The sequence below is a fragment of the uncultured Salinisphaera sp. genome, from assembly GCF_964012375.1.
In the GTDB taxonomy this organism is placed as follows: Bacteria; Pseudomonadota; Gammaproteobacteria; order Nevskiales; family Salinisphaeraceae; genus Salinisphaera.
Genome location: NZ_CAXGSH010000014.1, coordinates 1 through 47,822, shown reverse-complemented (window position 1 = coordinate 47,822; position 47,822 = coordinate 1). Strand labels below are relative to the sequence as shown.

The 47,822-nt window shown below is 64.8% G+C and carries 44 protein-coding genes and 2 tRNA genes; 12 read left to right on the top strand and 34 right to left on the bottom strand.

Features of this window, described 5'->3' with window-relative positions; translation table 11 throughout:
- The coding region (locus ABNU97_RS04310; protein WP_348765517.1) for a hotdog fold thioesterase at positions 1-223 on the bottom strand (223 nt) is incomplete at its 3' end.
- 104 nt (positions 224-327) lie between these two features.
- On the opposite strand from ABNU97_RS04310, the gene gloA reads away from it, so the two are divergent.
- A complete protein-coding gene (gloA, locus tag ABNU97_RS04305) occupies positions 328-840 on the top strand; it encodes a lactoylglutathione lyase (protein WP_348765516.1) in 513 nt (170 codons plus the stop codon).
- A gap of 108 nt (positions 841-948) precedes the next feature.
- Here the strand turns inward: gloA and ABNU97_RS04300 are convergent.
- The 29 genes from ABNU97_RS04300 to ABNU97_RS04160 all read right to left on the bottom strand — a co-directional run bounded on the left by ABNU97_RS04300 (position 949) and on the right by ABNU97_RS04160 (position 27,165).
- A tRNA-Lys gene (locus ABNU97_RS04300) sits at positions 949-1,024 on the bottom strand.
- A gap of 38 nt (positions 1,025-1,062) precedes the next feature.
- The gene (gene queC, locus ABNU97_RS04295) at positions 1,063-1,761 is read right to left on the bottom strand and encodes a 7-cyano-7-deazaguanine synthase QueC (RefSeq protein ID WP_348765515.1); all 699 of its coding nucleotides are present in this window, start codon (positions 1,759-1,761) and stop codon (positions 1,063-1,065) included.
- 289 nt (positions 1,762-2,050) lie between these two features.
- Positions 2,051-2,815, bottom strand: coding sequence for a tol-pal system protein YbgF (gene ybgF / locus ABNU97_RS04290; protein ID WP_348765514.1), 765 nt, complete (start codon positions 2,813-2,815; stop codon positions 2,051-2,053).
- A gap of 9 nt (positions 2,816-2,824) precedes the next feature.
- Positions 2,825-3,406 (bottom strand): peptidoglycan-associated lipoprotein Pal, encoded by a 582-nt coding sequence (pal, locus tag ABNU97_RS04285; RefSeq protein WP_348765513.1) that lies wholly within the window; start codon positions 3,404-3,406, stop codon positions 2,825-2,827.
- Positions 3,407-3,480: 74 nt separating this feature from the next.
- Entirely contained in the window at positions 3,481-4,791 is a 1,311-nt protein-coding gene (gene tolB, locus ABNU97_RS04280) for a Tol-Pal system beta propeller repeat protein TolB (RefSeq protein WP_348765512.1), read from the bottom strand.
- Entirely contained in the window at positions 4,788-5,966 is a 1,179-nt protein-coding gene (tolA, locus tag ABNU97_RS04275) for a cell envelope integrity protein TolA (RefSeq protein ID WP_348765511.1), read from the bottom strand. Before tolA ends, tolB begins: the two co-directional genes overlap by 4 nt.
- A 2-nt stretch (positions 5,967-5,968) precedes the next feature.
- The gene (gene tolR / locus ABNU97_RS04270) at positions 5,969-6,409 is read right to left on the bottom strand and encodes a protein TolR (protein WP_348765510.1); all 441 of its coding nucleotides are present in this window, start codon (positions 6,407-6,409) and stop codon (positions 5,969-5,971) included.
- Between the two features lie 30 nt (positions 6,410-6,439).
- Positions 6,440-7,195: a protein TolQ gene (gene tolQ, locus ABNU97_RS04265; RefSeq protein WP_348765509.1), complete on the bottom strand. Its 756-nt coding sequence runs from the start codon at positions 7,193-7,195 to the stop codon at positions 6,440-6,442.
- Entirely contained in the window at positions 7,192-7,611 is a 420-nt protein-coding gene (gene ybgC / locus ABNU97_RS04260) for a tol-pal system-associated acyl-CoA thioesterase (protein WP_348765508.1), read from the bottom strand. Before ybgC ends, tolQ begins: the two co-directional genes overlap by 4 nt.
- Positions 7,604-8,659 (bottom strand): Holliday junction branch migration DNA helicase RuvB, encoded by a 1,056-nt coding sequence (gene ruvB, locus ABNU97_RS04255; protein ID WP_348765507.1) that lies wholly within the window; start codon positions 8,657-8,659, stop codon positions 7,604-7,606. Before ruvB ends, ybgC begins: the two co-directional genes overlap by 8 nt.
- Before the next feature lies 1 nt (position 8,660).
- A complete protein-coding gene (ruvA, locus tag ABNU97_RS04250) occupies positions 8,661-9,284 on the bottom strand; it encodes a Holliday junction branch migration protein RuvA (RefSeq protein ID WP_293625022.1) in 624 nt (207 codons plus the stop codon).
- Entirely contained in the window at positions 9,281-9,793 is a 513-nt protein-coding gene (gene ruvC, locus ABNU97_RS04245; RefSeq protein WP_348765506.1) for a crossover junction endodeoxyribonuclease RuvC, read from the bottom strand. Before ruvC ends, ruvA begins: the two co-directional genes overlap by 4 nt.
- A 7-nt stretch (positions 9,794-9,800) precedes the next feature.
- On the bottom strand, positions 9,801-10,550 hold the full coding sequence (locus tag ABNU97_RS04240) for a YebC/PmpR family DNA-binding transcriptional regulator (protein ID WP_348765505.1): 750 nt from the start codon (positions 10,548-10,550) through the stop codon (positions 9,801-9,803).
- Positions 10,551-10,644: 94 nt separating this feature from the next.
- Positions 10,645-12,630, bottom strand: coding sequence for a KUP/HAK/KT family potassium transporter (locus tag ABNU97_RS04235; RefSeq protein WP_348765504.1), 1,986 nt, complete (start codon positions 12,628-12,630; stop codon positions 10,645-10,647).
- A 7-nt stretch (positions 12,631-12,637) separates the two neighbouring features.
- Entirely contained in the window at positions 12,638-14,074 is a 1,437-nt protein-coding gene (gene lpdA / locus ABNU97_RS04230) for a dihydrolipoyl dehydrogenase (RefSeq protein WP_348765503.1), read from the bottom strand.
- A 41-nt stretch (positions 14,075-14,115) separates the two neighbouring features.
- The gene (gene odhB / locus ABNU97_RS04225) at positions 14,116-15,444 is read right to left on the bottom strand and encodes a 2-oxoglutarate dehydrogenase complex dihydrolipoyllysine-residue succinyltransferase (protein ID WP_348765502.1); all 1,329 of its coding nucleotides are present in this window, start codon (positions 15,442-15,444) and stop codon (positions 14,116-14,118) included.
- Positions 15,445-15,508: 64 nt separating this feature from the next.
- Entirely contained in the window at positions 15,509-18,406 is a 2,898-nt protein-coding gene (locus ABNU97_RS04220; RefSeq protein WP_348765501.1) for a 2-oxoglutarate dehydrogenase E1 component, read from the bottom strand.
- A 141-nt stretch (positions 18,407-18,547) separates the two neighbouring features.
- On the bottom strand, positions 18,548-19,453 hold the full coding sequence (gene galU / locus ABNU97_RS04215; RefSeq protein ID WP_348765500.1) for a UTP--glucose-1-phosphate uridylyltransferase GalU: 906 nt from the start codon (positions 19,451-19,453) through the stop codon (positions 18,548-18,550).
- Positions 19,454-19,491: 38 nt separating this feature from the next.
- The gene (locus ABNU97_RS04210) at positions 19,492-20,370 is read right to left on the bottom strand and encodes a MaoC/PaaZ C-terminal domain-containing protein (RefSeq protein WP_348765499.1); all 879 of its coding nucleotides are present in this window, start codon (positions 20,368-20,370) and stop codon (positions 19,492-19,494) included.
- Between the two features lie 64 nt (positions 20,371-20,434).
- Positions 20,435-21,262 carry a c-type cytochrome biogenesis protein CcmI gene (gene ccmI / locus ABNU97_RS04205; protein WP_348765498.1) on the bottom strand — a complete coding sequence of 276 codons (828 nt, stop codon included), beginning with the start codon at positions 21,260-21,262 and terminating at the stop codon, positions 20,435-20,437.
- Positions 21,259-21,732, bottom strand: coding sequence for a cytochrome c-type biogenesis protein (locus ABNU97_RS04200; RefSeq protein ID WP_348765497.1), 474 nt, complete (start codon positions 21,730-21,732; stop codon positions 21,259-21,261). The genes ccmI and ABNU97_RS04200 overlap by 4 nt, the downstream gene beginning before the upstream one ends.
- Positions 21,732-22,271, bottom strand: a complete 540-nt coding sequence (locus tag ABNU97_RS04195) for a DsbE family thiol:disulfide interchange protein (protein ID WP_348765496.1) — start codon at positions 22,269-22,271, stop codon at positions 21,732-21,734. The genes ABNU97_RS04200 and ABNU97_RS04195 overlap by 1 nt, the downstream gene beginning before the upstream one ends.
- Positions 22,268-24,238 (bottom strand): heme lyase CcmF/NrfE family subunit, encoded by a 1,971-nt coding sequence (locus tag ABNU97_RS04190; RefSeq protein ID WP_348765495.1) that lies wholly within the window; start codon positions 24,236-24,238, stop codon positions 22,268-22,270. The genes ABNU97_RS04195 and ABNU97_RS04190 overlap by 4 nt, the downstream gene beginning before the upstream one ends.
- Complete coding sequence (ccmE, locus tag ABNU97_RS04185) at positions 24,235-24,699, bottom strand: cytochrome c maturation protein CcmE (protein ID WP_348765494.1); 465 nt, start codon at positions 24,697-24,699, stop codon at positions 24,235-24,237. Before ccmE ends, ABNU97_RS04190 begins: the two co-directional genes overlap by 4 nt.
- Complete coding sequence (gene ccmD / locus ABNU97_RS04180; protein ID WP_348765493.1) at positions 24,692-24,856, bottom strand: heme exporter protein CcmD; 165 nt, start codon at positions 24,854-24,856, stop codon at positions 24,692-24,694. Before ccmD ends, ccmE begins: the two co-directional genes overlap by 8 nt.
- Positions 24,849-25,583 carry a heme ABC transporter permease gene (locus tag ABNU97_RS04175; RefSeq protein WP_348765518.1) on the bottom strand — a complete coding sequence of 245 codons (735 nt, stop codon included), beginning with the start codon at positions 25,581-25,583 and terminating at the stop codon, positions 24,849-24,851. The genes ccmD and ABNU97_RS04175 overlap by 8 nt, the downstream gene beginning before the upstream one ends.
- A gap of 157 nt (positions 25,584-25,740) precedes the next feature.
- Positions 25,741-26,409, bottom strand: a complete 669-nt coding sequence (gene ccmB, locus ABNU97_RS04170; RefSeq protein ID WP_348765492.1) for a heme exporter protein CcmB — start codon at positions 26,407-26,409, stop codon at positions 25,741-25,743.
- The gene (gene ccmA / locus ABNU97_RS04165; RefSeq protein ID WP_348765491.1) at positions 26,403-27,044 is read right to left on the bottom strand and encodes a cytochrome c biogenesis heme-transporting ATPase CcmA; all 642 of its coding nucleotides are present in this window, start codon (positions 27,042-27,044) and stop codon (positions 26,403-26,405) included. Before ccmA ends, ccmB begins: the two co-directional genes overlap by 7 nt.
- A 34-nt stretch (positions 27,045-27,078) precedes the next feature.
- Positions 27,079-27,165, bottom strand: a tRNA-Leu gene (locus tag ABNU97_RS04160).
- Between the two features lie 284 nt (positions 27,166-27,449).
- On the opposite strand from ABNU97_RS04160, the gene ABNU97_RS04155 reads away from it, so the two are divergent.
- The 10 genes from ABNU97_RS04155 (at position 27,450) to ABNU97_RS04110 (ending at position 39,002) form a co-directional block, all read left to right on the top strand.
- Entirely contained in the window at positions 27,450-28,376 is a 927-nt protein-coding gene (locus ABNU97_RS04155) for an SLBB domain-containing protein (protein WP_348765490.1), read from the top strand.
- On the top strand, positions 28,373-29,785 hold the full coding sequence (locus ABNU97_RS04150; protein WP_348765489.1) for a capsular biosynthesis protein: 1,413 nt from the start codon (positions 28,373-28,375) through the stop codon (positions 29,783-29,785). The genes ABNU97_RS04155 and ABNU97_RS04150 overlap by 4 nt, the downstream gene beginning before the upstream one ends.
- The gene (locus tag ABNU97_RS04145; protein ID WP_348765488.1) at positions 29,782-30,393 is read left to right on the top strand and encodes a chain-length determining protein; all 612 of its coding nucleotides are present in this window, start codon (positions 29,782-29,784) and stop codon (positions 30,391-30,393) included. Before ABNU97_RS04150 ends, ABNU97_RS04145 begins: the two co-directional genes overlap by 4 nt.
- A 5-nt stretch (positions 30,394-30,398) precedes the next feature.
- The gene (locus tag ABNU97_RS04140; RefSeq protein WP_348765487.1) at positions 30,399-31,688 is read left to right on the top strand and encodes an O-antigen ligase family protein; all 1,290 of its coding nucleotides are present in this window, start codon (positions 30,399-30,401) and stop codon (positions 31,686-31,688) included.
- Positions 31,685-33,130 (top strand): BNR-4 repeat-containing protein, encoded by a 1,446-nt coding sequence (locus ABNU97_RS04135; protein ID WP_348765486.1) that lies wholly within the window; start codon positions 31,685-31,687, stop codon positions 33,128-33,130. Before ABNU97_RS04140 ends, ABNU97_RS04135 begins: the two co-directional genes overlap by 4 nt.
- A gap of 1 nt (position 33,131) precedes the next feature.
- Positions 33,132-34,244 (top strand): glycosyltransferase family 4 protein, encoded by a 1,113-nt coding sequence (locus tag ABNU97_RS04130; protein ID WP_348765485.1) that lies wholly within the window; start codon positions 33,132-33,134, stop codon positions 34,242-34,244.
- 82 nt (positions 34,245-34,326) lie between these two features.
- Positions 34,327-35,511 carry a glycosyltransferase family 4 protein gene (locus tag ABNU97_RS04125; protein WP_348765484.1) on the top strand — a complete coding sequence of 395 codons (1,185 nt, stop codon included), beginning with the start codon at positions 34,327-34,329 and terminating at the stop codon, positions 35,509-35,511.
- Positions 35,508-36,452 carry a glycosyltransferase family A protein gene (locus ABNU97_RS04120; protein ID WP_348765483.1) on the top strand — a complete coding sequence of 315 codons (945 nt, stop codon included), beginning with the start codon at positions 35,508-35,510 and terminating at the stop codon, positions 36,450-36,452. The genes ABNU97_RS04125 and ABNU97_RS04120 overlap by 4 nt, the downstream gene beginning before the upstream one ends.
- Positions 36,449-37,840, top strand: coding sequence for an undecaprenyl-phosphate glucose phosphotransferase (locus ABNU97_RS04115; RefSeq protein WP_348765482.1), 1,392 nt, complete (start codon positions 36,449-36,451; stop codon positions 37,838-37,840). Before ABNU97_RS04120 ends, ABNU97_RS04115 begins: the two co-directional genes overlap by 4 nt.
- The gene (locus ABNU97_RS04110) at positions 37,827-39,002 is read left to right on the top strand and encodes an outer membrane beta-barrel protein (protein WP_348765481.1); all 1,176 of its coding nucleotides are present in this window, start codon (positions 37,827-37,829) and stop codon (positions 39,000-39,002) included. The genes ABNU97_RS04115 and ABNU97_RS04110 overlap by 14 nt, the downstream gene beginning before the upstream one ends.
- 6 nt (positions 39,003-39,008) lie before the next feature.
- Here ABNU97_RS04110 and ABNU97_RS04105 read toward each other — a convergent pair whose 3' ends face one another.
- On the bottom strand, positions 39,009-40,457 hold the full coding sequence (locus tag ABNU97_RS04105) for an oligosaccharide flippase family protein (RefSeq protein ID WP_348765480.1): 1,449 nt from the start codon (positions 40,455-40,457) through the stop codon (positions 39,009-39,011).
- Positions 40,458-40,501: 44 nt separating this feature from the next.
- Between ABNU97_RS04105 and ABNU97_RS04100 the strand changes: the two genes are divergently transcribed.
- A complete protein-coding gene (locus ABNU97_RS04100) occupies positions 40,502-41,158 on the top strand; it encodes a 4'-phosphopantetheinyl transferase superfamily protein (protein ID WP_348765479.1) in 657 nt (218 codons plus the stop codon).
- Here the strand turns inward: ABNU97_RS04100 and ABNU97_RS04095 are convergent.
- From ABNU97_RS04095 to ABNU97_RS04085, 3 genes are read right to left on the bottom strand one after another with little or no spacing between them, the layout of a single operon-like run.
- On the bottom strand, positions 41,131-41,970 hold the full coding sequence (locus ABNU97_RS04095; protein ID WP_348765478.1) for a hypothetical protein: 840 nt from the start codon (positions 41,968-41,970) through the stop codon (positions 41,131-41,133). The two genes, ABNU97_RS04100 and ABNU97_RS04095, sit on opposite strands and share 28 nt — an antisense overlap.
- A gap of 1 nt (position 41,971) precedes the next feature.
- Positions 41,972-42,757: a hypothetical protein gene (locus ABNU97_RS04090; RefSeq protein WP_348765477.1), complete on the bottom strand. Its 786-nt coding sequence runs from the start codon at positions 42,755-42,757 to the stop codon at positions 41,972-41,974.
- Positions 42,758-42,764: 7 nt separating this feature from the next.
- Positions 42,765-47,765, bottom strand: a complete 5,001-nt coding sequence (locus tag ABNU97_RS04085; protein WP_348765476.1) for an amino acid adenylation domain-containing protein — start codon at positions 47,763-47,765, stop codon at positions 42,765-42,767.
- Positions 47,766-47,822 lie beyond the last annotated feature (57 nt).

The following is a 47,822-nucleotide window of genomic DNA, read 5'->3' as shown; positions in this document are numbered from 1 at the left end:
ATACGAAGCGTTCGCGGTCGACACACATATTCGCCGCCACGCTGCCCATGGATTGCGGTTCCGCGCAGGAAATTCCGCCGTGAAGAAGTCCGAAGGGCTGGCGCGTGCGTTCGTCGATCTCGAAACGGGCCTCGAGCATATCGTCGCTGAAGTCCGTATAGACCATTCCGAGCCGCGAAATCATGTCGCGATCGTTGACCGCATTCAGTTGCTCCAGACTCATGGGTTCGTGCCAGTATTTCGACATCCGCTGTCTCCTGTTTCATCGGGTCATGTTGCTCGTGCATAGTACAGGCCACACATCTGCAACGAATCAGAGGACAGGCAATGGCCTTCAATACAGAAGACGGTCCCGGCGTGCATGCCGAGGTGCCCAACGAGACCCGCGGCTTCATCTTCAACCACACCATGGTGCGCGTGGTCGACCCCGAGGCCTCGCTGGCTTTCTATACCAAGGTCTTCGGCATGCGTCTGCTACGCAAGGTGGATATGCCGGAAGGCGAATTCACCCTTTATTTTCTGGCCTGTACAGGCGACGACGACGTGCCGGAAGATCAGGATGCGAGAGCGAAGTACGTTAACGGCCGGCAAGGCGTGCTCGAGCTCACCCACAACTGGGGCACCGAGAAAGACCCGCAGGCGCGCTATCACAACGGCAACGAAGAGCCTCAGGGCTATGGCCATATCTGCTTCACCGTGCCGGATCTACAGGCCGCCTGCGAGTGGATGGACGCCAACGGCGTGACGTTCAAGAAACGCCCGTCAGACGGCCGTATGAGCCATATCGCCTTCGTGCTCGACCCCGATGGCTATTGGATCGAACTGGTCGGCCGCAAGTAGGAACGGCGACCCGCAGCTGCCGGCATCGCCGGCAGCTGTATCCAGACCTGCGGGCACACGGCAACGCGGGCTCCAGGCAACAAAAAACCCGCGCTATGGCGGGTTGAATGGTGGGCCGTGCAGGATTCGAACCTGCGACCAATTGATTAAAAGTCAACTGCTCTACCAACTGAGCTAACGGCCCGTATTGGCCGCGCATCATACCCGATTCTTTTCGGAAAATCAGCGCCCCGATTGATAAATTGTCGGATCGGCGACACCTGCCTGCGCAAAACCCGCGCGTCGCAGCTGGCACGCGTCACAACGCCCACAGGCACGGCCCTGCGCGTCGGCCTGATAACAGGACACCGTGCGCGCATAGTCCACGCCCAGCGCGACACCCTGGCGGATGATTTCAGCCTTGCTCAAATCGATTAGCGGCGTCTCGATGGAAACCCGGTTGCCGTCCTGTACGGCGGCCTTCGTAGCGAGCGCGGCCATGCGCTCGAACGCATGGATGAATTCGGGACGGCAGTCCGGATAGCCCGAATAATCCACGGCGTTCACGCCGATATAGATGGCCTGTGCGCCAAGTACCTCGGCCCAGCCAAGCGCTATGGACAGAAAAACCGTGTTCCGTGCCGGCACATAGGTCGAGGGAATGCCCTCGCCGCCGGCATCGGGCACATCGATCGCTGGATCGGTGAGCGCGGAGCCGCCCATGCCGTCGAAGTCCAGCCGCACGCATTTGTGCTCGACGATCCAGTCGTGTTCGCTGACATACGCTCGAGCCGCTGCCAGTTCTGCCGTATGGCGCTGACCGTAGTCGAAGCTCAGCGCGTAGCACTCATGGCCGTCGGCATACGCCTTGGCGAGGCAGGTGGTGGAATCCAGGCCGCCAGAAAAAAGGACGACCGCGCGTTTGCGTCTCGGCTGGCTCATAATCGAAGGTCAGTTGATTAGCGGCGCAAGCCGCTCGCGAGTCTGCAACGCCGTGCATGGCGCCTGGCAATCCGCCCGGCTGCACAAGATCGCAACGGGCGCTAAGAGCAAGCGATCAAGAGACAATTGCTGCAGCGACGAAGTGTATGCCCTCGGATCAGCCGGACCAACGCGAGGCGGATTGAGTATTTCGCCTGTCAGAAAGGCCTGCCGCACGATTCGGTAGTGCGCGGCGGCATTGGCGGGCAAAATGCCGGCGCGGTCTGTCGCGCCGGCTGACGTAATACCGCTAGCCGTCGATGCCCTGAAGGCGCTTGCGCGCCATCTCGGCCACGTTGCTGTCGGGATACTGATCGACGACCCGCTTGAGCGTGCCGTAGGCGTTGTCCGTTTCGCCACGCTCGTCCTGAATCACGCCGATCTTGTAAAGCGAGCCCGGGACCTTGCTGCTGGCACGAAAACGGTTGACCACCGTCTGGAAGGCCTCCAGCGCGGCATCGTAGTTGCGCTTGACGTAGTTCGCCTCGCCCAGCCAATACCATGCGTTGTCGCTGTACGTGCTTTCCGGGTTCTGTTCCAGAAAACCCTTGAACGCGCCGATCGCGGCGTCGTAATCGCCGGATTTGAGCTTGTCGAAGGCGGCCGTATAGGCCTTTTCGACTGCCGGATCCTGGCTGGAACTACTGTAATCGGACTGTCCGCTGGACGCCCCACTGTCGCCTGCGGCGCCGCCGGCTGAGCCGCCGCCGCCCTCGACGGCGCTCAGACGCTTGTCGAGGTTCTCGTAGAGATCGCGCTGGCCCTGCTCGTTCTGGCGCAGCTGATACTTGAGCGTATCGACCTGCCCCTGCAGATCGCGAACTTCGGACTGAAGCCGCTGGACCGTCTGAAACAGCGAGAACAGGTTCGGACCACCGTTGTTATCGGCCTGGGCGAGCATGATCTGCTGATTCTGTGCGGCGTCCGCCGATGCGGCCGACGCCGGCCGGGAGGTGATCCCGGCCGACGCGGACACGGCAAACGTCACGAGTGCTATCGGTAGTGCGTGACGCATGATGGCTACTTACTTGGTGTAGATGAACTCGACGCGACGGTTCTTCGAATAGGCCGACTCGTTCGAACCCAGCTCGGCCGGACGCTCTTCGCCGAACGACAGGGTCGACAACTGGCTCGAGCTGGCGCCCGACAGCTGCAGCGCCTGCTGCACGGACTCGGCACGACGCTCGCCCAGGGCGACGTTGTATTCACGCGTGCCGCGTTCGTCGGTATGGCCTTCCAGACGCAGCTTGACGTTCGGATGCTGGCTCAGATAACGGCCATGGGCCTGAATCGCCTGCGAGAAGCGCGAAGGAATCGCACTCTGGTCGAGATCGAAGTAGATGATACGGGTCGACAGCGGGTTGTTCGGATCCATGAACATGGCCCGGTCGGCCGGGTCGATGCCTTCGAGCCCGCGCACGTCGATGTCGCGCCCGGAGTTCATGCCCATGCCCTGGTCGTCCTGGCCACCCATGCCAGCAGCCGGCAGGTCATCGCCATCGCGCAGGTTCTTCTTGCCGCCGCAGGCCGCGAGTACCAGCATGGCCGCAACGAGTACGGCTATCAGCGAAAATCGCTGCCCCATTTTCAACGTCATTTTATTCATTTTTCAAAAGCTCCTTGTGAACAGGTCGGCTCGGAATCATCCGAGCCTTTTCTTTAACGAATTGATCGACGGTATCAATAACCCAGCGGACCCCAGGCCGGCTCGCGCACTTCGCCACTCTGGGAAAGACGCGATCGGGTCTGGCCGTCCGTGGATACCGTGGCCAATTCGTTGTTGCGGCCCTGGCGGGCATAGATGATGGCTTGGCCGTTCGGCGCGAAATCCGGGCCGTCGTCGAGCGGGCCTTCGCTTACGATACGGATATTATTGTTCTGCAGGTCCATAACTGCAATACGGAAACCGTTGCCGCTTTTCTGAACCATCGCGACTTCACCGCCATCCGGCGAATAGGTCGCGCGCTGGTTGCTGTCGCCTTCGAACGTCAGGCGTTGGACCTGGCTGCCATCGCTACGCATCTGATAGACCTGCGGCTTGCCGCCACGATCGGATGTGAAGGCGATACGGCTGCCGTCGGGCGACCAGCTGGCTTCCGTGTCGATGGCGCCGTTATTGGTCAGCTGGGTAAGCTGATTGGTGGTCAGATCGTAGCTGTAGATATCCGGATTGCCGCGATACGACAGCGTCATCGCCAGTTTTCGCCCGTCCGGCGACCAGGCCGGCGCGCCGTTAATACCTTCGCGCGACGAAATCTCGCGGATATTGCCGGTGGCCAGATCCTGCACCCGCAGGCTGCTGCGACCGCGGTTGATATCGAAGGCCACATAGGCCAGCTTGGAGCCGTCCGGCGACCAGGCCGGCGACATGATCGGATCGCGCGATGAATACACGGTCGCCGGGTTGTTGCCGTCGTAGTCGGATACGATCAGGCGATAGCGTAGGGCGCCGTTCTCCTTCGCCATGGTGATATAGGCGATCCGCGAGAGGAAGTATCCCTTCTCGCCCACGAATTTCTCGTAGATCAGGTTGGCCACGGTATGCGCGGCATCGCGCAGTTCGTTACGCCCGGCGTTGATCTGAAAGCTTGCGATCGAACGGCCCTGATAGACATCCAGCAGATCGAAGGTGATCCGGTAACCGCCCTGCCCGTTGGGCGCGGCCGAGCCGACCACGAGATTATCCACCGAGGAGCTGCGCCAGGTCTGGTAGTTCACCTGGTCGGCGCTGCTCGGCGTTTCGGCCATGTTGCGGCGTTCGGTGACGTCGAACAGGCCGGTGGACTTCAGATCGTCGCTGGCCACCTGAGCCACGTCGACCGGCAGCGCACCGCCGCTGCTGCCAAACGGCGAAATCGCGATCGGTATCGCGCTCTGTGCGCTGTCGGTGATGTCGACCTGCAGCGCAGCCTGGGCCGGCGCCGATGCCATTGCCGCCAGCACGATCAGGGCGGCGAGCGCCGCTTGGGTTCTAACGAGAATTTGTTTCATTGATCCGGCTCGAAATTGAACTCGATTTCAGAAGAAAAGACGCTGTCCGACGGGGCCCGCGGCAACGGGTCGGATTTGCGAATCGCCTGTTCCACCGAGCGATCCACTGCCGCGCTTCCACAGGATCCGAGCAGACGAAAGCCCGTGATCTGGCCACCGGGCAACTGTTTCACCCGTACTTTACAGGAAATATTGCGCGCGCCCGGCGGACGCACCCAGTTCGACTCCACACGATCCTTGATCGCTTGAACATAAGCACCCAGCGCCCGTGAATTCGCTGCGTTGCGGCGCCCCGCAGCCTCCTGCTGCATCGCTTCACGCATGGCTGCTTCACGTGCTGCCTGCTCGGCCGCTGCCTGGCGCTGGGCCTCGGCACGGGCCTTGCGCGCGGCTTCTTCGCGTGCCTGCTTTTCCGCCTCGGCCTTGCGCTGGGCTTCGGCTTTGGCCTGCGCCTCGGCTTCGGCCTTCTTCTTGGCCTCGGCCTGCGCCTTGGCCTTGCGCTCGGCTTCGGCCTTGGCTTTGCGCTCGGCTTCGGCCTGCGCCTGTTTCTCGGCCTCGGCCTTCTTGCGCGCTGCTTCGGCCTCTGCCTTGCGCTGGGCTTCGGCTTTCGCCTTGGCCTCGGCTTCGGCCTTTTTCTTTGCTTCAGCCTGTGCCTTGGCCTTGCGTTCGGCTTCCGCCTTGGCTTTACGTTCGGCCTCGGCTTTCGCGTTGCGTTCCGCCTCGGCTTTCTTCTGTGCCTGGGCCTTGGCCTCGGCTTCACGCGCGGCTTTTGCATCGGCTTCGCGCTTGGCCTTGGCCGCGGCCGCGGCTTCTTCCTTGGCCTGGCGGTCGCTTTCCGCTTTCTCGCGCGCAGCCTTGGCCTCGGCAGCCTGTTTCTTCTCTGCCGCTGCCTTCTGCTCGGCTGCGCTGTCGTCTTCCGGCTCGGGCTCAGGCTCAGGCTCGGCTTCAGCGGGCGGCGCCTCCGGCGCGGAGGCCGGCGAAACCGCGTCCGGCATGTCCGTACTCACCGAATCCGGATTGATCACGGAGGCGTTGACGATCTTCTGGCCATGATTGCCCCGCGACGAGGCGTCGGTGACGAAGTTCACGCCCACGATCAGCAGCAGCGCAATCAGCACGTGCAGGCCGATCGCGAGGATTACCGCGCGCCAGTTCTCGGCGAATCCCTGCCACATTGTCAGCGTTCGCTCGTGCTGTCGTCGTCGATATTATCGGTGAGCAGCCCCACCTGCGACGCGCCCGCGCGCTGTAGCATCACCATGCCGCGTACCACGTTGCCGTAGCTGCCGGAGCCGTCGCCGCGCACCGCCACCGGTGCCTCGGGCCGTTCGCGAATCACGCGCGAGGCGATATCGGTCACTTCGTCGCTGGACAAGGGCTGGTCTGGGTTAGCGCCGACGTTGAGATACAGCTGGCCGTCCTGGGTGACCGAGAGCACGATCGGATCGTTGTCCTCGGTATCCAGTACCTGGGCAGAAGCGTCCGGCAGGTCGACTTCCACACCGGTGGTCAACAACGGTGCGGTGACCATGAAGATGATCAGCAGCACGAGCATGACGTCGATATAAGGCACGACGTTGATCTCGCTGGCCAGCCGACGTTTTCCTCGAATAGACATAGTCAGTAGTTCCGAAGACAGGCGGCAGGATTAAAGCTCGGGCGGCGTACGCGCGGGTTCCGGCGCCGGGCGGGGTTTGTCCTGCGCGGCCCGCGGCGCGGGCGTGGCGGCATTCACGCCGCGCTCGACGATGCCGGACATCTCTTCCATGAAGGTCTGAAAGCGATTCTCGATGAAGTCGACCTTGTTGCTGAAGAAGTTGTAGGCCACGACCGCCGGGATGGCCGCGAACAGGCCCATGGCGGTGGCGATCAGCGCTTCGGCAATACCGGGGGCAACCATCGACAGGCTGGCCTGTTTGACGTTACCGAGGGCAATGAAGGCGCTCATGATGCCCCACACGGTGCCGAACAGGCCCACATAGGGGCTGATCGAGCCGATCGTCGCCAGCACGGCCAGGCCGCGTTCGAGGCGTTCGAGTTCCCGCGACAGAGCCACGCGCATGGCGCGCTGGACCGACGGCACGATTTCCTGCGGACTCGCACTGCCGGTGCTGCGCTGACGACGCAGCTCGTCGTAGCCGTTCTTGAACAACGACGGCATGCCGCGGCTGGTGTCGGCCTGGGCCTGGGTTTCGGCGTAGATATCCTTGAGGTTGCCGCCCGACCAGAAACGATCCTCGAACCATTCCATGTCGTTCTGGGTCTGGCTGAGCAGGCGTCGTTTGCTGAAGATGAGGATCCAGGACACAACGGATGCCAACAACAACGCAAGCATGACGAGTTTGACGAGCAGGCTTGCCTGCATGACCAGCCCCCACAGGGACATGTCCGTCGCAACGTTCATTGCATCTCCTTTTGCAATAACTCCGGCAGCGCACAGGGCCGGAAATCGTGGATTCTGACACACGCCACGGTGAATCGTGCCTGAATAAGCACGGTTTTTTCGCGGCGAATGGTCTGCTCGAAAATGATGCGGGCACGCCGCTGTTCGGCTACCGTCGTGAGCACTTCGATATCGTCGTCCAGACGTGCCGGCTGCTTGAACTGAAGCTTGGCGTCGGCCAGCGTGAATGCGATGCCGTGGCTATCGGCGAGGCTGCGATGGCTGTGCCCCTGGGCCTCCAGCCACAGGGTGCGCGCGCGCTCGAGGTACTTCAGATAGTTGGCGTGATAGACCACGCCGCTGGCATCGGTGTCCTCGTAGAACACGCGTACCCGGTAGCGCATGGCGGTTTGCTCCAAGGTCTGCGTGTCAGTCATCGCCGGGCATCGGGTTGAACAGGTCCGCCGCGCCGGTATCCCGGCCGGCCGGCTGCGCCAGACCGAAGTGACGATAGCTGGCCTGGGTGGCCAGACGGCCACGGGGCGTGCGCATCATGAAGCCCTGCTGGATCAGATAGGGCTCGATGACGTCCTCGATCGTTTCGCGTGCTTCGCCGATCGCGGCCGCGAGGCTTTCCACGCCGACCGGGCCGCCGTCGAACTTTTCGAGCAGCGCGCCAAGGAGCTTGCGGTCCATGATGTCGAAACCGTTGTCGTCCACCTTGAGCATGTCCATGGCCTGGCGTGCCACGGCATGGCTGATACGCCCGTCGGCGCGGACTTCGGCATAGTCGCGTACGCGCCGCAGCAGGCGATTGGCCACGCGCGGCGTGCCCCGGGCGCGGCGTGCGATCTCGGCTGCGCCTGCCTCGTCGATCGACACCTCGAGAATGGCGGCCGAACGGGTGACGATATGCCCCAGGTCGGTGTGCGAATAGAACTCCAGGCGCTGGGCGATACCGAAACGATCGCGCAGCGGCGAGGTCAGCGCGCCGGCGCGGGTGGTCGCACCCACCAGGGTGAAGGCCGGCAGGTCGAGCTTGATTGAACGCGCGGCCGGACCTTCGCCGATGACGATATCGATCTGGTAGTCCTCGAGCGCGGGATAAAGCACTTCCTCGACCACCGGCGACAGGCGGTGGATTTCGTCGATGAACAGTACGTCGTTGGGCTCGAGATTGGTCAGCAAGGCGGCCAGATCGCCCGGGCGTTCCAGCACCGGGCCCGAGGTCTGGCGAAAGCCGACCTGCATTTCATTGGCGATGACGTGCGCGAGCGTGGTCTTGCCCAGACCCGGCGGTCCGAAGATCAGTACATGGTCGAGCGCTTCGCCACGTGCCCGGGCCGCGCTGACGAATATCTCCATCTGTTCGCGTACGCTGGCCTGGCCGATGTATTCGGCCAGCCCGCGCGGGCGCAGGGCGCGGTCGAAACGCACCTCGTCGCCCTGGGTACTGGCGCCGATCAGCCGTTGTGCGTCTTCCATGTCAGCGCACCGCCCGGCGCAGGGCTTCGCGAATCAGGGCTTCGCTGTCCATGCCCTCGGCGTCGATGCCCTTGAGCAACCGGTCCGATTCAGCCGGCTTGTAGCCCAGCGAAGTCAACGCCTGGCGGGCGATCGACTGCACGTCGCCAACGCCGGCTTCGCTGCTGGCCGCCGGGGCCAGCGCCGGCGCGATCGCGGTGCCGGAGAGCTTGTCGCGCATTTCCACCAGCAGGCGCGCCGCAGTCTTCTTGCCCACCCCCGGCAGCCCGGTCAGCCGCGCGGCATCGTCGGCTTCGATGGTGGCCACGAAATCCGCCACGCTCATACCCGAGAGTACGGTCAACGCGAGCTTGGCGCCGACACCGGAAACCTTGATCAACTCCCGAAACAAGCTGCGTTCGTCGGCAGTGGCGAAACCGTAGAGCAGCATGGCGTCTTCGCGCACCACCATCTGCGTGAGCAGCGTGACTTCGCCGTGGCTGGCGTTGTCGCCGGGCCGCCGGCCCTCGCCGAGGGCGAAGAAGGTCGACAGCGGCGCTTCGACTTCATAGCCGACCCCGCCCACGTCGATGACCAGCCGCGGCGGCTGTTTTTCGATGATGCGTCCGCGTAATTGCCCGATCATGCCCGGCGGCCCGTTGTGTTGGCAGCGATCTTCATACGTGCGGCGCTGCGACTGTGGTGGATATGGCATACCGCCACGCCCGCCGCATCGGCCGCGTCGGCCTGCAAGGTGGCATCCACGCCCAGCAGCACGCGCACCATGTGCTGGATCTGCTTCTTGTCGGCATGGCCCCGCCCCACGATCGCCTGCTTGATCTGGGTCGGCGTGTACTCCGATACGGGCAGGCCGTTCGCAGCGCCTGCACAGATCGCCGCGCCGCGGGCCTGTCCCAGCTTGAGCGCGCTCGCGGCGTTGCGCGACACGAACACATCCTCGATTGCCATTTCGTCGGGACGATACTCGTTGATGACCGCGCTCAGTCGTTCGAAGATAAGGCCCAGCCGTACAGGGAAAGCCACCCGCGGCAGGCGGATACAGTCGATGACGATGGAGCGCGGCTGTGCCCCGCCCTCGATCACCGCAAAGCCGGTGACCGTGGACCCCGGATCGATCCCGAGAATACGTGCCATGCCGCCGTCAGGCCGGGGCGTCGGCAAGGGTTTCTGCGTCCAGCTCGACGTTGCTATAGACGTTCTGTACGTCGTCCAGGTCCTCGAGCGCATCGAGCAGCTTGAGGCAGCTCTGTGCGTCCTCGCCCTGGAGCTCGACAGTCGTTGCCGGGCGCATGGTCACATCGGCGGCATCGGGGGCAAAACCGGCTGCTTCCACCGCCGCCTTGACCTGCGTGTAGTCGTCGGGCGCGGTGAGTACGTCGAAGGAGCCGTCCTCGTATTCGACCAGATCTTCGGCGCCGGCATCCAGCGCCGGCGCGAGCACGTCTTCGTCGTCGTTGTCCGGGCCGTAGGTGAGTACGCCCTTGCGATCGAACAGATAGGCCACCGACCCATCGGCGCCCAGATTGCCGCCGTTGCGGTTGAAGGTGTAACGCACCTCGGAAACCGTCCGGTTCTTGTTGTCGGTCATGCAGTCGACCATGATCGCGACGCCATTGGGGCCGTAACCTTCGTAGCGAATCTCTTCGTAGTTGTCGCCCTGCCCGTCGCCGGTGCCGCGCTTGACCGCCCGTTCGATATTGTCCTTGGGCATGTTGGCGGCAAGCGCCTTGTCCCAGGCCAGCCGCAGACGCGGGTTATCGTTCGGATCGCCGCCGCCCATACGGGCAGCCACCGTGATCTCGCGAATGATCTTGGTGAAAATCTTACCGCGCTTCTTGTCCTGGGCGTTCTTGCGGTGCTGAATATTCGCCCATTTACTATGGCCTGCCATAATGCCTCGTGGTTGCGCTGCAAACCGTGCCGGGATTCTACCAGCCGTGGGCCGCGGCGCGCGGCCGGTGAGCCTTCGCCCCGGTCGCGCGCGATCAGATTTCTATCTGGATACCGAGTTCCACCACCCGTTCGGGCGGAATACGATAATAGGATGTCGCCCGCGTGGCGTTGAGTGCCATGAACGCGAACATATGCTCGCGCCAGACCATCATGCCCGGCACTTCGCTGGTGGGGATCAGCGACTCGCGACCGACATAGAAGGTGGTGTGTTCAAGGTCCACATCCAGGCCGAACTCGCCGGCAAAGCGCAATGCCACCGGCACATTGCTGGCCTGCATGAAGCCGTAATAGACCTGCACTCGATACACGCCACGGCCCAGATCGTCGATCTTGAGCCGATCCGCTGCCGGTACCCGCGGTACGTCGAGCGTATTGACCGTGAGCAGAATGACCTGTTCGTGCAGCACACGGTTGTGCCGCAGATGATGCAGCAGCATCGGCGGCGTCTTGTGGGTGGCCTCGGTCATGAACACCGCGGTGCCCTCGATACGCATCGGCAGTTCGTCGAGCGATTCGATGAATTCGTCGAGCGGCTCCGTATCGTCCTGGAGATGACGACCCACCAGCTCGCGGCCGCGCCGCCAGGTTCCCATGACGAAGAAGATCACGCCGGCGACCACCAGCGGATACCAGCCGCCGTCGGGTATCTTGAATACGTTGGCGCCGAAGAAGGCAAGATCGACCACAAGCAGCAGGGCCGCGATCACACCCGCGATGCGCGGGAACCAGCCCCAGCGATAGGCCACGAAGAACGCCAGAATCGTGGTGATGACCATATCCATGGACACGGCCACGCCATAGGCCGCAGCCAGATTGCTCGACGAGCCGAACCCAAGCACGAGCCCGATGGTGGCAGCCATCAGCACCCAGTTCATGAACGGGATATAAACCTGACCGTAGGACTCGTGCGAGGTCTGCACGATGTTCAGGCGCGGCAACTGGCCGAGCTGAACCGCTTGCCGCGTAAGCGAGAACACGCCGGAAATGACCGCCTGGGAAGCGATCACCGTGGCCAGCGTCGCCAGGCCCACCACCGGATACAGCGCCCAGTCGGGCGCCATCTGGTAGAACGGCTGGGTGATATCGGGGTTTTCCAGCATCATCGCGCCCTGGCCGAAGTAGTTCAGCAGCAGCGCGGGCAGCACCAGAAAGAACCAGGCCAGACGAATCGGCGCCAGGCCGAAATGGCCCATATCCGCATACAAAGCCTCACCGCCCGTCACCACCAGGAACACCGTGCCGAGCACCAGGAAGCCGGCAAGGCCGTTATCGGCAAAGAAGCTGGCAGCGTAGATCGGGTTGATGGCGGCAATAACGCCGGGGTGATGCACGATGCCATTGATGCCGAGCAGGCCCAGTACGGCGAACCAGGTCAGCATGACCGGGCCAAACAGCGAGCCAACAGCCGCCGTACCGCGTTTCTGAATCAGAAACAGCCCAACCAGAATCGCGATGGTGATCGGTACGATGTATGGCTTGAAGGCCGGCGTGGCGACCTCAAGCCCCTCGATCGCGCTTAGCACGGAAATCGCGGGTGTGATCGTGCCATCGCCGTACAACAGGGCCGCGCCGAACAGGCCCAGCAACATGAGCATGTAACGGCGGCTCTTCTTTTCTGTCTTCCAGGGGTTGAGAAGAGCGACGAGGGCGATGATCCCGCCCTCGCCGTTGTTGCTCGCGCGCATGACCACGGCCAGATACTTGATCGAGATCACGATGATCAACGACCAGAACAGCAGTGAGAGCACGCCGAAGATATTGGCCGGCATGACGGTAATGCCGTCATGCGAATAGAACGCTTCGCGTAGCGCGTAGATCGGGCTGGTGCCGATATCGCCGTAGACGATGCCCAGCGCCGCCAGACACAGAAACGGCAACGACTGTCGGCCCTTGTCGTTGCCGTTCTTGTGCTCTTCGGTACCGTCGTGGCCGCCGTCAGCGCCTGCGCCATCGGCTTTTTCGCCGGTACCGTTCTTGCTGCCTTTCGCTAGCGAGCGATCTTCTTCCTCTGCGGCCATTCAGCGCTTACTTCTTGCGCTTCGGCGGGAAGTGAATCGGTCGCCCGTCCACGGCCAGCGCGGTTTCATGCACCGTCTCGCCCAGCGTGGGATGTCCATGGATGATTCGGGCGATATCTTCGCTCGATGCCTTGTACTCCATGGCAACAACCATTTCCTGGACCAGCTCGGAGACGTAAGGGCCGATCATGTGCACGCCCAGAATCTCATCGGTGTTGGCATCGGCGATCATTTTGACGAAACCGCCCTGCTGGGCCAGCGCCTTGGCCCGACCATTGGCCGCGAACGGCACCTGGCCGACCCGGTATTCCGTACCGGCCGACTTCACCTGTGCTTCGGTCTTGCCGACCCAGGCCATTTCCGGGTGGGTGTAGACGACCGAGGGGATCACGTCGTAGTTCAGGTGCGGCTTCTGGCCGTCCAGAATTTCGGCGACGGCCACGCCCTCTTCCATGCCCTTGTGGGCCAGCATCGGATTGCCGATCACGTCGCCGACGGCATAGACACCCGGCAGGCTGGTACGAAAGCTCTCGTCGACGTCAACGAAGCCCTTGTCGTCGAGCTCCACGCGCGCGCCCTTGGCACACAGGTCTTTCGTATGGGGACGCCGACCCACGGCGACCACCAGGCGGTCGAAGGTGGTCGTATGCGATTCGTCACCCTGCGTGTACTTGACCTCGACGCCGTTCTTGGTCGCCTTGGCTTCGGTGACGCGGGCACCAAGCTGGATATCCAGGCCCTGCTTCTTGAACGACTTGAGGCCTTCCTTGGCCACGTCGCGATCGGCGATCGGCATGAATTCGTCGACCGCTTCCAGCAGCGTCACGTCGCTACCCAGGCGCGACCAGACGCTGCCCAGTTCCACGCCGATATAGCCGGCGCCGATGACGCCCAGCTTTTTCGGCACCTCATCGAATTCCAGCGCGCCCCAGGAATCGACGATGCGATCGCCGTCGAAGGGGGCGATATCGAGCTCGACCGGCTCCGAACCGGCGGCGATGATGATCTTGTCGGCCTTGAAGGTGGTTTCCTTGCCGTCGTGATCGACGAACAGCACCTCACCCGAATCCACTACCTGACCGCTGCCGGCGAATGACGTCACGCCGTTTGCCTTGAACAGGCTGGCGATACCGCCGGTCAGCTGCGAGACGACTCCGGCCTTGCGCTTCTGCATCTTGGCCAGATCGAGTTCGACCTTGCTGGCCTTGATGCCGTGATCGGCGAACTCGTTGTTCGCGCGATCGTAGAGCTCACTGGACTCGAGCAGCGCCTTCGACGGGATACACCCGGCGTTGAGGCAGGTACCACCCAGCGACGGCTTGTCGTTGAGGTCCAGCCATTTGTCGATACAGGCCACGTCCATGCCCAGCTGTGCCGCGCGAATGGCAGCGACATAACCCGCCGGACCGGCGCCGATAACGACGACATCGAATTCCTTGCTCATGCTTTTCCTTGCAATTACGTGTGACGGTTACCGATGTGGGCCTAGACCTGCAGCAGCAACCGGGCCGGATCTTCGATGAGTTCCTTGATCGTGCGCAGGAACAACACCGCGTCGCGGCCGTCAATAAGGCGGTGATCATAGGACAGCGCGAGCTGCATGACCGGGCGGATCACGATTTCGCCGTCAACCACCACTGGCTTTTCGTTGGTGGCATGCATTCCGAGAATCGCGGCCTGCGGCGGGTTGATGATCGGCGTCGACAGGAGTGAGCCGAACACGCCGCCGTTGGTGATCGTGAAGGTACCGCCACTCATTTCGTCCATGGTGACCTTGCCTTCCTGGGCACGCTTGCCGAGGTCGCGGATCGTGGATTCGATCTGCGCGTAGGACTGCTGATCGGCATCGCGCAGCACCGGCACCAGCAGGCCACGCGGCGAGGATACGGCCACGCCGATATCGTAGAAGCCGTGGTAGACGATATCGCCTTCGTCGATGGAGGCGTTGACGATCGGGAAGCGCTTGAGGGCTTCGACCGCGGCCTTGACGAAGAACGACATGAAGCCGAGACGGACTTCGTGATCCTTCTCGAACTTGTCCTTGTACTGATTGCGCAGATCCATCACCGCCTTCATGTCGACCTCGTTGAAGGTCGTGAGCATGGCGGTGTTCTGGCTGGCATCCAGCAGGCGCTCGGCAATGCGCTGGCGAATACGCGTCATCGGTACGCGCTGCTCGGTGCGTTCGCTGGGGGCATCGGCGAGGGCCTGACGGTCGGCCTGTTCGGATACGGCCTGCTCCTCGCGCTCGGAACTGGAGTCGGCGCGCGACTGCGATTTGTCTTCGCCCTGGGCCGGCTTGGAATCGCCCTTGTTGTCGATCGCCTTCTGCACGTCGGCCTTGGTGATCCGGCCGTCCTTGCCGGTACCTTCGACATTGCGCGCGGCCACATCGTTTTCGTCCATCAGCTTCTTGGCTGCAGGACTGGCGATCGCCTCGTCGTCGCCCGAATCGGCCTTTTCTGCGGCCTCGTCTTCGGCTTCGTCGCTCTTGGCGTCGCTGTCGTCGTCGGCCGCGGCTTTCTTGTCGTCGTCCGACGTATCGTCGTCATCGTCGTCGCCGGCATCCGAGCCGTCACCTTCCTCGACGATGGCCAGCACGTCGCCCGCCTTGACGGTATCGCCGGCGGACACCTTGATTTCGGCGAGCACGCCCGCCGAGGTCGAGGGCACTTCGAGCACGACCTTGTCGGTCTCGAGGTCGACGAGGTTCTCGTCGCGGCCGACCTTGTCGCCCTTGTTCTTCTGCCACTCACCCACGGTGGCTTCGCTGACGGATTCCGGAAGCTCCGGGACTTTGACTTCTGTGGCCATGCTTGGTGTTTCCTAACTTGTCGAGATCGTTGACGTGAATCCGCGTGCTAGCGCGCGGCCAATATCACTTCTTCTTGGAACGAGACTTGCGCGTCTGCGCCTTGCCCTTGTCCACGAGGCGCTCGCCGCCGGTCAGGCCTGCGTCGACCACCGCTTCCTGCTGCTTGACGTGCAGCTTGTGGTAACCCGCGGCGGTCGTCGCCGCACCCGGGCGCGTGGCATAGAGCAGCTCGTGGCGTTCGGCCAGCGGCACCTGCAGGCGATGCTTGATCTGATACCAGGCGCCCTGATTCTCCGGCTCTTCCTGGCACCACACCACCTCCTCGGCGTTCTTGTAGCGATCGAGCACCGCCGCGTAGTCGTTGGCCGGGAACGGATAGAGCTGTTCAATACGCACCAGCGCCACGTTGTCGAGTTCGCGCTCTTCACGAGCCTGATACAAATCGTAGTAGACCTTGCCGCTACAGAACACGACGCGCTCGATGGCGTCGTCGTCGATGCTGTCGGGCTCGTCGATGACGAAGTTGAACTGGCCCTCGGCCAAATCCTCGAGCGTCGAGGTCGACAGCCGATGACGCAGCAGGCTCTTGGGCGTGAGCACCACCAGCGGCATGCGCAGATCGCGCACCATCTGCTGGCGCAACAGGTGGAACCACTGCGCCGGCGTGGACGGCACGCAAACAATCATGTGGCGCTCGGCGCACAGCTGCAGAAAACGCTCCAGCCGTGCCGAGGAATGCTCCGGGCCCTGGCCTTCATAGCCGTGCGGAAGGAACATCACCAGGCCGCACAGCCGGCCCCACTTGGCCTGACCGCTGGAGATGAACTGGTCGATGATGACCTGAGCACCGTTGACGAAGTCACCGAACTGGGCTTCCCAGATGGTGAGCGTCGACGGATCGGCGGTGGCGTAGCCGTACTCGAAGCCGAGCACGCCCGCCTCGGAAAGCAGCGTGTCGTTGACCGTGAACATCGCGCTTTCGCGGCCCACATGCTTCAACGGAATGAACTTCTGACCGTCCTTCTGGTTGTAGAGCACCGAGTGGCGATGGAAGAACGTGCCACGGCCGGAGTCCTGACCGGACAGGCGCACGTTGAAGCCGTCGTCGAGCAGGGTCGCATAGGCCATATGCTCGGCAAAGCCCCAGTCGATACGCGAAGCGCCGGCGGCCATCTTGCCGCGATCATCGATGATGCGCTGTGCGCGCTTGTGCAGCTCGAAGCTGTCGGGCAGGTCATGCAGCCGCGAGGCGAGCCGCTGCAGCGTTTCCACCGGCACCGAGGTGTCGACGATATCCGACCAGCGCTGCCGGCTGTAGCGCGCCCAGTCCACGGTATGTTCGTTGCCGACCAAGCCGAGCGTGGTGCGCGAGATGTTCTTGCCTTCGTCGAGGCCGTCGCGATAGGCGTCGGCGAACTGCTGCGCTTCGTCCTTGTCGATCAGGCCTTCGGATTCGAGCTTGCCCGCATACAGCTTGCGGGTCGTCTCCATCTGCTTGACCTTCTGGTACATCAGCGGCTGGGTGACCGCCGGCTCGTCAGCCTCGTTATGGCCGTGGCGCCGATAGCAGATCATGTCGACGATCACGTCCTTGCCGAACGTCTCGCGGTAATCCATGGCCAGACGGGTGACGAACACGACTGCTTCCGGGTCGTCGCCGTTGACGTGAAACACCGGCGCTTCGAGCATCTTGGCGATGTCGGTGCAGTACTGCGACGTACGCGAGACCTCACCCAGCTTGGCGGTGATCGGGTTCTGCATGGTGAAACCGAGCTGGTTGTTCACCACCAGATGCACGGTGCCGCCGGTGGCATAGCCTTCGGCCTGCGACAGCTGCAGCGTCTCCATGACGATGCCCTGGCCGGCAAACGACGCATCGCCGTGGATGAGCACCGGCAGAATCGTCTCGCCTTCTTCGTCGTGGCGGCGCTCCTGGCGCGCCTTGACCGAGCCCTGTACCACCGGATTCACCGCCTCGAGATGCGAGGGGTTGAAGGCCAGCACGAGATGCACGCGCTCGTCTTCGATTTCGATGTCGGTAGAGAAACCCATGTGATACTTCACGTCGCCCGACATCTCGAGTTCGTCGAGGTCGTAGTCGCCTTCGAATTCGGCGAACAACTCCTTCGGCGACTTGCCGAGGATGTTCACGAGCACGTTCAGGCGGCCACGATGGGCCATGCCGATCACGATCTCGTCCACGTGGCTGCGCGCGGCCGAGCGCACCACTTCATCCAGCGCCGGGATCATGCTGTCGGCGCCTTCCAGCGAGAAGCGCTTCTGCCCGACATACTTGGTATGCAGATAGCGTTCGATGCCTTCTGCCGCGGTCAGCTGGCGCAGTACTTCCCGCTTTTCCTTTTCGTTCAGGCGCGGCTTGTCGACGCTGGCCTCGAGGCGGCGCTGAATCCAGCGTTTCTGGCGGGTGTCGGTGATGTACATGTACTCGGTGCCGATCGTACCCGTGTACACCCGCTTGCAGATGTCGATGATATCGCGCAGCGGCAGTTCGTCGGCTTCGGTGAACAGCGACCCGGTGTTGAAGACGGTATCCATATCCGCTTCGCCCAGCCCGTGAAAAGCCGGGTCCAGGTCCGGCACGTTCGGACGCTCGTAAAGGCCGAGCGGGTCCAGATCGGCGGCCTGGTGGCCGCGCATGCGGTAATAGTTGATCAGGCGTAGCACGCCTGCCTGCTTCTGGGCCGCGCGCTGCGACATGCTTGCCCGCGGTCGTGCGCCCTGGCCCGCCGAGGCCTGGGTATCCACGAACGAGTCGCGAATCGGCCCGTGCGCGACGTCTTCAGCGCCATCGCCGTTAAGGCTCTTGAAGTACTCGCGCCAGCTTGGCTCGACCGAGTCGGGATCCTTGAGATATTGCTCGTAGTAGGACTCGACGTAGGCTGCGTTGCCGCCGAACAGAGGAGAATTCTCGATGAACTTGTCGTTAAGTTCGCTTTTCATAGACTAAGGCCCTGTGGCCGTGTCGAGGCGCCGGGATCGCCTCGTTCAAACCGTGCCGATGCGACGCCTGCCGGCGGGCGCCGCGATGGCCGCTAATGATAACAAACCGTACCCTTGCCCGTGACCGAACACGGGCCGGTCTCAGCCAGTCTTGTTCGCATCGTCTTCTTCGTCCCAGCCCGCCGTGAGGTTTTTGAGGTAGCTGCGAAACTCGTCGCCGATCTCGTGGTGCTGAAGCCCCATTTCGACGTTGGCCTTGAGATAGCCGAACTTGCTGCCGCAGTCGTAGCGGGTGCCTTCGAATTCGTAGGCCAGCACGGTCTGCTCGCCCATCAGTGCCTCGATGGCGTCGGTGAGCTGGATTTCGCCCCCCGCACCCGGTTTGGTCTTGTCCAGCAGCCGGAATATGCGCGGTGTGAGGATATAGCGGCCGACCACGGCCAGATTCGACGGGGCCTTGTCCGGATCGGGTTTTTCCACGATGCCGCGAATTTCGGACAGCCCGGGGCCGATCGGCTCCACTTCCACAATGCCGTACTTGTAGGTTTCTTCCCAGGGCACGCGCTGTACCGCGAGCACGCTCGTGCCGTACTCCTGATACACCCGCTGCATCTGTGCCATGCACGGCTGGAAGGAGCCCGCGATCAGGTCGTCCGCGAGGATGACGGCGAAATCCTGGTCGCCCACGGCCGGCAATGCGCAGCTGATGGCATGCCCCAGCCCCATCTGCTCGGGCTGGCGAATATAGACACAGCTGATACCCGGCGGCAGTACGTCCTTGACCGCCTGCAGCAATTCTTCCTTGCCCTTGGCCTCGAGCGTGGCTTCCAGCTCATAGTCCCGATCGAAATGATCCATGATCGAGTTCTTGGTGTGGCTCGTGATGAACACCATTTCCTCGGCGCCGGCTGCGATCGCCTCCTTGACCGCATACTGGATCAGCGGCTTGTCCACCACAGGCAGGATCTCTTTGGCGCTGGCCTTGGTTGCCGGCAGAAAACGCGTGCCCAGCCCTGCGACCGGGAACACCGCCTTACGAATACGCATAGTCGATCCTTTGGCTTGTCAGCCCTTCGAATTGAAATCTAGAGATAGCGTATATCGCCCAGCAGGTGGACGATATCGCCTTTGGGATTGGTCAATGCAAAATCCGCGCCCTGTGCGCCAAGGCTGTAGCCAAAGCGGGCCTTGCTCGGCAGGAAGACCGGTTTCTTGAAACCCAGCGTCAGCGTATAGGCGGCCTGCTCGAGCTTCGGCTCGAGTTCCGCCGCGGCGCGTGCCTTGGTCCACATGCCGGTGGCGATGGCGCGCGGAAAACCGAACAGCTTCGCGCTCCACGGGCTCAGATGGATCGGATTGTAGTCGCCCGCCGCGCTGGCGTAGCGGCGCCCGATGTTTTCGGGCACGTCCCAGGTGACTTCTTCTTCGATATCGAAGCCGAGCCCGTCATCGTGCTTCTTCTTGGGCGACTTGGGTACGTTGGTTTTCTGGCGCGAAAGCATCGAACTGTCTTCCTGCCAGATCAGTTCGCCGGCCCGGTCGCGCACGCGCGTGACCAGATCGAACTCGACGCCCTTCTCGACTTCCCGATGGCCGCCGACGCTGACCTCGATATGCAGCTTTTCCGCGGTCTCGATGGCCCGATACTGGGTAATCTGGTTACGCAGATGAATCAGGCCCAGCAGCTTGAGCGGAAAACGCTTGTGGGTGAGTACCGCCATGTGCATGGGAAAGGCCAGCACATGGGGATAGGTGACCGGCAAATGCGGCGAATGCTGAAAACCGCATACCTTGCGATACTTCGCCAGCTCTTCGGCGCGGACCTCGAGATCCGGCAGTTCTGCAACGATCGGCGGTATGGTTTCATCGCCGGACAGGCCGCCCGACAGCGTCGTCGCGGCCCTCAGATAGGACGGCGCAACCGCCGGAAGAGAGTCGTATTCGAGCCGGGTTTCGTTTGCCATCGCCTATGGGGTCGGGTTGGTTTAGCAGCGACGTTAACCCCTTTACTGGGGCGAAACAACACGCTTAGTCATTCGACAAGGTCGGTTTCTCACCGGCCAGTTCGGCGCGGCGGTTGGCGACCATGGTGGCGAAGTCTTCGGGCAGATCCTGGGCCAGCAACCGGTCCCAGTAGTCGATAGCCGCCTCACCCTCGCCGCGCTCGGCCGCGGCCAGGCCCAGATACCAAAGCGCCTCGCGGCTTTGTGGCTCCAGTTCGAGCAGCTGCTCGTAGAGTGTTTTCGCCCGACCCTGCAGATCGTCGGTTGCGGCCAGAGTCGCCTGTGCTTCGGCGGCGATGATCGGCGGTCGCGGCGCCGGCATGGCCGCATTGAGCGCACGATATTGCTCGGCGGCCGCGCCGTAATCGCCGCCGGCCTCGCTCGCACGCGCGAGCATCGCGCGTGCCTGCATGTCGTCGGGATGATCGTTTACCCGCTGCTCCAGTTCCGCGATCATCGCGTTCAGGTCGGGCGTATCCTGTTCGACGAAGGCCTGATAGTCGCCGATCTTCCAGTACACCGCGGCCGAGCCGCCCACCATCACGGCGAGCACCAGTATCGTGGCCACCCACGGCCGGCGCGCAGCCCTGGGCGACGGTGCCAGCTCAGGCGTATCGTCGATATCGGCGAGCAGGCGGGCGCCGAGCTCATCCTTCTGGCTTTCGGCGTCCTGTCGAGTCAGTGCGCCCGCAGCCACCTCGCGCTCGATCTCGGCATAGCGCTGATGGTAGATCGTGATATTCGCCGCCCGGCGCTTGTCCGCGGACGGCGTGCCCGCGCGCCAGAGTGGCACCAGAACGAATACGAGACTGGCAGCGACGAGCACTGCCGCGAAAACAAGAAATTCGGTCATGAACGCTCTTCAGACGAGTCGGAGTCCGCGTCTCGTGCCTGTTCGTCGAGCACACGATTGAGTCGCTCGCGGTCCAACGACGGCGATGGGGTCGGCGCGCCACGGCGCCGGCGCATCAGCAGGAAAACCACCAGCAGGCCCACGGCCAGCAGCACGAACGGGCCCGCCCAGAGAATGATCGTGGCCGAATCCAGCGGCGGATCGTAGAGCACCCACTTGCCGTAACGATCGACCAGGTACTGCTTGATCTCGGCGTCGCTGCGCCCTTGCGCGATCTGACGTTCAACGATGGCGCGCAGGTCCTGGGCCAGCGGCGCATCCGATTCGGCAATGCTGCGGTTCTGACAGATCAGACAACGCAGCTCGGCGTTGAGGGCGTGATAACGCGCCAGTTCCTCGCCCTGCAGATCTACCGCCTGGGCAGCGGACGTAGCGAGCAACAGCAACAAGCCGACCAGCAGCGTACGCATCAGGACCCCTTTGCCTTGAGCTGCTCGAGCTTCGGAATGAGCGATGCGTTCATCTCTTCGCGCGTAATCGGCCCGACCACCTTGTAACGGATGATGCCCTGCGCATCGACCACGAAGGTCTCCGGCACGGCCGACACGCCCCAGTCGATACCGGTCGCCCCGCTCGGATCGAATGCGACCACCGCAAACGGGTTGCCGTAGCGCCCCAGCCAGCGCAGCGCGTCGGCCTCGGTGTCCTTGTAATTCAGACCGACCACCGGCACGCCGGTACGCCGCGACACGGCAGTAATCAGCTCGTGCTCTGCGCGACAGGCCACGCACCAGCTCGCCCAGACGTTCACCAGCGTCACCCGGCCTTTCAGATCGTCGACCGTGATCCGGTCCCGGTCGGAGGCGAGCGTCGGCAGATCGAATGCGGGCGCCGGCTTATCAATGAACGCCGAGGGCAGGATATCCGGGCGCCGCGTGAGGCCGTAGCCGAGCAGCACGATCAGCGCAAACACGATAACGATCGGCAGAACCAGGCGCCAGCGCATCATGCACTCGCCGTGGTCAGGCCGCGATCCGTTGCCACCGGCTTGTCAGCGGTGGCACGGCGGCGGCGATAGCGTTTGTCGGTGAGCGCGATCAGACCACCCAGCGCCGAGATGAAGCCGCCCGCCCAGATCCAGCGCACGAACGGCCGATGATAGATTCGCACGCTCCAGGCATCGCCGGACAACGGCTCGCCGAGAGATACATAGATATCGCGGGTGATACCGACATCGATACCGGCTTCGGTCATGCTCTGACCGCCGGCGTTATAGCGTCGTTTGGAGGGAAACAGCTCCGCGATCTGGCGGCCGTCTTCGCGAACGATGAAATCGCCGATTTCGGCAACGAAATTCGGCCCGTCCACGTGCCGGGTACCGAGAAAGGTGAACTCGTAGCCAACCATTTCCGTGCTCTGCCCTGGTGCCAGCCGTACGTCGTGCTCGCCGCCGAAGCCGCTCACCAGACTGACACCGATGACGAAAATGCCCACCCCGGCATGGGCGAGGGCCATGCCGACCACGTTGCGCGGCAGCATCACGCGACGCCCGCGGCTACGCCGCAGGATATCCTCGAAAGCGGTCACGATCGCCCAGCAGCCCAATACGCAGCCGGCAACCGCGGCCACCGCCGTGGTGCCGACCGTGAATAGCGGCAGGGCCACGCCAGCGACGATGGAGACGATCAAGGGGACCCAAAGGCGCGAACGCAGCACGTCGGCCCGGGTACGCTTCCAGGCCATCACCGCGGCGGCGCCGATCAGCACCACCAGCGGCACGGTCAGCGGAATGAAGACCTTGTTGAAATACGGCGGGCCGACCGATATGCGCCCCATGCCCAGCGAATCAGCCAGGATGGGATAGAGCGTGCCCAGCAACACGCCGGCGGCAGCAACCACCAGGAAGATGTTGTTGAGCAACAGCAAGCCTTCCCGAGACAACGCCGCAACCGGCTCGCGGCCGGCTTCGAACTGGGCCGCGCGCAGCGCGTAAAGCAGCAGCGACCCGCCGACCACCACCGCGAAGAAGGTCAGGATGTATATACCGCGCGTCGGATCGGTGGCAAAAGCATGCACGGAAATCAGCACCCCTGAGCGCACCAGGAACGTCCCCAGCAGCGACAAGGCAAACGCGGTGATCGCCAGCAGTACCGTCCAGCTCTTGAAGATGCCGCGCTTCTCGGTGACCGCCAGCGAATGAATCAGCGCGGTGCCGACCAGCCACGGCATGAAGGAGGCGTTTTCGACCGGGTCCCAGAACCACCAGCCGCCCCAGCCCAGTTCCTTGTAGGCCCACCAGCTGCCAAGCGTTACGCCGATGGTCAGGAACATCCATGCCGCGGTCGTCCACGGCCGCGTCCAGCGCGTCCAGGCGCTATCCACGCGGCCGGTAATCAAGGCGGTTATGGCAAAGGCGAAAGCCACGGCGAAGCCCACATAGCCCATATAGAGCATGGGCGGATGCACCACCAGCCCAGGGTCCTGCAACAGCGGATTGAGGTCGCGGCCTTCCATGGGCGCCGGGAACTGGCGCTCGAACGGGTTCGAGGTGAACAGGGTAAACAGCAAGAACCCCACGCTGACCGCGCCCATCACCGCCAGCACACAGCTGGCCACGTCGCGCGGCAGGGTCCGGCTGGCCAGGGCAACCGCCAGGCTCCAGCCTGCCAGCAGCATCATCCACAGCAGCAGCGACCCTTCGTGCGCGCCCCAAATCGCAGACAGCCGATAGAACCACGGCAGCTGGGTATTGGAGTTCGCTGCCACATAAGCCACCGAGAAATCGTTGGCATAGAAGGCGAAACCCAGGGCGACAAAGGCAATGCCCATCATCACGAACTGACCGATGGCCGCCGGTGCCGCCACCGCCAGACAATCCGAGCGCGAACGCCAGATCCCGTACATCGGCAACACGGTCTGCAGCGTGGCCAGGCCCAGGGCCAGAATCAGCGCGAAATGGCCGATCTCCGGGATCATCGCTGGGCCTGCATGTTGCTGGGCATGCAGCTCGTGCCCGAGGCGTCCTTCATGGCTTCTGCCACATCCGGCGACATATAGTTCTCGTCATGTTTGGCCAGGACCTCATCGGCCACGAACTGGCCGGATTCGTTGAGCTGCCCGTAGGCCACGATGCCCTGCCCTTCGCGAAACAGGTCCGGCAAGGTGCCACGAAACTGTACCGGCACGCTGGCTTCACAGTCGGCCAGCGTGAAGCGCACCAGCAGGTCGTCGTTGTTGCGCTCGACCGAGCCGGTTTCCACCAGCCCGCCGATCCGGAAACGGGTATGCGTCGGCGCTTGCCCGCCCACGATTTCGCTTGGCTGATAGAAATAGAGGATGTTTTCGCTGAATGCGGTCAGGGCAAGCGCGGTGGCCGCGGCCAGGCCAACGAACAGCCCGCCGACCAGCATCAGACGACGACGTCGTGTTCTAGTCATCGAATTCCTCGTTCTTGATCCGCCGGGCGATCTGACGATGGGCGATTACAGGCGCGACGATATTGCCCACGATGACCACCGCGGCGATGGCGTAGCTGCTCCACACATAGCCGGCATAGCCGCCCATGGCCCAGAATTGCTGCCAGGATTCATGCATCGGAAAACACCTTCTTGACCCAGCGGCTACGCCGTTCGCGCCTGAGCAGTTGCACGCGCATGTTCCAGAGCGTGAGCCAGCCGAACATCAGAGTGAAGCCGAGCGCGGCACACAGCAGCGGCCAGAGCATGGCCATCTCCATGGCCGGGCGCCCGAAGCGGGTCACGGTCGGGCCCTGGTGCAGCGTATTCCACCATTCGACCGAAAAATGAATGATGGGCACGTTGATCACGCCGACCACCGACAAAAGCGCACAGGCGCGTGCCGCGCTGCGCGGCGATTCGATGGCGTTATGCAGCGCGATGACGCCGAGATACAGAAACAGCAGGATCAACTCGGAGGTCAGGCGCGCATCCCAGACCCACCAGGTGCCCCACATCGGCTTGCCCCAGATGGAGCCGGTGACCAGGGCCAGAAAAGTAAAGCTCGCCCCGACCGGCGCCGCGGCGACCACGAAAATCTCTGCCAGCTTGAGGCGCCACACCAGGGCCACCGCGCCTGCGATCGCCATGCTCGTATAGCCGAACAACGACAGCCAGGCGCTGGGCACGTGGATATAGAGGATACGAAACGCGTCGCCCTGCTGATAATCGACCGGCGCGTTGACCAGCCCCCCGTAGACGCCATAGGCGGCCAGCAGCACCCCGGGCACCGCCAGCGCGAGCGCGATCGGCCGGCTGACCCGGTAGAAATACGGCAGCGATCCGAAACGATGCAGCCAGAGCATGAACGCAGACTTCGCCAAAACGCCTACACCGTTGCGTTGCAGATAGATTGTGAACTGAGTCGACGCATAGTGTGTCTCGACCATTCAGGCGATGCATTGATCTGGCGCAACCGGGTCGCGCCCGAAAATCTTCGGCCCCGAGCCGGCTCGAGGTTCCCTACTCCATGCTGATTTTCAACGCCGCCGCGATCGCGAAGGGCGCGGTACTGATGCCGAGCATGAGTAGCGCAGCCAGCAGATAGAGCGCGCCCGCAGCGGGCAAGCCTTCGATCGCCGCGCGCATGGCCCCAGCGCCAAAGATAAGCACCGGCACGTAGAGCGGGAAAATCAGCAGACTCAAAAGCAGTCCGGCACGCGGCAGGCTCAATGTCAGTGCCGTGCCGATCGCCCCCACCAATCCCAGGGTCGGCGTGCCGAGCAACAGGCTGGCCATGATAACGGGTACCGCGCCCACAGGCACGCCGAGCAGCAATACCAGCAGCGGCGAAGCCAGTACGAAGATCAGCCCGCTGGCCAGCCAATAGGCCAGCACCTTGGCCAACGCGATCACTGCCAGCGGTTCCGGCGAAAGAACGTATTGCTCCAGAGTGCCGTCTTCGTAGTCGGGCTTGAACAGCCGCTGCAACGATAACAGCGCGGCCAGCAGTACCGACATCCAGATCAGCGCCGGCGACACCGTCACCAGAATCGACGGACTCGCGCCCGTGCCGAGCGGAAACAAGGCCACCACCAGCACGAAGAACAGCAGATGGTGGACGAGCACGCCGCGTTGTCGAAACGCCAACAGCAGATCCCGGCGCAGCACCGCCCAGAATACGCTCAGCATGGCAACAGCTCGATCGATCGCACCGGCACGTCGGCCAGGGTCAAGGCCTCGTGGGTGGTGAACACCGCGATGCCGCCCGCCGCTACATGGGCGGCTATCCGCGCACACAGCAGCGCGCGCGAATCCACGTCAAGCGCCGAGGCCGGTTCATCCAGCAGCCACAGCGGCGCATCGGTCAACCACAGCCGCGCCAGCGACACGCGCCGCTTCTGTCCCGCCGAAAGGCGCCCGCTGGGCCGGTGCGCGAGGCGTTTAAGGCCCAGCTCGGCCAGGGTGTCGCGAATACGCCCCGGCGCCACGCGACGGCCACACAGACGCATGAGCACGTCCAGATTCTCGACCGGGGTAAGTGCCGCGTTGAGCGCGTTGTCGTGGCCGACGAAACACAGCTCGTCCTGCAGGAGGACGGGATCGTCGACAGCGCCGGTGTCGCGGGCCGACTCCCAGACGACCTCGCCCGTCAGGGGCGCCTGAAGCCCGCCCAGAGTGCGCAAAAGCGTTGTCTTGCCGGCCCCGTTTTCGCCGAGCACGCGCGCGGCCTCGCCGCCCACGAGGCTGATATCCAGCCCCTGGAACAAAGCGTTCTCGCCGCGCCCACAGCTCAGGTTTCGAATGCCGAGTCGCGGCCGCTTCATAAGTCGCTTTCAAAAAGGCCGTGAAGCCGTTGACTGGTGCCCGGAGCCGGACTCGAACCGGCACGGCCCGAAGGCCAAGGGATTTTAAGTCCCATGCGTCTACCAATTTCGCCATCCGGGCGCGAGCGCGGAATTCTAGGCGCTGTCAGCGGCCCAGTCGAGGCGCAGACGCGCGTGCGCTTGTTGAAAGCGGGCGACCGGCGCCTGCTAGCGGCACGCCGGTACTGTCGATTGTTGTACTTACGGATCAAACCGATGGATGGCAGCGCCCGGGCGCAAGGCGAGTGGCGCCAATACCAAGAATATGTATTCAGAACATAACTGCCCGGCCGGTAACGTGCTCACGCGCCAAAGGGCTTGGCATTTGGACTAGACTATCCGCGGGGACAATACGGGATGGGCGCTTTGCTGACGAAACTTCGTATCGTGGGGAGTATGGCCGCACTGGTCATGCTGGTGGTGGGCTGTGCGAGCGCGCCGCCTACAGTCGACGGCACAGGTTCGAAGCCTCGACCGGCCGCGACCCGCTCGACGGCGCCAGAGCCCGAATTGCCTTCTGCCGGGCCCCGGACCGACGCCAACGCCCCGTTGCCCGCGGCAGCCGAGCCCGACGCCCCACGTGGCCTGGTTCTAGGCCCGGGGGATATCGTGGAAATGCGCATGTTCGGTCAGCCGGACATGAATACCCAAGGCTTCGTCGCGGATAGCGGCGAGATCTCGCTGCCGCTGCTGGGCGCGGTCGATATCGGCGACCTCACGCCGAACGACGCCCAGACCCGAATCGAATCCGCCTATCGCGATCAGGGTTATTTCCGCGACCCGCAGATCAGCCTCACCCTGGTGGAACACCGCAGTCAGCAGGTCGCGGTACTCGGCGCAGTCAACCAGCCGGGGCGGTTTTCGCTGTCGAGCCGTACCACCCTGCTCGACGCGCTTGCCGAGGCCGGTGGCATCACCGCCCGCGGGGCGCGTTCCGTGATACTGATCCACCGCGGCGACGCGCCACGCCAGCGCGTGGACATCGATGCGCTGGTGGCCGGTAGCGGCGCCGGCGACAACGTGCTGAGGGCCGGGGATACGATCTACGTGCCCCAGGCGCCGCTGTTCTATATCTATGGTCAGGTACAGCGCCCCGATGCCTATGCCATCCAGCCCGGCATGACCGTCATGCAGGCGATCTCGACCGGCGGCGGGCTCACCGATCGCGGCTCGAACTCGCGCTTCACCATCCACCGCAAGTCGCCCGACGGCTCGGTTCACGAGGTCGACGCGCGACCGACCACCCCGGTACAGCCGGACGACGTGATCTTCGTCAAGGAGCGCTTCTTTTGAACACAGGCATCGATCGCCCGTTGATTCCGGGTATGCGGGCCACGCCCACCGTCGGCCAGGTCACGCGCGCGCTGCGCGCACGCTGGCGCATCGTGGCGGCCGCCGTGGTGGTGTTCATGGTGCTCGCCGTGATTGCTGCACTGCTGATGAAAAGCTACGAGGCACGTGCGTCGCTCGTCATCGAATTCCCGAGCCTTGACCCGGTCACCGGCCAGGCCCGCTCGACCGCGCTCGCGGACAGCTATCGGGCGACCCAGATCGATCTGATGACCAGCCAGAACGTCATGCTCGGCGTGGTCGATCAGCTCGGCCTGGCCGAGGATGCCGAATTCAGCGCCGAAGTCGACGGCGACGGCGGCGAAGGCACGCTGCGCCAGCGGTTAGCCTCGAAACTCGGCGAGCAGGTTCAGGTGCGCGCCGGCCAGGTCAGCCAGCTTCTGGTGCTGTCCTATCGCGGCGACGACCCGCAGCGCAGCGCAGCTATCGTCAATGCCGTGATCGACCAGTACATGAAGGCCAGCGACAGCATGGCCACCGATCCGGCACGCCAGCGCCTGGGCCAGTATTCGAGCTTCCTCGACGGCTTGCGGGCCAAGGTCGACGAAGCCCAGGACGAACTTACCGCCGCGCGCCAGCGCTTCGACGTGATCGACTCCACCGCTGCCGAAGGCGTGGAGACCAGTCGCCTCAACGATCTGGGCACCCGGCTGAACGCGGCACAGGCACGGTTGCAGGCGGCCCAGGCCGAAGTCGACCAGATCAGTGCCGCCCGCTCCGGCGGCCAGCCGGTGGTCGCCCAGGCCGATATTCTGGATAGCAACGTGGTCCAGACGCTCAAGAACCGGCTGGTGGAATTCCAGGCCGAGCGGGCCGACGTAGCCGAATCGCTGGGCCCGAACCATCCGCGCATTCGGGCCATAGACGGCCAGATCGCCACGGTTCGCAGCCGCCTGAGCGACGAGATCGATGCCTATCTGGCCGCCGCACGACAGAGCGTGCAGGCGGCCGGCGCCGAGGTGAATGCCCTGCGCGAAACCTACGACGCGGCGCGCGACGAGGTCATGGATAAACAAACCAAGCGCAGCCAGCTGGACAGCTATCGTCGGCGTCTGGATAGCGCATCCCAGGTCTATGAAGCCGCCCTGTCGAGCTACGACCAGGTTCTGGGCGGCAGCGAGCTGACCGCCCAGAATGTCTCGGTGATCACGCGCGCCAGCCCGCCGACCAACACCGCCGGCCTGAGCTTCAAGCGCAAGCTCGCGGTTGCGCTGGTGCTGGGCGCGATCGTTGGCACCCTGATCGCCCTGCTCCAGGAACTGCGCGATCGCCGCGTTCGTCACCCTGAAGACATCGAACGCGAGCTGGAACTGCCGGTCCTCGGCGAACTCGATCTCGGAGGCAGCCGATGAATCAAGCGCCACAGACCGCTTCGCGAATTCACGCGGACGTATTCGCCGCGCATGCGCCGCATTCGCCAAAGGCGGATACGCTGCGCGCCACGCTTGCCCGTATCGCGCTCGGCGACGCCCACGCCCGATGCCTGGCGGTGGTGGGCTGCGGCGCGCAGAGGGATCGCAGCGCGGTCGCAGCCAATCTGGCCGTACTGCTTGCCCGCTCCGGCCAGCCCACGGCACTGATCGATGCTGCCCGCCAGCACCCCCGGCAACAGGAACTGTTCGGCCTCGCCGATACCGGCATGACGGATATCGCGGCAGTGCCGGGACTTACCGTCATGCGCGGTACCGATACCCAGCCGTCGCTTGCCGAAACGCTGGTCGAAGCACCGGGCCAGTTCGGCCAGTTCGTGGCGCATCTGCGCCAGGACTACGAGTTCGTGGTGATCGACACGGCCGACCATCCCCAGGATCTGGACGCGATTTCGGCGGCCAGCGTCAGCGACGGCGCGCTGCTGGTGGTCGAGCGTAACGCCACCGCGCTGCACCGGCTGCGCGAGCTGACCGACGGCTTGCGGGAAAGCGGTGCCGCGCTATTGGGCGCCGTGCTCACCGACCGCTGACGCCCATGCCGCTGCCGGCTGCCGACGACCAACGTTTTACCTGGCTGCTCTTGACGCTGTTCTGGGCAACACTGGCATTCGCCTTGTTGCCCGACGGCCTCGACTGGGCGCGCGATACGGCGCTGCAAAACGCCCAGCAGGGCTCGTTCGTGCGCCGTATGCAGTGGATGCCGCCGTTTATCGTCAGCGCGCTGGTAATCTGGCTACGGCGTGGCGTGGCCGCGCAAGTCGTCCGCCAGATCGACCCCTGGCTTGCACTGTTCGTCGGCTGGGCCATCCTCAGCCTGGCCTGGTCGGACTACCCGGCTGCCACCGTACGCAAGCTGGTATTGCTCATCGGCACGGTACTCATTGCGCTGGCCTTCCAGGTCGCAGCCTGGCGGCCACAGCGGCTGCGCCGCCACAGCCGTGCCTGTATCAGTGCCCTGGTGCTGGCCTCGGTCGCGGCGGTATTCCTGATGCCGGATATCGCCCGCGTCGCCGGCTACGACAATGCCTGGACCGGCATTGCCCGCAGCAAGAATCATCTCGGCATGGCCGCGGGGTTGATGATGGTGTTGTGGATACACGGGCTGGCCATCGGCGAGGTCCGGGCGCTGCCGGCATTGGCCTGGACCGCGGTGGCCGCACTCACCCTGATCATGGCGCGCAATGCTACCGCCCTGCTCTGCGTACTGGCGGTACTGCCGCCGCTATGGCTGTTCTTCAGGCCGGTCGTTTCCATGCGTCGCATGGCCGTAACCGGCGCGCTCGCGCTTGCCGCGACCGTGGTCACCTTATTGTTCGTGATCCTGGTCGGTCACGGCATACCCACCTGGCGCGAGCTGGTGGGCCCGGTTGCCACTGCCGTGGGCCGCGATGTGACCTTCACCGGACGTCTGGAAATCTGGCGCCTGGTGTATGCCGAAGTGGTCCAGCACCCGTGGTTGGGTACGGGTTTTCAAGCCTTCTGGCTCGGCGCCGGCGGCCCCGCCCCGTGGGTGACACAGGATCTCTACGGCGGTTTGTGGCAGGCCCACAACGGCTATCTGGACGTGCTCAACGAACTGGGTATTCCGGGCCTGCTGATTACGCTGGGCTTTTGCGTGAATACGGTTCGGCGTGGCCTGGTGCTGGTCGGGCGCTGGCCCGCCGAAGCCAGCTGGCTGATCGCGTTCACGATGTTTCTAATGATCACCAATATCGCCGAGTCCACCCTGTTCCGGCCGATTCATTTCCTGTTTTTGCTTTCGATTCATGCCAGCATGGCGCTTGCCCGGCTGCGCGTCATCGACCGGTTGGAGACGGCGCCATGACCGCAGCCCGACAGATGATTTCGTGCTGCCTGCCGGGCGTTCGCGGGCTGCTTGCGGCTGTGTTGCTAGCGGCTGCGAGCACCGCCCTTGCCGCCGTCAGCGTCGACGTGGTGCTGCCCCCGATCCCGGCTGCCGCGGCCAATGCCAGCGTATTCGCAACGCCCATCGCCGCCACCGGCCACAGCGTCTACACGGTCAACGTCGAGCCGGGCCCGCGGCCGGTGCCGACCCACGGCTTCGGCTTTCATACCGTCGTACGCAAGGGCGTACGCCGTGACGACGGCGGCTGGGACTGGCATTCGCATCTGCTCGACAACGATACCGCCAACGACCCCTACCATACCGCTGCCTCGATTGGCCTTGATCGGAAAGGCTTCGTGCACGTGGCCTACGACATGCACAACCTGCCCTGGCAGTATTCGGTATCCTCCGAACCCGAATCGATCGACGACTTCGTCTTCCGCGGCCAGCGCGTATCGCAGAAGGCACGCTGGGGCAGCCAGAATCGGCGGGTCGAATTCCCGGCGCCGGGCACGGCGGCCATTCCAGGGACCCAGATTACCTATCCGTCGTTCTTCAACGATCGTAACGGCCAGCTCTACGTCACCTACCGCTATGCCGTGCGCCCGGCCCGTACCTGGTCACAGCGGCTTTTTTCGGGCGGGCTGGCCCGCTACGACGAAGCCAGCCAAAGCTGGCTGCCCATCGGCGGCGAAGTGCGCGTCGGCGGCGACGATATCGAACTGCCGGCGGGGCGCTCAGTACACCTGAGTCGCCCGTTTATCAGCGAGCCCGGCTGGTGGGTCTATCAGATGCGCCTGGCCTTCGACGCCGACAACGGCATGCACGTCGCCTGGCTGTGGCGGCGCGGCGATTCGGGCGTCGACCAGAACTTTGCCAGCTATGCTTATCTGCCGCCGGATCGCGATACCGCCTACAACGCCGATGGCCAGCGCTACCGGCTGCCCATCGATCTGGCCGCGGCCAGTCGGGTCGCGCCCGAACGCATCGCCCAGCTCGCACCGGACGGCCTCTATAGCCCGGCCCGTATCAGCGTCAGTGCCGACGGCCATCCGGTGGTTTCGCTGCAGTCCGTGCACGGCCCGCGTTATCGCAGCCGCCTCGACGACGGGCAATGGTCCGACCCCGAACCCGTACCCCGCCAGGCGTTTGAAACGCACTATGACGACAACGGACACGAATGGGTGTTTGCGACCGGGCTGACCGTGCTGCGCCGTCCGGTCGAGGCCGATGGCCAACCCACGGGCGCCTGGCAGACCGTCTACAAAGGCGATGCCGACCGCGGTACGGCTCTTTGCCATACTCGCGCCATACCCGCCCCGCCCGACAGCGCCGCGACGTTCTATATCCACGCCAACGTGCTGGACAACGGGCGCTGCCGCGACGACCGCGTCACCATCGTACGCCTGAGCGAGGGCTAAGATGTCCATGCGCGTCGTCATTCATGCCCCCTGGCCGGCCGAGTACGTAGCCGAGCTGGCCCGCGCTCTGGCCGCACGCGACGACGTCGCGCGCCTGTGCCTGATCGTGCGCGCGGATTTCGCCTATGCCGAGGCGGCCGGCTGCACGATCGCGCGCTGCTATCCGGCGGCACGCGGCAAGCGCAATCGCTGGCAGCGGCTGAGCGCCCATGCCAAGGCGCTGGTGCGTACCGGCATGCGGATCTGGCGGGAACGTCCGCATGTCTTTCATGTCCAGGCACTGCATCAGCCGTTGCTGGACTGGCCGCTGCTGCTGATCGCGCGCCTGCGCGGGGCACGCCTGGTCTGGACCGCCCACAACAGCCTGCCGCATGAAAGCACGCGGTTCGATACGGTGCTGTTTCGGTTTATCTATCGCTATGTCGATGCGGTGATCGTGCATACCCGTTTCACCGCTCGTACGCTGGCAGAGGAGCTCGGCGTACGCCGCGACAAGGTGCACGTGATCGCACACGGCCCGCTCACTCTGGGGGCCGCACCTGCACCGTCCCGCGAGGCTGCGCGTGAAGCCCTCGGCGTGGTCGACGAAACCTTCCTGCTGCTGCTGTTCGGCCGAATTCGGCCTTACAAGGGGCTGGATCTGCTTGTATCCGCGCTGGATCGTATCGCAGACCCCGATATGCACTTGATCGTGGCCGGCGAAGATACGTTCGGCGAGGGCCGACGCCTGCTTGCCAACCGTAATGACGTGACCGCCGATCTGAGCCGGGTGGATGACCACACCACGGCCCGTTATTTCGCTGCGGCCGATCTGGTGGTGCTGCCTTATCGCCGTATCGATCAGTCCGGCGTGCTCATGCTGGCGTTGACCTATCGCTGTGCGGTGCTCGCCAGCGATATCGGTGGCCTGGCCGAGGTCATCGAGGACGAGCGCACCGGTTTTCTACTGGCACCGGTGGATGCCGAGACGCTGGCGGGCCGCCTGGCCGCTCTGAAGTCGCGCCCGGACGCGCTCGAGACCGTCCGGCGCAACGTCGCCCGGGCCCAGGACGGCGAACAGGGCTGGCCGCAGCTGGCCGCGCATACCGCCCATCTCTATCAACGGGTGATCTAGCATGCGCGTCGCCTTGCACAAACTCATACAGCCCCGCCGGCGCACGGCCGTCAAGACAGACGCGCGGGCGCACGACGACTCGGTGGCGCGCGCTCACGTACTCATCATCGTCGAGAATCTGCCGCTGCCCTTCGATCGCCGCGTCTGGCAACAGGCCTGTGCGCTACGTGATGCCGGCTATGCGGTCTCGATCATCTGTCCTGTGGCCGATGGCTATCGCGAACGCTATCTCGAGCTCGAAGGCATCGCCATTCATCGACACCCCCTGCCCAACGAAGCCAGCGGCGCCTGGGGCTATCCGCTGGAATACGCGACCGCCCTTTTCTGGCAACTCCTGCTGACCGCGCGTATCGGCCGGCGTCGGCGTATCGACGTCATTCATGCCTGCAACCCACCCGATACCATCTTTCTGGTGGCCGCCGCGGCCCGCCCGTTCGGCGTACGTTTTCTGTTCGACCATCACGACCTCTGCCCGGAACTGTTCGTTGCCAAGTTCGGCCACAGCGGCCCGATTTATCGGCTGATGCGCGTGCTCGAGCGGGCGACGTTTGCGATGGCGCGCGTATCGATCGCCACCAACGACTCGTTCAAGCGTATCGCCTGCACCCGCGGCGGCATGGACGAGGCCGACGTATTCGTGGTGCGCAGCGGCCCGAACCTGGACCGGGTTCGCCGGGTGGCGCCCGACCCGAGCCTGCATAACGGCCGTACCTATCTGGTGGGCTATGTCGGCGTCATGGGCGAGCAGGAAGGACTCGAGGATCTGCTGCATATGATCGCGGATATCGTTCACCGCCGCGACCGCCACGATATCCAGTTCTGTCTCGTCGGGTTCGGCCCGTCGCTCGACGGCCTGCGCCGCCTGGCCGAGACGCTGCAGATCGAGCCCTATGTAGATTTCCCCGGACGACTGGCCGGCGACGATCTGATGCGGGTGCTCTCCTCGGCCGATATCTGTGTCAGCCCGGACCCCAAGAACGACATGAACGACCAGTCCACCATGAACAAGATCCTCGAGTACATGGCGTTGGGCAAGGCGCTGGTCCAATACGACCTCACCGAAGGCCGGGCGTCGGCCGGCGAGGCGTCGTTGTACGCACGGCCCGGCGACCGCGCCGACTTTGCCGACAAGATAATCGCGCTCCTGGACGATCCGTCGCTTCGCCAGCGGCTGGGCGAGGTTGGGCGCCAGCGTATCGAAGAACGCCTGGCCTGGCACCACGAAATACCGCGCCTGCTGGCCGCCTACGAGCGGGTGCTGGCATGAGCGATACGCCGGAACAGGCCATCGGCCATCCGCGCATTCTGGTCATTTCGCCGGTTCGCGACGAGGCTCGCTTCATCAACGCGGCCATCGACAGCCTCAGCGCACAGACGGTACGCCCGAGCGCCTGGGTCATCGTCAACGACGGTTCCAGCGACGATACCTCGGCGATCGCCCGGGCGCGCGCGGCAGAAACCGACTTCATTCATGTGATCGACAAACCCGATCGTGGGCGCCGCGAAGTCGGTTCCGGCGTGATCGAGGCATTCAACTACGGCCTGGCCGCCGCGCCGATTGCGGACTGGGACTACATCGTCAAACTCGATGCCGATATCACCTACGGACCGCGCTATATCGAACGCATGCTCGCAGAGTTCGCGAGCGACGAGCAGCTGGCGGCGGTATCCGGGCGCGTGTTCCGGCCCGAGCCCGGCGGCGATGTCGAGGAGCGCAAGAGCCCCGACATGGTGTGCGGGCCGTTCAAGTTCTATCGGCGCGCCGCCTTCGAGGCCATCGGCGGCTTCGAACAGACGCTGCAATGGGACGGCATCGATATTCATCGGGCACGCATGACGGGTTGGCGTACCCGCAACATCCCCGACCCCGAAGCGCGAATTCATCACCACCGGCTGATGGGCTCGTCCCAGGTCAGCATCGTGCATGGCCGATTGCGCTGGGGGCGCGGCATTCATTTCATGGGCTACGACCCGGCCTATGCGGTGGCATCGGGTATCTATCGCATGCGCGACTGGCCCTACGGGGTCGGCGGTCTGCTCATCATCGCCGGCTATTTCGGCGCCGCGGCACGCGGTGTGCCGCGCTACCCCGATCCGGCATTCCGGCGCGATCTGCGCCGCTGGCAACGACGCCAGCTCGCTGCGCTGCCGGTGCGTTTACTGCGCGCTCTTCGGCGCGACCGTGACGCAAACGGGGCCGATCGATGAACGCCGGGACACGCACGTTTTCTGCGCCCTTGTTCCACGGCCTGGCGTATGGCGGGCTCAGTACGGGCCTGCTGTTGGCGATCGCGGCGCTGTCGCCCCAGGGCATCAGCGAGAACGACCGCGAGCTGGCGGTACTGGCATTTGCGGTGGTCGGCGTCGTATTCAGCCGCTACAACCTCATCTGGAAATGGCAGATGGGGCGACCGGGCTCGATCGGCACCGGGGTCATACTCAGCTGGCTGCTGTGCGCGGCCGGCTTTGTTTTTCTTGGCTTTCTCACGCGTCGCTCGGACGAATACGAACGGCGGGTCATCCTGCTATGGCTGCTGTTCACGCCGATGGTCTTCGTAATCGCGCATCACCTGGTGCGCTATATTTTCTTCCGATTTTTTCCCGACTCGATGAAATCGCGCAGCGCGGTCATCGTATTCGTCAACGAAGGCGCACAGCGGCTCGCGCATATCCTGTCCGCTCTGGACGTGCCGAAATTCCGGCTGCTGGGTTATTTCGAAGATCGCAGCCCGGAACGCGTCGGGCATCGCCATGAGGATCGTCCCGTGCTCGGCGGCACCGAGGATGTGGTCGACTACGTCAATCGCCACAGCGTCAACGTGGTATTCGTGGTGCTGCCGCTCGAGGGCGCGGAGCGCGCGACGCATATCGTTCGCCGGCTGGGCAACACCACGGCGTCGATCTTCTTCATGCCGACCTCCCCGCTGTTTCGCAGCGACCAGCTGCAGTTCGCCAATATTGGCGGTGTACCGGTGTTCTCGTTCAGCGACAACCCGTTCTTTGGCGCCGACGGCGTGCTCAAGCGGTTCATGGATATCCTGTTTTCCGCAGGCGTGCTGGTCGTACTGTCGCCACTGTATCTGCTCATCGCCGCGCTGATCTGGGCGACGTCGGGCCGGCCCGTAATGTTTACCCAGGAACGCTATGGCCTCGACGGCCGACGTATTCGGGTCCACAAATTTCGGACCATGCATGCCGCCGAGCCCGATGCCGGCGTGGCTCAGGCCACCCGCGACGACCCGCGGGTCACGTCGGTCGGGCGCCGGCTGCGCCGCATGTCGCTGGACGAATTGCCCCAGTTCTGGGACGTGCTGCGCGGCGATATGAGCGTGGTCGGCCCGCGCCCCCATGCCATCGAACACAACGAAACCTATCGTGGGCTGATCGAACGCTACATGCTGCGCCACAAGGTTCGCCCGGGCCTGACCGGCCTGGCCCAGGTCAACGGGCTGCGCGGCGAAATCCATGAGCTGGACTGCATGGAACGCCGGGTCGAGTACGACCTGCGCTATATCCGTACCTGGTCCCCCGGCCTCGACGTCTACATCATAATGCGCACGATTGCGCTGATCTTTCGCGATCGTGCGGCCTATTGAACTGCGCTACATGCTGGCAGCCTCGCTGGTGGCACTGCCCTGCGGTGCATACCCCGGCGAGCTGCGCCTGTCGCCCTATGTCGAAACCGGCATCAGTCGCGACAGCAACCTGTTCGCCTCCAGCGAAGACAGCCGCGAGGCCGACACGCAGCGCCGCGCCACCGTCGGCGCCGATGCGCGCTGGGGCATGTCGCGCCAGCAGCTGTCGCTGCATGTCGATCTGAGCGAGCTCAGCTACGTCAAGAACGAACGCCTCGATCACAGCGCCTACAAAGGCAACTTCGTTTGGAATTACGAAGTCGGCCATGCCCTGCGGGGCCGGGTCTATTACAACCGTTCGCGCCAGCTCACCGACTTCGAAAACCGCAGCACGCGCGAACAGGATTTCATTCGCCTCGCCAACCCGGGTATCGAGACCACGCTGGTCGTGACGCCGCACTGGCACGTCGTCGGCGGCGTTGACTATCGGACGCGCCAGCACACCCTCGACAGCGAACGCCGCTACGATCGCGACGAGCTCGAATCGCGCCTGGCACTGCGCTTTATCGGCTCACCGCAGGCCAGCCTGACTGCTGGCGTTGAACGTATCGACGGGCGTTACCCCGAGCGCGATCCAAACGACCCGCTCGCCCGCCGCTTCGTGCAGCATGAGCCGTTCGGGCGCCTCGACTGGCAGGTGTCCGGGCTGTCGCGAATTCAGCTGCGCGCCGGCTATGCGCACCGCGATAACCGCGGCGGACAGTCGGAGGATTATTCCGCGCCCACCGCGCGCCTGAGCTATATTCGCGACGTATCGGCGAAAACCCAGCTTCGCTTCACCCTGTCGCAGGATATCTACTCGGCCGACAACATCGATGCCAACGCCCTGCGCAACCGCGGCGCCGAGGTTGCGCTCGACTGGGAATACGGCCCGGCCATCGAGCTGACCGCGCGCGGCGCCTGGAATCGACGCGATTATCAGCAAACGTCGGTGGCCGACGATACCCGCCAGGACGAAGTCCGCAACTACGGGCTGGACCTGACCTGGCGGCCACGGCCACAGCTGGCCCTTATCGCCACCGGCGAGCGCGTCATTCGCGACTCCAGCGAGCCGGCCTTCGACTATCGGGAGTGGATCGGCGGCATCGCGGTCCGGATCACGCTGGATCCGCTGCCGCAGTAGCCGTGCTCAGGCCGGCACGCCGGGTTTGCGTCCACGCAGGGCGTTGATCACCGAATAGAGCAGCGCGCGCTGAAACACCAACGCCAGGGCGGCGTAGACGAGCACGCCGGCGCCTACCTGGACGACCAGCAAGAGCGCAGCCGATGTGCCCGGCACCCACCACCGCGCGACCGCAACCACCGACAGCGCCATGATCGTGGCGTTGGCCAGGCTGGGCAGCACCGAGCGCACAAAGGCGCCCCGGTCGATACCGAACACCGGCCGGGCAACGGTGAGATAGAAGCCCGCCATGGCCGCGGTCGAAACCATGCGCGCCACGCCGATCGCGATCAGCCCCAACGGCGCCAGCAGCCAGAGCGCGGCGGCGACGCAAACCAGCTCCGCGGTCAGGGCCAGACAGCACAGGCGTGCCTCGCCACGCGCGGCCAGCGCCGTCATCAGAAAATGCGTGGTCGCCCCCACACCGGCGGCCAGCGCGAGCCCCGCCGCGATGGGTCCGGCCGCGGCCCAGCGTTCGCCGCCAAGCAAGGCAATGAGCGTTGGCGCACAGGCCGCCAGCCCAAAGAACACCGGCAGCAAGATCATCGAGGTATGCGACACCGTGCTGGCCACCGCGGCCCGCAGGCGCTGCGGTGCATCCTGGGCGCGCACGAAAAACGACATCGCGATGTTGTGGCTTACCGAGGCCGTGGGCCCGCGAACCGGCTCGATGATGCGCAACGCCATGTTCAGATAGCCGGCGCCTTCGAGGCCGAACAGCCGTGCCACAACGCCCTGGAACACGGCATCGCCGGCCTTGTCCACGCAGCGCGCCGCAAAGAACCAGCCGGCCACGCCCGAGAGTTCACCCAGGCCGTCGAGCGACCAGGCCGGGCGCAGGCGGATCGGATTGTCGACGATCAGCCACAGCAGCGTCGCGAAACGCGAGACCAGGCGCACCGCCAGCAGCGACCACACCCCCACGCCCGAGAAGACCAGGGCCAGGCCAACGCCCACGCCGAGCGCATCGCCGGCCAGGTTGGACCAGGCAATTCGAGCGAAGGCCCGGTGGCGGCGTGCCATGGCGGTAAAGATCGCCACCCCCGCATGGGCCAGCAGGATCGGGCTGAAACCGGCGACCAGCCAGGCCAGCGTGACCGTTTCGCTGGTGGCCGGATAGACACGCGCGATGACCGCGGCGGCCGCAAAGCTGGCCGCGATCAGCGCAACCGAGCCGGCCAGCACCAGCGCCAGCGCACCGGCGAAATGCGAGCGCGAAATCACCCGCCGTTGTACCAGCGATTCCTCGAAGGGCGCGGTCACCACGATCGCCAGCAGGCTGACGACTACGATGGTCAGCGAGGCGCGGCCGAATATTTCCGGCGACAGCCAGTAGGCAAACACCACCGTGGTCAGCAGCTTCAACAGAATACGTCCGACGGCATCCGCCAGCGACGACGACAGCCATTTCAGCATGGCGTGACCTGCGTTTTGCGACACGGACGCGCGACAATACGCGCATGACACGCGATCACTGCCTCGAAGAGATAATCGCCGGCCTTTTGCCGACAGGCGCGGTCGTACGCGCGGGGCCGATCGCCCCGGCCGGCGCCCTGCCGCCCGCCGAGGCGGCGCTGATCGAACGCGCGGTCGAGGCCCGGCGTGCCGAATTCGCGAGCGCGCGTACGCTCGCCCGCGCGGCCCTGGCTGCCCTCGGACGACCGGTCGCGGCACTCGGCGCCAGCCACGACGCCGGCCCGGCCTGGCCGGACGACGTGACCGGCAGCCTCACCCATGCCGACGGGGTGGCTGCCGTCGCCGTGGCGTATCGGCATACGATCGGCGCGATCGGTATCGATATCGAAGGCCCGCGCACGCTGGACGCGCCGGTCTGGCCGAGCGTATTCACGGCCAGCGAACGCGCGAAGCTGATCGACGAGCGCGATGCCGTACGCCTGTTCTCGGCCAAGGAGGCGGCCTACAAGTGCCTGGCCGGTCTCGGTCAGGCAACGACCGAATTTCTCGATTTCGAATTGATCGCAGCGGCGGATATCTATCGTCTGCGATTCGTCGCTGTGACGCGACACAGCGAAAATATCGTCGTACGCAGCCGCGTTCAGGGCGAGCGCATCGTCTGTGTCGCCTATGCTCATTCGCCCGCGGGCCAACCGGCCTGAAGCCAGGCGAGAAGCGTCTCGATCAGAATCATGCGCTCGGCGTTGCGGGAAAAGGTGTGATCGGCAGACGGCAGAAAATGCTCCTCGAGAGAGCCGCCCGGATGTACGCCGGCCTGCGCCAACGCCCGGCGTAGCTGCCCGGCATGGTTATAGTAGCTGTGCGTCGCGCCGGAATAGGCATAGAACAGCCGTACCCCGCGTTTGACGAGCATGTCCAGATCGCGGGCCAGCGTGTCGCGCTCGGGCATCTGAAAGAAATCCACGCCCTCGAGCACCGCCCGGTCGGCGTCGGCCGGCGCGCCGAACTTGCGTTCGAACCAGTTCTGCCAGCGTCTTGGCGAGGCCAGCCGATGGGCGACATAGCGCCATTTGAAGCCGGCCGTAATGGCGCCATGGCCATCGATCTGGGCCATGCCCACGACCGCGTCGTTGGCCAGGGCCACCCGATGGGCGTCGTCGGCGCCGCTGCACAGGCCGAACAAGACCACGCCGGACGCGCCGGAACGCGCTTGCAGCAGCTCGGTGGCGGCAGCGCATTCGGCCAGCAGCTCGTCTTCGCGCTCGGCGGCGAGCGGTCGCTGTGGCTTGCGGCTTTCGCCCATGCCGGCATAGTCGAAGCGCAGGCTGGCAAAGCCGGCATCACCCAGCGCCCGGGCCACCGCGACCGACAGCCCGCGTGGACCGACTCGATGCTCGAGCCCCGAGTTGAGAAACAATACCGCGGGGCGCTCGCGCGCCTGCGCTGTATCCGGCTCGCACAACATCCCCACGAGATGAGATTCATGACCGAAATGCAGCGGTGTTTCACGCATCTCAGGCGAGCACCCGGTCGAGCATGGGCTGGGCCGACTGCGGCAGTGCGACTCGACGGTACTGCGCGCGTATGTCCATCCAGTCCATCGCCTCGGGCATCTCGAGAACGTGGCCGCCACGGGCGCTGACCGTATCGATGATCGGCTGGGGCGACTCGCCGGGGCTCAAGGCCAGATCCCAGTCGTCCGTTCGCGTCTCGCCATAGTTCATGAGCTGCACGCGGGCGAGTTCGTCGACCACCGGCGAAGGCCAGTGAAAGCCCAGATACTCGTCGCCGCCACGCTCGGCATGGTGATGGCGAGATGGCCGGTACCGGTTCATGTTATGCGTCTGGCTTTCGTGCATCACCGCGATCTGCTTGAGATAGGTTTCGCCGTCGACCACCGGATCCCAGAACAACAGGCGTCGGCGCTCGCGCGTCTGGGCGCTCGCAGCGGCCGCGATCAATGCCCCGACCCGTACCCCGACAATCCGCACGTGCGACAGCGCGGTGGTGTCGCGCAGCCAGGCAATAGCTTCGCCGGTATTGGCGACCCAGCGCGCCCAGCTGGCTTCGTGCTGGCGACCATGGCTTTCACCGGTACAGGCATAGTCGAAACGCAGCACATGCGCATTGCGCGCGGCCGCCGTTTCGGCGAGCTGCCAGCAGGCCCGATAGGCCCGCATATACTCGTAGCCGATCCCCTGACAGATCAATAGAGCGGTTTCCGGGCCCGGCGCATGCGCTGGCGGCTGATGGTAGGCGCCGTAGAGCGCACCCCCGGCACCGAAAAAGAACGGCTGCATCGCCACCTCAGGACGGCCGCGTCAGGCCCAGGCGCGCCATCAGACCGTCGCGGCGGCTGCCCGGGTCGCCCTCGCCGTCTTTGGTGTCGTCGCCTTGCGGATCCGATTCGGCCGATACTGCGCTGGAGTCCACGCTCGACGGTGGCTGATCAGCGGCCGCCGCCACGGGTTGGGTCGGGTTCGTGCTGGCCAGCCGCATGGCCAGCTGGGCCAGACTGTCGAGCATCATCGCTCGTACCGGCACTTCCACGCCGTGCCGCTCTCGGGCTGCGGCTACCGCGCGTACGGCCAGCAGGGAATGGCCGCCCATATCGATGAACGTATCCTGTGCGCCGGGCGCTATGTCATGGCCGAGGGCCTCGGCCCATAGCGCGGTGACGGCATCCACGGCAGCGGCATCCGCCCACGGGGTCGCCGCCTCGTTGCGCGTCGGCTCGAAAGGGTCAACGAGCGCGTTGCGATCGATCTTGCCGTTGGCCAGGCGCGGCCACGCGCTCTGAACCACGAACTGCTGGGCAACCATATGCAGCGGCAGACGCTCGCGCAGATACCGCCGCAAAGCGGTCGGTTCGACATCCTTATGGCCGACCGCTGGCTTCCACCACGCCACGAGCTGGTCGTCGCCCTCGCCGGCCGAACGTACGCCCACCACGGCTTCTTCGACCGCCGGGTGGGTGGTGAGGGCGGTCTCGATTTCGCCCAGCTCGATGCGATAGCCGCGCAGCTTGACCTGGGTATCGGCACGGCCAATGAACTCGATACGGCCATCGTCGCGCCAGCGACATAGATCGCCGGTGCGATAGCGCCGTGCGCCGGGGCCGCCGTCCGGGTCCGGTATGAAACGCTCGGCGGTCAGCGCGTCGCGGCCGACATAGCCGGCGCTCACACCGGCCCCGCCCACCAGCAGCTCGCCGGTTTCGCCGACCGCGACCGGTCGATCCTGGGCGTCGACAATACAGGCACGCCAGCCGGGGATCGGCGGCCCGATGGTTTGCGGACCGTCGGCGTGGCGTTCCCCCACCGTTGCGAATACGGTCGTTTCGGTCGGGCCATAGCACTCCATGACTCGAGTCATCCCCGGCTGGGCCGCGAGTTTCGCCACCAGATCCCGGCGCAGCGGTTCACCGCCGACGAACACCGTGCGCACGCTGGCCGGCAGTTCAACGTGGCGTAATAGCGCTGCAAAAGCCGACGGCACGCCACTGACGATCGTTGGCGGTGTCGCCAGCGGATTGACCAGCGCCAGCAAATCGTCCACCAGCACGACGGTTTTGCCGCGAGACAGCGGCACGAACAGCTCGAACACCGAAAAATCGAAACAGATCGAGGCCGAGGCGAGCATGCGTTCGATTTCGGCATCGTCCAGCGCCTGTTTCGCCCAGGCCAGAAACGCCATGACGTTACGATGGCGCACCGACACGCCCTTGGGCCGACCGGTCGAGCCCGAGGTATAGATCACGTACGCCTCGCGCTCGCCGTCGACGCCCGGCTCGGGCACCGGCCCGGTCGCAGCCATGGCCGCTTCCAGGCTTAGCGACGGCGCATCGGCCAACGACCGCTCAGGCTGGTCGACCAGGGTAAGCGCGACCGCGCTGTCCTCGGCGGTGAAACGCAGACGCTCGATCGGATAGGTCGGATCCATGGGCACATAGGCCGCCCCGGCCTTGAGCACGCCCAGTATCGCTGCAATCAACGCCGGCGTGCGCGGCGCGCACAGCCCGACGCGATCGCCCGGGCCCACACCGCGCTCGGCCAGTGCGGCCGCGATACGATCGGACGCCTGCGCCAGACCTGCGTAGTCCCAGTCGCCGCTGGCATGGGCGATGGCGATGCCGTTCGGATTAGCGGCCGCTGCCCGGCCCAGTGCCGTCACCAGATCCGCGTTCGTATCGAGCGGCAATGCCGGCGGATTGAAGCGCGCGCCGGGGTCGTCGCGCACCGCCGCACGGACCGGCAGCGTATCGAGAGCCACGTCGATATCGTCAACCACCGCGGCGAGCACCGCCTCGTAGTCGGCCAGCCAGGCGCCCATCATGTCGGCATCGAACAGCGCGGTGGCGTAATCGCAGTCGATCCACCATTCGGCCTCGCCGATTTCCAGATCGAAATGCAGGTCGAACTGGGTCGTGGTCTTGACCGGTTCGTCGAGGGTGCTGGTCAGACCAGGCATGACGGGATGGCCATCATCCGGGGCGCAGTTGAACACGATCTCGGCCAGCGGCAGGCGCGACGGATCACGCGGACCGGGCACCTCGCGCAGAATCTGACCGAAGGTGGCCCCGGCATGTGCGCTCGCGCCGCTGATCATGCGGCGCACCGTGGCGAGCAGATCGGCGAACGAGGCATTGTCGGTCGCGGTGAGCCGTAGCGGCAGCGTCTGCACGCAGTGACCGAAAAGCTCGGTCTGTCCTTCCAGCACCTGCCCGGCGACCGGCATGGCGATCACGATATCGCGCTGGCCGGTCAGGCGCATGACCAGCGCGGCGAAGGCGGCGAAGGTCACGGCATAGCGGGTGATCGAACGCTCGGTGGCAACGGCGGTAACGCGTTCGGTCACCGCGTCCGAAAGGCGATGGCGCAGGGTCGATCCTTCAGCCCGGCGTGGTACCGGACGAGCGCCACGGGTCGGCAGGCTCAGCGGCGGCGGCGGGCTCGCATAAAGCTCGCGCCACCAGGCCAGATCGGGCCCGGCATCGCGGGCGACGAGTGCCTGTACATGCTGTGAGAACGGCACCGCGGCGGGCAGCGCCGGCGGTCTGTGTTCGAGTTTGGCCGCGTACAGAGCGCTCAGGTCGCGGAAGAACAGCATCGACGACCAGCCGTCGCACACCAGGTGATGCAACATCACGCCGACGTCGTAGCGATCGTCGGCGACCCGATGCACTGCCACTTCGGCCAGCGCGGTGCCCGGATCCGATAGGTCGAGTATGCGATCGCTCATGGCGCCGATCGCGGTATCGGCTTCATGCTGCGGCTGCTCACGATCGCGCTGATCGACCCAGTGCAAACCCACAAGCCGCGCATCGCCGGCCCGATACTGGCTTTCGCCGTCCGCCGTAAAACGCAGCGACAGGGCCTCGTGCCTCGCGGCGGCCGCCTCGACGGCAGCCGTGAACGCGGCATGGTCGAGCGAGCCTTTCAGCCGCAGGCGACACACCTGGTTATAGGCCGCGGCCACGTCGGGGTCTACCTGCTGGGCCAGCCAGATCTCGCGCTGGGCCTCGATCAAGGGCATTGCCTCGCCAACCGCCAGGCCATGCGTATCGGCGGCATTGCGATCGGCCGGTGCCGCGCCCGGCGCGCCCGGCAAGGCGCCCGCCTCGACCATCGCCGCCACGCCGTCGAGAATCGCCCGTTCCACGGTGGCGATATCGTCTTCGGTATGCGCTATCGAGAAAAAGCAGTTCTGAGCGGCGTCGCGGACGTACACGCCGTGTGCGACCAGCCACGGCGCCAACAGCACGGCCAAAGGCTGGTCCGGGGGCGTATCGAAACGAAACCAGGACGAAAAATGGCGAATACGAAGCGGCACGCCGCCTGCCTCCATCGCCCGATTGATGCGCTGGGCGAAACCGGCGGTGGCCGCATCCAGCGCCCGCTGGGACGCGCCGGCATCGGTCTCGATCCAGTCGAGTACGACATCGGCGGCCGCCATGGCCAGCGGATGCCGGACATGGGTGCCGGCAAAAAACGTCATGGCTGCTTCGGGCACGGAGTCGTCGTCGAAGCGCCAGCGCCCGCCGTCGATTGCATCCAGCCAGCGGGCGCTGCCGGCCAGCGCGCCGATGGGCATGCCGCCGCCGAGAATCTTGCCGTAGGTACACATGTCGGCGCCGATATCCCAGCGCCGGTTGATGCCGCCGGGCGCACAGCGAAATCCGGTGATCATCTCGTCCAGAATCAACGCCGTGCCGGATTGTGCGGTGATACGTCGAAGCTCCTTAACAAAGGCTTCGGGCTGATGATCCGGATGCCGGCTCTGCACCGGCTCGACCAAAACCGCCGCGATCCGGTCGGCGTGCTCACGCAGAATCGACAGCGACTCCTGGGTGCCGTAGTCCAGCACCATCACGTCGTCGACGCTATGCCGGGCCGCACCCGGCACGCCCGGGCGCGTACGCAGCTGATCGCTGGCCACATGGGCACGGCCGAGCACTTCGTCGAAGGTGCCGTGGTAGTCGCCGGTGAAATACACCACGGTATGCCGCCCGGTGACGGTACGGGCACAGCGCAGTGCGGCCATGACCGCTTCCGAGCCGGTGGTGGTGAAGGTGGCACGCTCGTGTCCGGTCAAGCGGCACAGGCGTTCGGCCACGCGCGGGGCCGAGGGTATCTGCGGGCCCAGTTCGATACCGCGGTCGAGCTGGGCATGTACGGCCTGTCGAACCGCCGGATGCCCGTGGCCGAGAAACGCGACGCCCAGGCTCATGGTGACGTCGATATAGTCGTTGCCGTCGATATCGGTGAGTCGGGCGCCGTCGCTGGCCTGCATGGCGATCTGGTAGGTCAGTCCCTTCCAGTCGCGATGAAAGCCGACCACGTGCCGCGGATCGGCCATGTGGCGCGGCCCGCTTTCTGCCAGTGCACGCGATGACGGCGTGCGTTGTCTCAGGCGCGTGGTCAGTGCCGCGATGAAGTCACGCTGGGCGGCGGTCAGTGTCGTGCCGCTGCCGATCGCCACCGGCTTGTAAGGCCCGAACCGGCCGCTCTGCCCGCTCGACTGGCTGGCCTGGGGGCGGCCGTGCAGGGCCACGGCGGTGCCGGTGTCGCCGCTGGAATGGCTTGGTGCGGCGGGCGGGACGTCGGGTGTTGGCTGGACGACAGGCGTCGCGGCCGGAGCGGCGCCGAGCAGGGCCAGCTGCTGCTGCATCAGCGCCAGCTGCTGTTCGACGATACGGTGGGTATCGCTGCCTGCAGGCGTGTTCGCTGCCTGAGACGAAGACGTCCAGGCTGCCGGCTGCGGCGGTCCCGCAGGCGCCGATGCGCCGGGTACGGTGGCTGGCTGCATCGCCGTGGGCTGTGTCGCCGTCGGCTGGGCGGGTACAGCCTGCGCTGGCGCCGGCTG

Bases quoted from the DNA above. Each gene is read 5' to 3' on its own strand.
- ABNU97_RS04090 (WP_348765477.1), bottom strand. From the start codon at position 42,757: ATGCAGCCGTTCTTTTTCGGTGCCGGGGGTGCGCTCTACGGCGCCTAC.
- ABNU97_RS04210 (WP_348765499.1), bottom strand. From the start codon at position 20,370: ATGGCAAACGAAACCCGGCTCGAATACGACTCTCTTCCGGCGGTTGCG.
- ABNU97_RS04120 (WP_348765483.1), top strand. From the start codon at position 35,508: ATGAGCGATACGCCGGAACAGGCCATCGGCCATCCGCGCATTCTGGTC.
- lpdA (WP_348765503.1), bottom strand. From the start codon at position 14,074: ATGAGCAAGGAATTCGATGTCGTCGTTATCGGCGCCGGTCCGGCGGGT.
- ABNU97_RS04145 (WP_348765488.1), top strand. From the start codon at position 29,782: ATGAATCAAGCGCCACAGACCGCTTCGCGAATTCACGCGGACGTATTC.
- ABNU97_RS04140 (WP_348765487.1), top strand. From the start codon at position 30,399: ATGCCGCTGCCGGCTGCCGACGACCAACGTTTTACCTGGCTGCTCTTG.
- ybgF (WP_348765514.1), bottom strand. From the start codon at position 2,815: ATGCGTCACGCACTACCGATAGCACTCGTGACGTTTGCCGTGTCCGCG.
- ccmA (WP_348765491.1), bottom strand. From the start codon at position 27,044: ATGAAGCGGCCGCGACTCGGCATTCGAAACCTGAGCTGTGGGCGCGGC.
- pal (WP_348765513.1), bottom strand. From the start codon at position 3,406: ATGAATAAAATGACGTTGAAAATGGGGCAGCGATTTTCGCTGATAGCC.
- ABNU97_RS04130 (WP_348765485.1), top strand. From the start codon at position 33,132: ATGTCCATGCGCGTCGTCATTCATGCCCCCTGGCCGGCCGAGTACGTA.
- ABNU97_RS04135 (WP_348765486.1), top strand. From the start codon at position 31,685: ATGACCGCAGCCCGACAGATGATTTCGTGCTGCCTGCCGGGCGTTCGC.
- tolB (WP_348765512.1), bottom strand. From the start codon at position 4,791: ATGAAACAAATTCTCGTTAGAACCCAAGCGGCGCTCGCCGCCCTGATC.
- ccmB (WP_348765492.1), bottom strand. From the start codon at position 26,409: ATGCTGAGCGTATTCTGGGCGGTGCTGCGCCGGGATCTGCTGTTGGCG.
- ABNU97_RS04235 (WP_348765504.1), bottom strand. From the start codon at position 12,630: ATGGCCGCAGAGGAAGAAGATCGCTCGCTAGCGAAAGGCAGCAAGAAC.
- ABNU97_RS04105 (WP_348765480.1), bottom strand. From the start codon at position 40,457: ATGCTGAAATGGCTGTCGTCGTCGCTGGCGGATGCCGTCGGACGTATT.
- ABNU97_RS04095 (WP_348765478.1), bottom strand. From the start codon at position 41,970: ATGCGTGAAACACCGCTGCATTTCGGTCATGAATCTCATCTCGTGGGG.
- gloA (WP_348765516.1), top strand. From the start codon at position 328: ATGGCCTTCAATACAGAAGACGGTCCCGGCGTGCATGCCGAGGTGCCC.
- queC (WP_348765515.1), bottom strand. From the start codon at position 1,761: ATGAGCCAGCCGAGACGCAAACGCGCGGTCGTCCTTTTTTCTGGCGGC.
- ccmI (WP_348765498.1), bottom strand. From the start codon at position 21,262: ATGACCGAATTTCTTGTTTTCGCGGCAGTGCTCGTCGCTGCCAGTCTC.
- ABNU97_RS04190 (WP_348765495.1), bottom strand. From the start codon at position 24,238: ATGATCCCGGAGATCGGCCATTTCGCGCTGATTCTGGCCCTGGGCCTG.
- ruvC (WP_348765506.1), bottom strand. From the start codon at position 9,793: ATGGCACGTATTCTCGGGATCGATCCGGGGTCCACGGTCACCGGCTTT.
- ABNU97_RS04195 (WP_348765496.1), bottom strand. From the start codon at position 22,271: ATGATGCGCTGGCGCCTGGTTCTGCCGATCGTTATCGTGTTTGCGCTG.
- ybgC (WP_348765508.1), bottom strand. From the start codon at position 7,611: ATGACTGACACGCAGACCTTGGAGCAAACCGCCATGCGCTACCGGGTA.
- ABNU97_RS04220 (WP_348765501.1), bottom strand. From the start codon at position 18,406: ATGAAAAGCGAACTTAACGACAAGTTCATCGAGAATTCTCCTCTGTTC.
- ABNU97_RS04200 (WP_348765497.1), bottom strand. From the start codon at position 21,732: ATGCGTACGCTGCTGGTCGGCTTGTTGCTGTTGCTCGCTACGTCCGCT.
- odhB (WP_348765502.1), bottom strand. From the start codon at position 15,444: ATGGCCACAGAAGTCAAAGTCCCGGAGCTTCCGGAATCCGTCAGCGAA.
- ABNU97_RS04085 (WP_348765476.1), bottom strand. From the start codon at position 47,765: ATGCAGCCAGCCACCGTACCCGGCGCATCGGCGCCTGCGGGACCGCCG.
- ccmD (WP_348765493.1), bottom strand. From the start codon at position 24,856: ATGCATGAATCCTGGCAGCAATTCTGGGCCATGGGCGGCTATGCCGGC.
- ABNU97_RS04100 (WP_348765479.1), top strand. From the start codon at position 40,502: ATGACACGCGATCACTGCCTCGAAGAGATAATCGCCGGCCTTTTGCCG.
- ABNU97_RS04240 (WP_348765505.1), bottom strand. From the start codon at position 10,550: ATGGCAGGCCATAGTAAATGGGCGAATATTCAGCACCGCAAGAACGCC.
- ABNU97_RS04175 (WP_348765518.1), bottom strand. From the start codon at position 25,583: ATGCTCTGGCTGCATCGTTTCGGATCGCTGCCGTATTTCTACCGGGTC.
- tolR (WP_348765510.1), bottom strand. From the start codon at position 6,409: ATGTCTATTCGAGGAAAACGTCGGCTGGCCAGCGAGATCAACGTCGTG.
- ruvA (WP_293625022.1), bottom strand. From the start codon at position 9,284: ATGATCGGGCAATTACGCGGACGCATCATCGAAAAACAGCCGCCGCGG.
- galU (WP_348765500.1), bottom strand. From the start codon at position 19,453: ATGCGTATTCGTAAGGCGGTGTTCCCGGTCGCAGGGCTGGGCACGCGT.
- ruvB (WP_348765507.1), bottom strand. From the start codon at position 8,659: ATGGAAGACGCACAACGGCTGATCGGCGCCAGTACCCAGGGCGACGAG.
- ABNU97_RS04115 (WP_348765482.1), top strand. From the start codon at position 36,449: ATGAACGCCGGGACACGCACGTTTTCTGCGCCCTTGTTCCACGGCCTG.
- tolQ (WP_348765509.1), bottom strand. From the start codon at position 7,195: ATGAACGTTGCGACGGACATGTCCCTGTGGGGGCTGGTCATGCAGGCA.
- ccmE (WP_348765494.1), bottom strand. From the start codon at position 24,699: ATGACTAGAACACGACGTCGTCGTCTGATGCTGGTCGGCGGGCTGTTC.
- tolA (WP_348765511.1), bottom strand. From the start codon at position 5,966: ATGTGGCAGGGATTCGCCGAGAACTGGCGCGCGGTAATCCTCGCGATC.